Here is a 57,671-nt window from a genome sequence, read left to right as displayed (position 1 = left end):
CAGGTAAGCAATGATATGTATGTATCCATTGATCTTGTAGAGGAGATCATTGAGAGACAGCTTCGCAAATACAAAAATAAATTGGTAGATCAGCAACAGACGGCAGCTAGTCTTAGTAAAGCGTTTGTTGAGGAAGAGATCCATGATGATGATGAGATCAAGATCATCCGTTCTAAGAGATTTGCAATGAAGCCGATGGATCCGGAAGAAGCATGTATTCAGATGGATCTGTTAGGACATAATTTCTATGTATTCCGTAACGCAGAGACAGATGAAGTCAATGTTGTTTATAAGCGTAAAGGCAACACTTTCGGATTGATCGAGCCGGAATTTTAGAGAGATTATAGGTAAGGTATAAGATCCTTAGGGATTAGGTAAAGAGAAAGATAAGCGTGAGAAGACTATTTTGAGAGCAATCGATAAGTAGTCTTCTCTTTTTTTTGAGAACGAGAAATTGCTGTTGGCACCCCTTGCGTTTGAAAGGGGATAATGATATACTTTAGATTGGTTTGTTATAAATTTTAGATTAGGAGATAATTATGAGTGTATTTACTAAGATTTTTGGTACTCACAGTGAGCGTGAGGTAAAGCGAATCATTCCGATTGTTGATAAAATTGAAGCATTAGCACCGGAATTTGAGAAGCTCACAGACGAGCAGCTACAGGCTAAGACGCCTGAATTTAAGGAGCGCTTGGCGAATGGTGAGACATTGGACGACATCCTGCCGGAAGCGTATGCTACTGTCCGCGAGGCGGCTACTCGTGTATTGGATATGCGTCATTATAGAGTACAGTTGATCGGTGGCGTTATTTTACATCAGGGACGTATCACAGAGATGCGTACCGGTGAAGGTAAGACGTTGGTATCTACATTGCCGGCATATTTGAATGCGTTAGAGGGCAAAGGTGTCCATATCGTTACCGTCAATGATTACTTGGCAAAGCGTGATGCTGAGTGGATGGGTAAAGTACATGAATTTTTGGGACTCACGGTTGGTGTTATCTTAAATAATATGGATAATGATGAGCGCCGTGAGGCATATAACTGTGACATTACGTATGCAACTAATAATGAACTTGGATTTGATTATCTGCGTGATAACATGGTTGTATACAAGGAGCAGCTTGTACAGAGAAGTCTTCATTATGCGATCATCGATGAGGTGGATTCGGTATTGATCGATGAGGCGAGAACACCACTTATCATTTCCGGTCAAAGTGGCAAGTCAACTAAATTGTATGAGATGTGTGATATTTTCGTAAGACAGTTGACCAAAGGTACTGCAAAAGAACTTTCCAAGATGGATATTCTCATGAATGAGGAACAGCAGGAAACCGGAGATTATGTTGTCGATGAAAAGGATAAAAATGCAAATCTGACAGAAGAAGGTGTGCGCAAGGCAGAGCGTTTCTTCCAGGTAGAGAACCTTGCAGATCCGGACAACTTGGAATTGCAGCATAATATCAACTTAGCGCTTCGTGCACATTCTTTGATGCATCGCGACAAAGATTATGTGGTAAAAGACGATGAGGTTTTGATCGTTGATGAGTTTACGGGACGTATCATGCCGGGACGCCGTTTTTCGGATGGTCTGCACCAGGCGATCGAGGCGAAAGAGCATGTTAAGGTCAAGAGAGAGAGTAAAACACTGGCAACGATCACGTTCCAGAACTTCTTTAATAAATACGAGAAGAAATCCGGTATGACCGGTACTGCGTTGACTGAGGAAAAAGAGTTCCGTGAGATTTACGAGATGGACGTTGTTGAAGTACCTACCAACAAGCCGATTGCGCGTATTGACTATAATGATGCAGTATATAAGACCAAAGAGGATAAGTTCAATGCCGTTGTTGCTGACATTGTAGAGGCTCACAAGAAGGGGCAGCCTGTTTTGGTCGGTACGATCACAATTGATACTTCTGAGTATCTGAGTGCTAAACTTCAGAAAGCAGGCATTCCGCATAAAGTCTTGAATGCGAAGTTCCATGAGTTGGAGGCAGAGATTATTGCAGATGCCGGACAGAAGGGTGCCGTTACGATCGCAACGAATATGGCCGGTCGTGGTACCGATATTAAGCTTGGCGATGGGGTTACGGAACTTGGTGGTCTGAAGATCATCGGTACGGAGCGACATGAGTCCCGTCGTATTGATAACCAGTTGCGCGGTCGTGCCGGACGTCAGGGAGATCCTGGTGAATCCAGATTCTACATTTCTTTGGAAGATGATCTGATGCGTCTTTTCGGCTCAGAGCGAATCATGGGACTGTTTGATGCTATGCCGGACGGAGAGCAGGTAGAGCACAAGATGCTTTCCAGTGCGATCGAAAATGCACAGAAGAAGATTGAGGGTAACAACTTTGGTATTCGTAAGAATTTGCTGGAGTTTGACCGTGTTAATAATGAGCAGCGTGAAGTGATCTATAAAGAGCGTCGTCGTGTTCTGGATGGAGAGAGTATGCGTGATACGATCTACAAGATGATCACCGATGAAGTGGAAAATTGCGTAAATTCAGTCATTCCGGAGGATGGCAGTGCAGAAGACTGGGATGTACAGGAGTTAAATAATGTCTTGCTTCCGATCATACCGTTGAAGAGAATTCAGCTTGACGACGAGATGTTAAAACATGGTACCAGAGAGGATCTGGCACAGAAACTCAAAGAGGAAGCCGTTAAGGTATATGAGGCAAAAGAGGCAGAATTCCCTGATCCGGATCAGATCCGTGAGGTTGAGCGAATTATTCTGTTGAGAGTTATTGATAACAAGTGGATGGATCATATCGATGATATGGATCAGCTTCGTGAAGGTATCGGATTACAGGCATATGGACAGAGAGATCCGGTTGTGGAATACAAATTCGCCGGATTTGATATGTTCAATGCAATGATTGATTCGATCACAGAGGAGACTGTAAAAGCGCTCACACATATCAAGATCGAGCAGAAAGTAGAGCGTGAGCAGGTTGCTAAGGTTACCGGAACGAATAAGGATGAGTCTCAGCCGGCACAGCCAAAGCGCCGTACAACCAAGAAGGTACAGCCAAACGATCCGTGCCCATGCGGTTCCGGACGTAAGTACAAACAGTGCTGCGGACGCCGTGCATAATAAGTATTATAGTGCCTTCCGGTTCACGGATCGTGAGCCGGAAGGATATAATTGATAAAATATAGAAAGAGGTGAGTTGGTATGGTAGAGTTTGACAGAGTCAAAATGACGCTTGCAAACTATGAACAGCCACTGCTTGAAATGGGGAATTCACTTTGACCTCGCTAATAAACGAGATCGAGTGGAAGAACTGGACAAGACAATGGAAGATCCGGGATTTTGGGATGACCCGGAACATTCTGCCAAGATCGTGCAGGAGTCCAAAAAGCTGAAATCCGTGATAGAACGCTATGAGTCATTGGAGAGCGCCCGCGATGATATTTTGATGTTGATTGAGATCGCGGAGGAAGAAAATGATGTCAGCGTGTTGGAGGAAGTAGAAGATTCACTGCAGCAATTTGAGCAGGAATATGAATCCCTGCGTATTGAAACACTTTTGAGTGGAGAATACGACAAAGACAATGCAATATTAACGCTTCATGCCGGTGCCGGTGGAACAGAAAGCTGCGACTGGGCAAGTATGTTGTGCCGTATGTATCAGCGCTTTGCAGAAAAGCATGGATTTGAAGTTGAAATGCTGGATTTTCTGGATGGTGATGAAGCGGGTTATAAATCAGTTACGCTGCAGATCAATGGCGCAAATGCGTATGGTTATCTGAAATCAGAGCATGGAGTGCACCGTTTGGTGAGAATCTCACCGTTTAATGCAGCCGGCAAACGGCAGACATCCTTTGTATCCTGTGATGTCATGCCGGATATCGAAGAAGATCTTGATGTTGAGATCGCAGATGATGATATTCGTATCGATACATATCGTTCCAGTGGAGCGGGTGGTCAGCATATCAATAAGACTTCTTCTGCAATTAGAATTACCCATTTCCCGACAGGGATCGTGGTACAGTGCCAAAATGAACGTTCACAGCATATGAATAAGGATAAGGCAATGCAGATGCTCAAGGCAAAGCTGTATATTTTAAAACAGCAGGAGCAGTTGGAAAAGGCGAGCGGTATCCGAGGCGAATCCAAAGAGATTGGCTGGGGAAGCCAGATCCGTTCCTATGTGCTGCAGCCGTATACCATGGTCAAAGATCATCGTACCGGTGCTGAGATCGGTAATGTGCAAGACGTTTTGGATGGCAATCTGGATCCGTTTATCAATGCATATTTAGCATGGATCACAAAGTAAATGAGCAGTGTGCTCTATGCTCCTTTTTGTAAGGGGGCATCTGACATAAATAAAAATACATTGGCAGAGAAATGGAGGAAACTATGATTAACGTAAGTGTGTTAGGCTACGGAACAGTCGGATCCGGTGTTTTTGATATTATTCGCGAGAACAATGCGATGATCGCAAAACGCATCGGGGATGAGATCTGTACAAAATATGTGCTGGACTTGAGAGATTTTCCGGGAGATCCGGTAGAGGAAGTGCTGGTACATGATTTTGAAGTGATCAAAAATGATCCGGAGGTTCATGTGGTTGTAGAAACGATGGGAGGATTACACCCTGCCTATGAGTTTGTAAAGGCTAGTTTGGAGGCCGGGAAGAGTGTTTGCACATCCAACAAAGCGTTGGTGGCTGATTTTGGACCGGAGCTTATTCAGATAGCAAAAGACCACAATGTAAGTTTCTTGTTTGAGGCCAGTGTTGGTGGTGGTATTCCGATTATCCGCCCACTGCAGAGTTCTTTGAATCCGGATGAGATATTGGAGATTTCCGGTATCTTAAACGGTACAACGAACTTTATTTTGACAGAGATGACCAATAAGGGAGCTGATTTTGACACAGTGCTCAAAGAGGCGCAGCAGCTTGGTTATGCAGAGGCAGATCCGACTGCAGATGTGGAAGGATATGATGCCTGCCGCAAGATCGCAATCTTAACTTCTCTTGCTTATGGCAAGACACTGGATTTTAACGATGTTTATACAGAGGGAATTACCAAGATCACAGACCGTGATATCGTATATGCCGGTAAGATCGGGGCCAAAGTAAAAATTTTTGGTTCCAGCAAGAAAGATGGAGATCGCATCAGCGCAAAAGTTGCACCGGTGCTGATCTATCCGGAGAACCCATTATATAGCGTAGACGATGTATTTAACGCTATTTTAGTAAAAGGAAATATGGTTGGAGATGTCATGTTCTATGGACAGGGCGCCGGCAAGCTGGCAACAGCCAGTGCGGTCGTTTCCGATGTTATGGAAGTCGCTAAAAACATAGGAAAATGCGTTGAGGTACAGTGGAGTGCCGAGAAGATCGCTTTAGAACCTTTTGAGGAGAGCAAGAGCAGCTTCTTCGTGCGTTTGCGTGGAGATAAGTCACAGAATGCAGCTAAGGTCAAAGAAGCGTTTGGCGATGTGACAGAGATTGATGCCGGATATGCGGACGAATATGCATTTATCACGGGAGAGATCACAGAGGGAGCTTATGCATCAGCAGCAGATTCACTCGGCAATGTGATCAATAAGATCCGTGTTCCGGAGACGAAATAATAAGCCGCTCAGTAATATGAGCAGAAAAGAGGATAGATATGTTAATTGTTAAGAAATTTGGTGGTACTTCCGTTGCCAACAAAGAGCGGATCTTTAATGTGGCGAAGCGTTGTATTGAAGATTACAAAAAAGGAAATCAGGTAGTAGTCGTTCTTTCTGCAATGGGCAAACAGACAGATGTTTTGTTGGATATGGCAAAGGATATTAATCCGAAGGCGTCCCGCAGAGAGTTGGATATGCTTCTTACAACAGGTGAGCAGACATCCGTTGCACTTATGGCAATGGCAATGGACTCTCTCGGTGTTCCGGCAGTTTCCATGAATGCTTTTCAGGTGCAGATGCATACGACAGAAGTGTATGGTAATGCTCGTCTGAAGAGAATTGATACGGAGCGTATCCGTAATGAGTTGGATAATCGTCGTATCGTAGTAATTACAGGATTCCAGGGAATCAATAAGTTTGATGATTACACAACACTCGGAAGAGGTGGTTCCGATACGACAGCAGTAGCATTGGCAGCTGCATTACATGCAGACGCCTGCGAGATTTATACAGATGTAGATGGTGTCTTTACTGCAGATCCACGTGTCGTACCAAATGCTCGTAAATTAGACGAGATCACGTACGATGAGATGTTGGAATTAGCCAGTCTTGGTGCCGGTGTATTGCACAATCGTTCTGTTGAGATGGCTAAAAAATACGGCGTACAGTTGGTAGTACGTTCTAGTTTGAATACAAGTGAAGGAACTGTAGTAAAGGAGGAAAGTAAAATGGAGAAAATGTTAGTAAGTGGTGTAGCCACAGATAAAAATGTAGCACAGATTTCAGTAGTTGGATTAGAGAATAAGCCGGGCGTAGCATTTAAGCTGTTCCAGCATTTAGCAAATCACAATATCAATGTAGATATGATCTTACAGTCTGTAGAGCATGGCGGAACACAGGACATCAGCTTTACGGTAACCAGAGATCAGGCAGACACGGCAATGGAGACATTGGAAAGACATGCTAACACAAGTCTGAAATGCGAGAAGACAACAGTGAACACTAACGTTGCCAAAGTATCTATCGTCGGTGCCGGAATGATGTCTAATGCAGGTGTTGCAGCTAAGATGTTTGAAGCATTGTATGATGCAGGAGTAAACATTTTGCAGATTTCTACTTCCGAGATCCGTGTCAGCGTTCTCGTAGAAGAGAAGTACGTCAATGAGGCTGCACAGGCAGTTCATGATGCATTTGCATTGTCTCGTTAATTGACGGAGAACATCAAATATTGTCAGCGCGGAAAATTTAAGAGTTCAAGGTGAAGAAGGGCAGCCGCGTATCGAGTGGCTGCCTATTTTACTCTTGATGCATAGGCAAAGTGCGCATAGAAAGGAATATAGGATACTATGGATATTGTAAAGAAAATAGCAGCAGAGTTAGAAATTCGTCCGCAGCAGGTAGAGGCGGTCATAAAACTGATCGACGAGGGCAATACGATCCCGTTTATTGCCAGATACCGTAAAGAAGCACATGGTTCGTTGAATGATGAACAACTCCGTAATCTGAGTGAGCGATTAACTTATTTGCGTACACTGGAAGAAAAAAAGGAACAGGTTCTTGCAACGATCGAAGAACAGGGGAAACTGACTGATGATTTGAAGGCGCAGATCCTTGCAGCAGAGACGCAGGTACTTGTGGAGGACTTGTATCGTCCGTATCGTCCAAAACGCCGTACAAGAGCGATCATCGCCAAGGAAAAGGGATTAGAGCCATTAGCACAGATCATTTTGGCACAAGAAGTGACAGAGTCGTTAGAAACGATCGCCGAGCAGTATGTATCTGAGGAAAAAGAAGTGAAAGATGTTGCAGATGCGATTGCAGGAGCGAGAGATATTATTGCCGAGCAGATTTCTGATAATGCAGATTATCGTAAATATATCCGTGATATAACACGGGAAGAAGGTATACTTACCTCAACTGCCAAGGATGAAAAGGCGCAGTCTGTTTATGAGATGTATTATGAATATCAGGAGCCGGTTAAAAAGATTGCCGGTCATCGTGTTCTTGCGTTAAATCGTGGTGAAAAGGAAAAATTCCTAGTGGTAAAACTGGAGGCTCCGGAAGAACGTATTCTTACGTATCTATGCAAAAAGACGATCACAGAGGAAAATGAGATCGTAACGCCGGTGTTAGAAGAGGCAGTGACAGACAGTTATAAGCGTTTGATCGCGCCTGCTATCGAGCGCGAGATTCGTAATGAGTTGACTGAGCAGGCAGAAGACGGTGCGATCAAAGTATTTGGTAAAAACCTAGAGCAGCTTTTGATGCAGCCGCCGATTGCCGGTAAGACAGTTTTGGGCTGGGATCCTGCATTTCGTACCGGTTGTAAACTTGCTGTGGTAGACCCAACCGGTAAAGTGTTAGATACGAAGGTGATCTATCCGACGGCACCGCAGAACAAGGTCGAAGAGGCAAAACGTGAGGTGAAAAAACTGATCCAGAAATACGGAATTTCCCTGATCTCCGTCGGCAATGGAACGGCATCCCGCGAGTCGGAAATGATCATTGCGGATATGCTGCATGAGATCAAAGAACCTGTGCAGTATATTATTGTAAATGAAGCAGGTGCTTCAGTTTATTCCGCAAGTAAACTCGCCACCGAGGAATTTCCGAATTTTGATGTGGGACAGCGAAGTGCAGCGTCGATCGCAAGACGTTTGCAGGATCCGCTGGCAGAGTTAGTGAAGATCGATCCACAGTCTATCGGTGTAGGACAGTATCAGCATGATATGAATCAGAAGAAGTTAGGGGAAACATTATCCGGTGTTGTGGAAGATTGTGTAAATAAAGTTGGTGTGGATCTGAATACAGCATCCGCTTCACTGTTAGAGTATATTTCCGGTATCAGCAAAGTGATCGCAAAGAACATCGTTACGTATCGTGAAGAAAACGGAAAGTTTACGTCACGTAAAGAGTTGTTAAAAGTACCAAAACTGGGACCGAAAGCCTTTGAACAGTGTGCAGGTTTTATGCGTATTTTGGATGGGAAAAATCCATTGGATGCAACGAGCGTTCATCCGGAGACTTATGATGCAGCCAATGCATTATTAGATAAGCTTGGCATTGACACGGAAGAACTCAAAAAGATCCAGACGGAAGCGGCCAAACAGCAGTCCCCATTAGCCAAGAAGAAAACCGCTCCAAAGAAAAAGAAACAGCAGTTTGTTGTACGCAATACGCACACAGCCTTTGGCGCAGCCTTTGCGGAAGCCTTTGGCTCGATAGACCTGCCGAGCGGTGAGACGGAAGAAACACCGACAGAGAACAAAGCCTCCGGCAGTTTGCAGAAGCGTGTGAAAGACAAAAAGAAAATGGCTGACGAGCTTGGTATTGGTGAGATCACGCTGGTTGATATCTTGAAGGAATTGGAGAAACCTGCGAGAGATCCTCGTGATGAAATGCCAAAACCGATCCTTCGAACAGATGTGTTAGAGATGAAAGATCTCAAAGAGGGCATGATCCTTAAGGGGACAGTTCGAAATGTTATTGATTTTGGTGCGTTTGTAGATATCGGCGTTCATCAGGATGGATTGGTACATGTGTCCGAAATGTCGGACAAGAAATTTGTCAAACACCCGTTGGATGTTGTCAGTGTCGGAGATATCGTTGATGTCAAAGTAATGGGTGTTGATCTCAAAAAACAGCGTATTCAGTTGACTATGAAATTATAAAGGGGAGAGCATATGAACTTACGTGAAAAATTATTTGTTGAAGTAAGAAAAGGAACAAAGGTCACATTGAGTGAAAGCGATCTCAACAAAATGGATCGCATGTATGAGCGTGAGTTGGCGCAGTATGACAACCGTAAGGTTATGACGCCGTACCGAAAAGAGCCAAAGCGGGCGTTTTTGGCACAGCTGCGCGATTACGCTTTTGAGCGGATCTTGGACAGGCATTTGTACACATTTTCTCACGTGTTGGTTATTCCAAATCCATATGGAGTGGCTAAACAGACAGCCCTTATCCTGTTCAACTCTTCCAAGGAGTACAAGGTGCGCTATCGTGTGTTCGGAGATAATGGCAATGATTTTGTTGGTGAATCCAGCTATACAACAAGACATCGTGTGGCAATCTTGGGGTTGTATTTCGAACGTAGCAATACGGTAGATCTGTCTCTGATCGATCGAGAAGGAAAAGTTGTAAAGCATCGAGTGATCCGTATTTTTGTTTCAGAAGTGCCTGAAAACCAAAAGGATCTTGTGATGGAAGTAGAGGGAGATAAATCCGCAGCAATGCCGCTGCTGGCAGTCAACGGTGCCGCTTTTAGTCCATTGGTCTTTGATGCAGATGGTGCGATCCGATATTCAATGCAGCTTCGTACCTATAAGATGGGTATGATACCGATGCCGAATGGTCATGTTCTGCTGGCAGATCGAACAGCTAACATTGTAAACAGCATGGGCAAGATCCAGCCGTGCCGTTATCATGAAATGGATTATATGGGCAGAGTGTATCGCACATATATTTTGAATGAACCGATCGGTACTGCATTAGCACAGCACGATAGTTCGTTGTATCTTGTGACTTCGTCCGATGGAGAGCATTATAATGACTGTATTCTTACGATGGATATGAATACCGGTGAGATCGTACGCCGCATTAAGCTGATTGACTTGCTGGGAGAAAAATACCACACCGGTAAGGAATGGCTGCTTTTTTCAGCGATGGAGTACCGCGCCGGAAAGCTTTTGTTGACATTAAAGCGTATACACACGATCGCACAGCTTGATCTGGAGAGTGGCAAATTGGATTGGGTGCTGGCACCAAAATCAATCTGGCAGGATACAGAGTTGGAAGCCATCGCTTTGAAAACAGAGGGTGCTGATATCGAAATGGGAAGACCGGATAAGGCTGTTTGGATGGATGAGCACGAATTGTTGATCTATAGCACAGGTACTAAAGGGGCGGTAGATGGCGGATACAATGATGCGGAACATTCTGCGGTACTTCGTGTGTCGATCGATGAGGCTGCCGGCACATATGTACAGGAGAGCAAGAAAGACTGTTTGAAAACGATGCAGTTTGGTAGTGCCCTTTATACAAAAGAATACAACAAGTATTTCCATTTGACCGGTATCACGCAAGACCGTACGACAGAACTTCATTCCCAGATCCAGTTGGTCAATGGAGAAAACGGTGAAGTTGAGAAGACGTTTAAGCTGACCAAAAACTTTTTGTGGGCTTGGGAGTTTCATCCGGACATCCCATCATTTTGTGTGGGGATGGGACTGCATGATCAGACAGAGTTTGGTAAGCTCCCAACGCCGGAAGAATTTCATGGAGCAATGCCGGAAAAAACGGATCAGCGTATTCGTGGTACCTTCTTCGGTAACGTGCATTTATGCGAGAATCTTTTGCAGTATTCGATGCTGCCGGGGGCGGTTGAAAAGCTGTATTTTAAGGGTGAGCATAAGACATATGTACAAGATTATTCGCAACTGCGTATGGGCAGACGTAAAGAAATCTTTGCTGTGCAGGTGGATGGACTGGAACCTGGAGAATACGATATGTATTTGCAGTTCCAGGGAAAGATTCGCAAGCTGCGCAATGAATTGCGTGTGAAATAACGACGTGTAGTTTATAAAGTTTTCACAAAGTGAATCTTGCTTTTTATGAGGAAATTTCGTATAATTATACTAGAAACTTTGGAAAATACACAGAAATTTGTGCAATTTCAACAAAATTATTTTTATTATTTTACAGGAGGATTCTAGTATGGCAAACAGATTTGTATTAAACGAGACATCGTATCATGGGGCAGGAGCTATTGCAGAGATTGCAACAGAAACTAAAATTCGTGGTTTTAAGAAAGCGTTTGTATGTTCGGATCCGGACTTGGTAAAGTTTGGTGTAACACAGAAAGTGTTGGATGTACTTGAGAAAAATGGTATGGCATATGAGCTGTATTCAAATATTAAACCAAATCCAACGATTGAAAATGTTCAGACAGGTGTACAGGCATTTAAGGATGCAGGAACAGATTATCTGATCGCTATTGGTGGCGGTTCTTCTATGGATACTGCGAAAGCAATCGGTATCATTATCAACAATCCTGATCATGAGGATGTTGTCAGCTTAGAGGGTGCTGTAGATACCAAGAATAAGAGCGTACCGATCTTTGCAGTACCTACGACAGCAGGAACTGCTGCAGAGGTTACGATCAATTACGTTATTACAGATGCAGCTAAGAATCGCAAGATGGTTTGTGTAGATCCGCATGACATTCCTGTTGTGGCATTTATCGATTCCGAGATGATGTCTTCTATGCCTAAGGGGCTTACTGCAGCAACCGGTATGGATGCTTTAACACATGCGATTGAGGGTTACATTACGGCAGGAGCATGGGAATTGTCCGACATGTTCCATCTCAAAGCAATTGAGATCATTGCACGTTCTCTTCGAGGAGCAGTAGACAATACGCCGGAAGGACGTGAGGGAATGGCTCTTGGTCAGTACGTTGCAGGAATGGGCTTCTCCAACGTAGGTCTTGGAATTGTTCATTCTATGGCACATCCACTTGGCGCATTGTATGATACACCACATGGAATCGCAAATGCGATCATTCTTCCTACTGTTATGGAGTATAACGCAGAGGCAACAGGTGAGAAATATCGTGATATTGCAAAGGCAATGGGTGTTGAAGGTACAGAGAATATGTCTCAGGAAGAGTATCGTAAAGCAGCCGTTGATGCTGTAAAACAGCTTTCCAAAGATGTTGGAATCCCTACAGATCTCAAGGATATTGTTAAGAAAGAAGATATTCCATTCTTAGCACAGTCTGCATATGATGATGCTTGCCGCCCGGGTAATCCAAAGGAGACAAGTGTTGAGGACATTACGAAGCTGTATGAGAGCTTACTGTAATCAGATCATAGTTTCAATCTAAAATAATGGGCTGCGTGGCACTTTGAAATAAGAGTGTCACGCAGTTTTTTCAGGGTATAGGAAAATGCTCGTTTTGCTCTTTTTCATCCTCTTAAGCCTCCCTTTCCTTTAACAGTTCTGTCATATCATATCGTTTATTATGTCAAAGAATAAAAAAATTAAAAAAAATGAAAAAAATGCTTGCATTTTTGAAAATACTAGTGTATAGTATATCAAGTACGGTACAGATGACGTACAAAACATAAGAAATGTGCGCGTAGCTCAGCTGGATAGAGCGTCTGACTACGGATCAGAAGGTCGGGAGTTCGAATCTTCTCGCGCACGCTTACAAAGGTCTTGATTAATCAAGGCCTTTTTTGTTACAATAAGGAATTGTTTGGAACAGTAATAAGAAAGGATCGTAAGGTTATAATGCATATATTTGAAATAGATAGATTGGAACAAATTGTCGGCAAGGATCGGGTTCGCAAGGAGGAACCGCTTGCCAAGCATACTACTTTCCGAATTGGAGGGCCGGCAAAATGGTTTGTAGAACCGGACTCTGCGGAGCAGTTGGCTGCGTGCATTAAATATTTGGAAGAGGTGCAGATGCAATGGTATATATTAGGGAATGGAAGTAATCTGTTAGTTGCGGACGAAGGATACGACGGTGTGATATTGTCGCTGCATCGTATGAATAAGGAAGCAGAGCAGGTCGGTGAACTGCATCAGATCCGAATTTTGCCGGCAGATGCCAGTGAAACAGAGAAAGCGGCGGTGCTGGAGGAATATGGGGTTAAGCAGTGCATATCAACTGCTAAAGCCTATGTGAGTGCCGGTGCGGGAGTGATGCTTTCAACACTTGCAGCCCGGATTGCAGATCAAGGACTTGCAGGATTCGAATTTGCCGGAGGTATTCCGGGAACGCTCGGTGGCGCAGTGACGATGAATGCAGGTGCATATGGTGGCGAGATCAAGGACGTGATCGTAGCTGCTAAAATGATCGATCGAACAGGTAAGATCCATTTGTTTTCAGCGGAAGAACTACATTTGTCTTATCGACACAGTATTGTGCAGGAACAGGGGCTTATCGTTGTGTCAGCGTTATTTGCTTTTGAACAGGGAGACAGGGCGCAGATCAAGGCGCAGATGCAGGAATTAAATGCGAAACGCCGCGAAAAGCAGCCGTTAGAATATGGAAGTGCAGGCAGTACTTTTAAGAGGCCGGAAGGATACTTTGCCGGTAAATTGATCGAGGACGCCGGATTGAAAGGATATCGGGTTGGTGATATCATGGTGTCGGAGAAACACTGTGGCTTCGTGGTCAATGTAGGACAGGGAACCTGCGCACAGGCAGATGCAGTGATCAGGCATGTGCAGCAGACTGTTAAGGAGCAGTTTGGTGTCACCCTTGAGACGGAAGTTAAGAGACTTCCGGAACAGTAATACGCTGAAGCGGCCAGTGATATGCAGGAATTAACAGAGAAGCGGCATAGTTCGTCATAAAACGGCGGCATTGTTGTTGGACGATTATGTAGAAATGAGGGCGAATATGAGATTTGTGATCGTTACCGGAATGTCGGGTGCAGGAAAGAGTTCTGTTTTAAAGATGCTCGAAGATCTGGGATATTTTTGCGTGGATAATTTGCCGGTGCATTTTATTCCGAAGATGACAAAGTTAATGGTGGACGAGCAGGAGACTGTCGACAAGATGGGTCTTGGCATCGACGTGCGTAATTTGCAGGGATTATCTGATCTTGATAACATCTTGGACAAGATGAAGCAGGAAGGATATCCTTATGAGGTGCTGTTTCTGGAGGCAGATGACAGTGTGCTTGTAAAACGCTATAAGGAGACGAGACGTAATCATCCGTTAGCATTGCAGGGGCGTGTCGATAAGGCGATTGCGGCAGAGCGAGTAGAGCTTGCCCATATCAAAAAGCGTGCGGATTATATTTTAGATACCAGTCATATGCTGGTACGTGAGTTAAAGCATGAGGTGGATCGTATTTTTCTGGGAGAAGAAGAGTATGAGAATTTCTTCGTGACACTGTTGTCCTTTGGATTCAAATATGGTATACCGGAAGATTCCGATCTTGTGTTTGATGTACGTTTTCTGCCAAATCCATATTATATTCCAACGCTCAAACCGCTGACAGGAAATGATCCGGCGGTGTATGATTACGTGATGGCTGCACCGCAGGCAAAAGAATTTCAACGCCAGCTATTTGAAATGGTGAAGTTTCTTATACCGAATTATATTGCCGAGGGAAAGAATCAGATTGTGATCAGTATTGGATGTACCGGAGGAAAGCACCGGTCTGTTTCGATGGTGCGTGCCCTGGAATCACAGATGAAATCTTTGCCATATACGGTCAAGATGGAACATCGCGATATTGAACGGGACGCCAAGTGAGCGGGCTTAGAAAGGAATGTAAGATTGCTATGAAAATGTCATTTTCTGGAAAGGTGAAAGAGGAACTTGCTTCGCAGTTAAGCCCGGCAAGACACTGCCAGATTGCGGAATTTGCAGCGCTTTTTGCTCTTTGTGGTAAGATCCGACATCGCAAGAACGGTAGTATTTATTTGGAAGTACATACGGAAAACTTGACAGTAGCGAGAAAATCTTATATCTTAATAAAGATGGCGTTTCAGGCGGAAACGCAGATTAGGATCCGGAACCATAGTTTGCTGACAAGAACGCCAGTGTATCATTTGCTGGTATTGGCGCAGGACAAGGCATATGAGATCCTAAAAGCGATTAAATTATTGAGTGAATCAGAGGATCGATGGGGCGATCTGTCGACGATTCCAAGCCGCTTAGTGCAGAATACATGTTGCAAACGTGCGTATTTGCGAGGTGTGTTTATGGCGGCAGGATCAATAACTAATCCGGAGAAGGCGTATCATCTCGAAATTGCAGTGTTATCAGAGTCGTTTTGTTTGCAATTGCAGCAGATCGTGGCTTTCTTTCAAATTGAGGCGAAGATTGTAGATCGAAAGAAATATCATGTCTTATATGTAAAAGAAGGTTCTATGATCGTGGACACCTTAAATGTTATGGAGGCACATCAGGCATTGATGGATTTTGAGAATGTTCGTATTTTGAAAGAAGTACGTAATTCAGTAAATCGACAGGTCAACTGTGAAACGGCTAACATTCATAAAACAGTAACTGCAGCTGCGAGACAGATTGAAGATATACAGTACATAGAGACTGCCAAAGGGGTTCGCTGGTTAAGCGATGGGCTACGCGAGATTGCAGAGTTGCGATTGGAATATCCTGATCTGCCATTGGCAGAGCTTGGACAGAAATTATCCAAGCCACTTGGAAAGTCGGGAGTAAATCATCGTTTACGAAAGTTAAGTGAAATTGCAGAGCGTTTGCGGGCGGAACAAGAAATCAGCCTCAAACCAAAGGAGGAAAGGTCATGATAACAAAGAAAATTAAAATCCAATTAAAGAACGGATTAGAGGCAAGACCGGTTGCAGTATTGGTTCAGGTTGCAAGTCAATATGACAGTCGTATCTATGTTGAATGTGAAAATAAGAAAGTAAATGCTAAGAGCATTATGGGACTTATGTCTTTAGGACTCTCCGCAGGAGAAGAGGTCGTAGTATCGATTGATGGAGATGATGAGACAAATGCCATGGATGAAATTGAGAAGTACCTTAGTGCGGCACAGGCATAATGGACAAACCAAACATATTATTTGGGTAACACAAAAGGCAAAGTGCTAACTTTGCCTTTTTGCATTTTCTATATCGTTTTCCGGATGCCCTGTAAAGAAGCTGCAGGCTGAGGAAACATGGAGGTTTACTATGAGTTTTACGCATTTACATGTGCATACCGAATATTCTTTGCTGGACGGTTCCTGTAAGATCAAAGAGCTGATCGCGCGAGCTGCAGAATTGGGAATGAAGAATATTGCCATTACCGATCATGGTAATATGTACGGTGTTATTGAATTTTATCGTGCAGCAAGAGCGGCAGGAATCAATCCTGTGATCGGATGTGAGGTATATGTTGCACCGGGATCGCGTTTTGATCGTGAGGTAACGAAGGGAGAAGGCCGTTACAATCATTTAGTGTTATTGGCAGAGAATAACGTTGGATATTCGAATCTGATCAAGATCGTATCCAAAGGATTTACCGAAGGATTTTATTATAAACCTCGTGTTGACTATGAAGTGCTTGAAAAGTATCACGAAGGTGTGATCGCGCTTAGTGCATGCCTTGCCGGAGCAGTTGCCACGGCACTTAGGTATGGACAATATGAGACAGCCAAGAAAGAGGCAGAGCGCCTATATGATATTTTTGGGAAAGATCATTTTTACCTGGAATTGCAGGATCATGGAATTGCAGATCAGGCAACCGTGAATCAAGGGCTTTTGCGTATGAGTGAGGAGTTAAAGATTCCTTTGGTTGCAACCAACGATGTGCATTATATCACGGCAGAAGATGCAGAACCACATGATATATTACTATGTATACAAACGCAGAAAAAGGTACAGGATGAAGATCGCATGCGCTATGAGGGAGGACAGTATTATCTTAAGAGCGAAGACGAGATGAAAGCACTGTTTCCTTATGCACAGGAGGCGTTAGAGAATACTTCTAAGATCGCTGAGCGGTGCCATGTGGAGATTGAGTTTGGTAAATATAAACTTCCGAAATATGATGTCCCGGAGGGATTTACAGCGGATAGTTATCTGCAAAAACTTTGCCAGGATGGCATGAAGAAGCGTTATGAAGAGATCACCACGCAACTGCAGGAAAGACTGGATTACGAATTGGATACGATTCGGACAATGGGTTTTGTTGATTACTTCCTGATCGTGTGGGACTTCATTCGCTATGCGCGAGAAAATGGGATCAGTGTTGGACCGGGACGAGGCAGTGCAGCAGGAAGTATTGTAGCATATTCGCTTGGCATTACCAGCATCGATCCAATCAAATATGATCTGTTGTTTGAGCGTTTCTTAAATCCGGAACGTGTTACGATGCCTGATATCGATATTGACTTTTGCTATGAGCGAAGACCGGAAGTGATTGATTATGTAGTGCGTAAATATGGCAAAGATCACGTTGTGCAGATCGTGACTTTTGGTACGATGGCAGCACGAAATGCGATCCGAGATGTAGGGCGTGTGCTGGATCTGCCGTATAATTATGTGGATGTGATCGCCAAGCAGATCCCGATGCCAAAGCAGGGAGCAAAAGTTACGATCAAAGAGGCATTGCAGGTCAATCCGGAATTGCGTGAAATTTACGAATCAGATGAACAAGCTAAGAATTTGATCGATATGTCCATGCGGCTGGAGGGACTTCCCAGACATACCTCGATGCATGCAGCCGGTGTACTGATCAGTCCTAAGCCGGTAGACGAATATGTTCCATTGTCCAAGGCGTCTGATGGAACGATCACGACGCAGTATACGATGACGGTATTAGAAGAATTGGGGCTGCTTAAGATGGACTTCCTGGGTCTTCGAACGCTAACAGTCATACAAAATGCAGCTAAAATGGCAGGAATCGAAGACGATACGCTTCTTAGCATTCCATTTGATGACAAAGAAGTGTTTGACATGATCAGTGCCGGTAAGACGGACGGTGTCTTCCAGTTGGAAAGCGGTGGCATGAAGAGCTTTATGACGGAGCTTAAACCAGAGTGTATGGAAGATATTTTGGCAGGAAATGCGTTGTACCGTCCGGGTCCGATGGATTTCATTCCACAATATATAGAGGGCAAAAATAACCGTGACAGCATTGTGTATGACTGCCCGCAGCTTGAGCCGATCTTGGCACCGACGTATGGCTGTATTGTGTATCAGGAGCAGGTAATGCAGATCGTGCGCAGTCTGGCCGGATATAGTTTTGGCCGAAGCGATCTGGTACGCCGTGCGATGGCTAAGAAAAAAGAAAAGGTCATGGAGGCAGAACGTCAAAACTTTGTATATGGCAATAAAGCAGAGGGCGTTAAGGGTTGTATTGCAAACGGCATTTCCGAGGAAGTTGCTAATAAAATATATAACGAAATGATCGATTTTGCGAAGTATGCCTTTAACAAATCGCATGCGGCAGCGTATGCGGTTGTGAGCTATCAGACGGCATATTTGAAATGTCATTATCCGATAGAGTTTATGGCAGCACTGATGACATCTGTGCGTGATAATACGTCTAAGGTAATACACTATACAATGAACTGTAAAGAACTGGGCATCCCGATGCTTTCGCCGGATATTAATGAAGGCTATTCAGACTTTTCGGTTGCGGATGGTGGAATTCGTTTTGGAATGTCCGCGATCAAGGGGATTGGCGTGAATGTGATCGAGCGTATTGTTGCGGAGCGAAAAAGTGGGGGAGCCTATACTTCACTCCAAAATTTCTTGGAGAGACTGGATTCCGGAGAAGTGAATAAGCATGTGGTGGAGAATCTTATTAAATCCGGTGCGATGGATTCGCTTCCGGGCAACCGTCATCAAAAGGTCATTGCCTATGCGAATATTATGGATGCTGTCAGCAAAGACAGGCGTAACAATATGGCAGGACAGGTATCGTTATTTGATCTTGGTGACGAGGGCTTTGCGAAAGCAAAGCAGTATCCATTGCCGAATGTAGAGGAGTTCCCAAAGGAGGAGCTGCTAACTTATGAAAAAGAGGTGATGGGAATCTATGTCAGTGGGCACCCGTTGGAAGAATATGTTGCTTTGATGAAAAAAAATTGTACCTGTATTTCGACCGATTTTGCAGCCGAAGAAGAGCAGGAAGACAACAGTGTTACAGATGGTGAACGTGTTGTCATCGGAGGTCTGCTCGTGAATAAAATCGTGAAAACAACAAAAAATAATACGATGATGGCGATCGCTTCGATCGAGGATCTGTATGGGACAGTGGAAATTATAGTATTTCCTCAGACCTATGAAAAGAAGAAACATTTGTTAGTGGAGGGGTCGAAAGTTTTTGTCAAGGGACGGGCACAGACGGAAGAAAATAAAGCCGGCAAAGTGATATGTCAGGATATTATCCCTTTTGACCGCATTCCTTGTGAATTATGGATTCGGTTTGCTAATAAGGAAGCTTACTTAGCCGTAGAGAAAAAGCTGTTGCAGCAGGTAGTTAGCGAGGATGGCACTGATACGATCTGTATTTACCTGGAGCAAGAGCATCAGGTAAAAAAATTGCCAAGATCGTATGAGACGAATGCACGAAGACTGGTGGCTGAAGGTGCATTGGAAGAATATGGAAAAGAATCTGTGGCGATTAAAGAAAAGAGTATTGAAAAATAGTTGATTTTAGCGTAGAATTTATATGAAATGCGTTGCATTGTTAGAAGGTTGCAGCGTAGAAATTACAGCAAGAGAAGCAAGGGGGACTAGATAATGAGCAATGCAGTAAAAACGATTGGCGTATTGACGAGCGGTGGAGATGCACCGGGTATGAATGCAGCGATACGTGCGGTAGTACGTACCGGTATTGCGAATGGATTACATGTCAAAGGTATTCGTCGCGGTTTTGCAGGACTTTTGGAAGAAGATATTTTTGATATGTCATCGCTCGATGTATCGGATATTATTCAGCTTGGCGGTACAATCCTTTATACAGCGCGTTGTCTGGAGTTTAAGAAATTAGAATATCAGATGAAGGGTGCTGAGATCTGCCGCAAACACGGCATTGACGGAATTGTTGTTATTGGTGGAGATGGTTCCTTTAATGGTGCAAGCAGACTCTCTGAGCAGGGCATCAACACGATCGGTGTTCCGGGAACGATTGATCTTGATATTGCTTGTACGGAATATACGATTGGATTCGATACAGCGATCAACACAGCGATGGAGGCAATCGATCGCCTGCGTGACACGTCAGAATCTCATGAGCGTTGCAGTATCGTCGAGGTAATGGGACGTACCGCAGGACACATTGCATTGTGGACCGGTATTGCCAGTGGTGCAGAGTACATTTTGACCACAGAGGAATATCATGGTGATATTCAGCGTATTATTACCAAGATTCAGGATCGCCGTAAGATGGGTAAGAAGAATCATATTATTGTTAATGCAGAAGGTATCGGTAATTCCAATGAGATGGCTAAGGTTATTGAGCTTGCTACCGGAGTAGAGACGAGAGCAACGATCCTAGGTCATATACAGCGTGGTGGCAATCCAACTTGCAAAGATCGTGTATATGCATCTGCAATGGGTGCCAGAGCGGTAGAATTGTTGTGTGAGGGTGCCAGCAACCGTGTTGTAGGATATCACAATGGTGAATTTAAGGATTACGATATTCAGGAAGCATTGGCAATGACGAAGGGATTGGATCCTTATTTGTTCCACATTATGAAGAAGCTGACAACCAGAGGTTAGTACAGCGGATCGTTTGTAACCAGCACATTAATTGCAATATAAGGAAAGAGGTATTGGCATATGAAGAAAATGATGAAATTTTTGGTCGGGGCAGCAGCTATAGGCGCAGCGATTGCAGGAACATTCTATGTGATCGAAAAGTATTTCAACAAAGATGAGAGCGAAGATTTCGATGAGGAAGAGTTTGAAGATGTGTTCGCTGATGAGGTGGATGACAGAGAGTATGTTACCCTTGACATTGACGGCAACGAGATGGAAGGAAATGAGTCTGAGGAAGATGCGGAGAATGACGCAGAGTAATTTTCGGACAAATGATTCCGGTAAAGACAAAAGAATATTGTGAATAGGAAAATCCCCAACTGTTAAGATAATATCTAACGGTTGGGGATTTTTTTACTTTTATTTGGTCCCGATTTGCGATTTATGTCCCTTGGCAGCACGTTTGCGGCTGCGTATCTTCTTTGGATTGATCGCTTTGCCGTCAAAGTCTATACGCTCCATATCCGGCGTAACAAAACCGGCATGCTTGACAAGATCATCACCGATCAAAGTGATACCCTTGACACCGCGGCTGGTTTTCTTGAGTTCGCCAACTTCGAGAAGTGGAAATCCCAAAGACAATCCTTGATCGGTAATTACAATTACTTTACGGTCTGCGTTGATCACATCTTCAATGCCTACCTGCTGTACGCATACAAGTTCATCACCTTCTGCCAGTTTTGTTGAGGCGATTGTCTGACGATTTGTTTCAAACTCGACACCGGATACCAGTTTGATAAAGCCGGCTCGCGTAATGAAGAGAAGCTGTGAATCAAACAATTCTTCAAAACTAATATAAAGGAGAGGCTCATCATTTTCCAGTTTACATAGGTTTTGGATCAGAACGCCTTTGTCCTTGGCACGTCCCTTCGGGATATTCATAGCTTTCACTTGATGCATATAACCGCCTTTGGTGAAGACACATAATTTATCAATATTGCGAAGCGGCACGATATGATGATATTCCTCCAAAGTATCCGGGGCAATGCGGGAGTAAGAGGAAGCGTCGACTGATTTCGTATAGCCGAAGCGGTCGATCAATACGTACAAGTCTTCTTCTTTGATCTCTTCGACATAATTAGCAGCCGTGATGTTGGCAAGCTCTGTATGACGAGGAGCGTTAAATTGTTTTTTGTAGGCTCTGAGACGATTTTTGATAACATCATGTAAAGCCTCTTTATTACCAAGTATTTTTTTGTATTCGGCAATATTTGCTAACAAGGTATCGTTTTCCTGATGCAGCTTGAGAAGTTCCAAGCCGACTAAACGGCTTAACGGCATTGCCAGAATGGCATCTGCCTGTGTTTCGGTAAAGTCCAGTGTTGCGGCCTGCTTTTCAGAAGCTTTGCTTCGGAAGCGGATATCCGTCGTAACACCATTTACAAGACAGCCCTTTGCCTGTTTAACGGAGGAACTGCCGCGCAGGATCTCGACGATCAAGTCGATCACATCGGTCGCTTTGATCAGTCCGGCAACAATTTCCAGACGCTTGTTCGCCTTGTTGAGCAGATGTGTATATTCTTTGGTGTAAAGTTCCTCCTGAAAGAATACAAATTCCTGGATCAGCGATTTGAGATCGAACGTGATCGGCTGCTTGTCTTTTACAGCAAGCATATTTACACCGTAGGTGTCTTCCATGGCAGTTTTTTTGTACAAGCCATTGAGAAGATTTTGTACATCACGGTCTTTCTTTACTTCGATCACCAGACGAATACCTTCTTTCGAAGACTCGTCGCGGACATCGTAAATTTCATCAAATACTTTGTCTTTCGTCAGGCTGACCAGATTTTCTAACAATTTCATTTTGTTGCCGGCTACCGTATACGGAATTTCCGTGATTACAATGTTTTGGCGGCCATAATCACTCTTTTCGATCACCGTTTTGGCACGAACCTTTAGTTTTCCCTCGCCTGTTTCATAAATATGTGCGATCTCATCTGCATTTGTAATGATCGCTCCGGTTGGGAAATCCGGTCCTTTAATGTATTTCATTAACCCATGAATCGTTATGTCCGGATTTTTCATATAGGCGATCACACCATCAATGACCTCGGCTGGATTGTGCGGCGGCATATTAGTTGCCATACCTACGGCGATACCGGTTGTACCGTTGATCAACAGATTTGGCAGAGTGGCAGGAAGTACCAAAGGTTCCTTCTCGCTTTCATCAAAGTTTGGTCCAAATGGGACAAGCTGTTTGTCCAAATTATCCAACATTGTCATAGCGCCCGGAGAGAGGCGTGCCTCCGTATAACGCATGGCAGCAGCACTGTCACCGTCGATCGAGCCAAAGTTACCATGGCCGTCAACAAGTGGGATCGAGAGAGAATACTCTTCTGTCATATGTACCAATGCGTCATAGATCGAACTGTCGCCATGTGGATGATATTTACCCATGGTATCACCGACAATACGCGCGCTCTTTCGATGTGGCTTATCCGGAGCCAGACCGAGTTCCGTCATTGCATATAAGATACGGCGTTGTACCGGTTTTAATCCGTCCCGGACATCCGGCAACGCACGGGAAATAATAACACTTACAGCATAATCGCGGTAAGAATTACGCATTTCCTCTGTAAAGTCTAATTGTATAATTGAATCCTTTTGTGACATGTTTTCACATTCCTCCTGATCTTAAATGTCGAGCGTTGCGTACTTGGCTTCTTCCATAATGAATTCACGGCGAGGTGGGACATTACTGCTCATTAAAGTTGTTGTGATATCGTCAGCTTCTACAGTATCGCTGATCGTTACCTGTGCAAGAATACGGCTTTCCGGATCCAGTGTAGTTTCCCAAAGCTGTTCTGCGTCCATTTCACCGAGACCTTTGTAACGCTGGATGCCGATGATCTTATTTTCCTTGATCTTGCGGAATTTTTCCAGCTCAAAGTCATTAAATACATATTCGGAATACTTTTTCTTTCCGCGTTTCTTTGGCTTGGCATCTGCTGGCGTTTTGGCGGAAGCTCCTGCTTTGCCGGAACCTGCCTTTTCGTAATCTACTTTATACAATGGTGGAAGACCACGGTATACTTTGCCGGAGTAGATCAATTCCGGCATAAAGCGATAGAAGAATGTGAGCAGCAGTGTGCTGATATGTGCACCATCGACATCGGCATCGGTTAAGATGATGATCTTATCATAGCGCAGTTTGGAAATATCAAATTCTTCACCGATTCCACAGCCAAAAGCGGCAATCATAGATTTGATCTCATTGTTTACTAATATTTTTTCTAAAGTTGCTTTTTCTACATTCAGTATTTTTCCGCGTAGAGGAAGAACTGCCTGTGTTTTGCGGTTTCTGGCTGTTTTAACCGTACCGCCGGCAGAATCACCCTCGACAATGTAAATCTCGCATTCCTCCGGCTTTTTGGAGGTGCAGGCGGCTAATTTGCTTTTGGTATCTACATCATTGAGCTGTTTTAGTGCGGCAGTGCGTGCTTTGTCACCGGCTTTGCGTGCATTATAGGACTTCATGGAGTTATCGAGAATTTTTTTCAATATATCTACATTTTTGTCTAAATAATGCTGCACTTCGGCACTGAATACTTCATCGACCGCCGTTTTTGCATCCGTGTTGCCAAGTTTTGTCTTGGTCTGACCTTCAAACTGTGGATCAGGGTGCTTGATCGAAATAATAGCGACAATGCCGTTACGGATGTCTTTTCCATCAAAGTTTTCATCCTTATCTTTAAGTACGCCAAGTTCCCTTGCATACTGGTTCATTACACGTGTCAGAGCTGTTTTAAAACCGGTCACCAACGTACCGCCATCGGCAACATTGATGCGGTTGCAGTAGGGATTGATCTGCTCAGAATAATTCGTGGTGTATTGGAATGCGATCTCTACCTCAATATCACCGCTTGTTCCTTCAATATAGATCGGCGTGTCATGGATCGGCGTCGCATCACGGTTGATATAGCTGACAAAGCTTTGAATGCCGTGCTCTTCCTGGTAGGTACGTTCTTCATTTTCGGCTTCATTATAATAGATCAACTTTAGATTTTTATTGAGATAAGCAATCTCTTTTAGTTTCTTTTTTATAATGTCCGGCTTAAATGTGATCGTTTCAAAAATTTCCGGGTCCGGATAGAAAGTAACCTTCGTGCCGGTATCGGATTTGCGGCATTTACCTATGATCTCCAATTCACCATTAACGAGAGGCGAGACCGGATGACCGCCATCGGCATATTCATCGCGGTAGATCAAACCGTTGTGACGTACTTCTACGATCATATGCGTTGACAGTGCATTTACAACGGAAGAACCGACGCCGTGCAGACCACCGGATACCTTATAGGCAGAATTGCCAAATTTACCGCCGGCATGCAGGATCGTATAGACGACACGGACTGTTGGGATTTTTTTGGTGGGATGCAGATCGACAGGAACACCGCGACCATTATCCTGAATGCAGATGCCACCATCCTTTTGCAGTGTGATATGTATTTCGTTGCAATAACCGGCGAGATGCTCGTCGATAGCATTGTCGAGGATCTCCCAGATCAAATGATGCAGGCCACGTGATCCGGTGGAACCAATATACATACCGGGGCGTTTACGTACGGCCTCCAGTCCTTCTAATATTACTATATCTTTGCCAGTATATTCTGCCATAGTTACCTCATTTCCTGCCGCAGTGTATATTCTGCCGCATATAATCATCCGGTGCAAACGTCTGTTCGCTACCAAGCCCTTATTATACCATAAAATATAGAGAAAATGCAACTTGAAACACACCCCATCTACATCCTCCACCATATTGCAAAAATGGATGTCATTTGATATGATAAGAAAATGTAAATAATTCAAACTTCATACATCCGAAGTTAGAATACATAATATTTAAGAAAGAAGGCATCGAGTACCTATGAAAAAGACACCATTTGTTACGAAGGAACAGGTTGAAGAGATTGCAAAGACATATCCGACTCCGTTTTATCTGTATGATGAGAAGGGTATCCGTGAAAATGCACGCAAAATGAAGAAGGCATTTTCTTGGAACAAAGGTTTTCGTGAGTATTTTGCAGTTAAAGCAACCCCGAATCCATTTATTTTGAAGATCCTGCAGGAAGAAGGCTGTGGCACAGATTGTTCATCTCTTACTGAGTTGATGATGTCAGAAGCTTGTGGCTTTAAGGGATCGGACATCATGTTTTCTTCGAACGTAACACCAGCCAAAGAGTATCAGAAAGCAAAAGAACTGGGTGCGTTTATTAACCTGGATGACATTACTCACATTGACTTTTTGGAAGAGGTTGCCGGTATTCCGGAGACGATCTGCTGTCGTTATAATCCGGGTGGTGTATTCCAAATGGGTACCGATATTATGGATAATCCGGGTGATGCGAAATACGGCATGACCAAGGAACAGCTTATTGAAGCATTTAAGCGTTTGAAAAAGTTAGGTGCGAAGCGTTTTGGTATTCATTCTTTTTTGGCAAGTAATACCGTGACTAACGAATACTATCCGACATTGGCGGGCATTTTGTTTGAACTTGCCGTGGAAGTGCAGAAAGAGACGGGTGTGGAGATCGCATTTGTGAATTTATCTGGTGGAGTTGGCATTCCTTACACACCGGATAAGGAGCCAAATGACATTGCAGTGATCGGTGAAGGTGTCCGTCAGAAATTTGAGGAGATCATGGTTCCGGCAGGGCTTGGCGATGTTGCTATCTTTACAGAGCTTGGTCGTTTTATGTTAGCTCCTTATGGTGCACTGATCGCAAAGGCAATTCATGAAAAACATATTTACAAAGAGTATATTGGCTTGGATGCCTGTGCAGTAAACCTGATGCGTCCGGCAATGTATGGTGCATATCATCATATTACAGTCCTGGGCAAAGAAGATGCACCATGTGATCACAAATATGATGTCACCGGTTCGCTTTGCGAGAATAACGACAAGTTTGCAGTAGACCGTATGCTTCCAAAGATTGATATGGGTGATTACCTGTTCATTCATGATGCAGGTGCGCATGGATTTGCTATGGGGTACAATTATAATGGCAAATTAAAATCAGCAGAGTTGCTTTTACAGGAAGATGGAAGTGTCAAAATGATCCGTCGTGCTGAAACACCAAAAGATTATTTTGCAACCTTTGATTTTTGTGACATTCTTAAAAATGTCAAAGAGTGATCGATCGCTGAATGGTAAATGTTTTCTATATAAGAGGCGCTGCAGTAGGGCAGTGCCTCTTTTGAAATTTTGGAAAATTAATAACAAATGCTAAAGTAATCTAAAAAAAATCCGATACATATTATGTATGAAACACTGAAATGAGAGAAAAACAGGTGGTGATAACAATGAGAATTGATGCATTAAATCATGTAAGCCGACTTTATCAGCAGTCTAAGCCGACGAAGAATGTCCGCACTGAGAAGAAATATGCGAAAGACGAATTTCAGATTTCGCAGACAGCGAAGGATTATCAGATTGCAAAGCAGGCAGTGAAGGATACGGAAGATGTTCGTGAGGACAAGGTAAATAAGTACAAGGATGCGATTGCTTCCGGTACGTATAATGTATCTTCACAGGAGATTGCAGAAAAGATGGTGAGTAAATATTTTGATTCCTTATTTTAAGAACGGATTCTTGAAATAGGAGACAAGAGGGAGCAGATTTGGCAAGTTTGATTGATGACCTGACTGCCGTGTTGCAGCAGGAGATGGAAGTCTACCAGACACTGATTCCGATATCGGAACAGAAGACAGAAGTGTTGATCCGTGGAGATCTAAAGCGATTGCAAGAGATTACGGATCAAGAACAGGAATTGCTGGATCAGGCATCTGCGTACGGACATCGCAGAGAAGAGGTTCTGCACAATATGGGAATGGTGTTGAATCGTCCGGTGAAAGATTTAAGTCTTACCGGCCTGATCGAACTGCTGGGGAAACAGCCGGAAGAGCAGGGGCGGTTGGCGTTGTTGCACGACGAGCTGCAACAAACGATGAAACGCTTGGTAGATGTTAATACAAAGAATAAAAATTTAATAGAAAATTCCCTTGAAATGATTGAATTCAATATGAATTTTATTCAGAGTACACGGATGTCACCGGGAAATAATAACTACGACAAAAATGCGTCAGCCGCAGGAAGCGGAGTTGATGCCGGCTTTGGGACGGGGTCTTTTGACGCAAAGCAGTGATCGTCAGAGAAGTAGGAAGCTTTTCTGACACACTGTATTTTCCGAGTGGTATTCGTGCTTTTTATGTATAACGGAAAGAAAGAGAGAGTATCGTATGAGCTTATTTACCAGTTTTAATTCCGGTGTGTCCGGATTGAAGGCTTCGCAGGCGGGTATGAATACTGCGGCACACAATCTGGCCAATACCAAAACGACCGGATATACGAGACAACAGAATATATTGCGGGATACTTACTATTCCAACATCAAGGTGACAAGCCATGGGACGCAGCAGATTGGTTATGGAACTGCGGTTGCACAGGTTCGACAGATCCGCGATATTTTCTTGGATAAGGAATATCGTCTGGAAGTGAGTAGAGGAAACTTTTATGACAGACAGCTTACGACCAGTCAGGAGATTGAAGACATCTTAGGTGAGCTGGAAGGTGTTGAATTTCAAAATTCACTGCAGGATATATGGGATTCGTTACAGACCATTTCGACCGATCCGCAGAGTGTCGTGAATCGCGAACTGTTTTTATCCAATGCAGAGTCTTTTATTAAGAATGCAAAGGATGTTTATCAGACTTTGGTGGACTACCAGGTTAATTTGAATAAAGAGATCACGGCGCAGGTCGATAAGATCAATTCTATTGGAGAACAGATTTTGGATCTGAACAAGCGTATTCGCGAGGCGGAAGCGTCCGGATTGGAAAATGCGAATGACTACCGCGATGCCAGAAACCAGCTCCTTGATGAGCTGGCAGAGTATACTTATTATACATACAATGAGGATCATAACGGCAATGTGCGCGTCTTTATAGGCAATGCACCGTTAGTGAATGATGCGAGAAGTTACCACATGGGTGTTGAACGCATAAAACAGGAAGAATACAACGATGCGACACAGCAGTATGAAGTAAAATCAGTATCTGAAATGTATAATGTCACATGGCTCGACAATGGTTATAGTGATGTTTATGATATGGAGACAGCGTACTCTGCTGTGCGCAAGACAGATACCGGTTCCTTACTTGGTATCTTGACAGCGAGAGGAAATGAGATCGCCAATTATAAAGATATTCCGGTACAGCCGGTCAAGTCTGATTATATCGATGATGCTGGCAAATTTGATGAAACAAGTTATTTGTTGGCTTGTAATGATTTCAAAGAAAAATTAGATAAATACAATAATACAACCGGCAATTCGATACTTACACAGATACAGGCACAGTTTGATCAGTTGATCCATGGATTGGTAACGATGGTCAACGATGCATTTTGTCCGAACATCTCACAGGATCTTACAGGAATTAGTGGTGTAGATGCAAAAGGCAATGCTGTGAACTTGCAGGATGGCAAATACAAGATCCTAGATGTTGTAAATTGTGCAGTGGGTACTGATGATGATATGACGATCGGAACAGAAGTTTTCTCCCGCAAAGCAACGGATCGCTATCGGGTACTTACCATAGATGCACAGGTTTATGGAAAAGACGAGGAGGGCAATCAGATTCCGTTGGCGCAGGAAATTACAAATGCGGATGGATCTAAGTCTTATAAATTGTATGTATACAATGAGGAGGACGAAGAAGATGCCAATACGTTATATACTTTGCTGAATCTGGAAGTGAATCCGGATGTTATAGAAGATTATGCATTGCTTCCGGTGAAACTTAATCCGGAGCTTGGAGAGACCGGCGGATACAATACAAAAGTATTTGAGGATATTCTTTCGGAATGGAATGAGAAGTTTGCCGCACTGGATCCCAACAATGAGACAACGTATACCTATGCGGAGTATTACCGCTCTATGGTAACGGCACTCGGTGCGAAGGGAAATACATGGCAGAGCATGGTCGACAACCAGCAAAAGCTGACCGAGAGTGTTGAGGATAAACGGCAGCAGGTGATGGGTGTTTCCAGTGAAGAAGAAATGGTGGATCTGTTAAAATATCAGCACGCCTATAATGCAGCATCACGTTATATTTCAGTGATCGATGCGATGTTAGAGCATTTGATTGAACGGCTTGGATAGAGCAGAAGGGGGAATGGAATATGCCATCAACTTTTTTTGGATTGAATATAGCAGTGTCCGGCATGTCGACATATAATGCCGGATTGACAACGACAGGACATAATATATCCAATGTAAAGACGAGAGGATACAGCAGACAGACAGTAGAGCAGTCAGCGAAGGAAGCTGTTTCGCTGCGCACCAGCTACGGAATGCTGGGTGCAGGTGTAGAGGCCACAGCGATTCTCAGCAGCCGCGATGATTATTATGATGCCAAGTACCGCATCAGCAATACTACAGTAGGTAAATATTCAACAGAGTCCTTTTATTTGAGCAGCATTGAGGATTGTATCTATCCGAAAGAAGATTCGGAAGGAAGCATTACGAATTCTTTAGACAGCTTCTTTTCCTCTTTGAAATATTTGACAACCTCTTCTATGGATCAGACGATCCGTGCGCAGGTGGCAGGATATGCGGATACGCTGTCTTATTATGTCAGAGATGCGGCAGTGAAGCTGCAGAATATGCAGGTAGATGTCAATACAGAGATTGAGACAACGGTAAAGCAGATCAATGCGTATGCAGCACAGATCGCTTCCTTAAATAAACAGATCAATACATTAGAAGTGTATGGCGACCGTGCAAATGATCTTCGTGATCAGAGAGCGGTTATTTTGGACAAATTGTCCGAATTAGCGGACATCAATGTGACAGAAAAAGCACCCGCAGATGGCAATGGGACGAATCAGTTTATTGTGACGCTGGGTGGAGGTATTTTGGTCGATACCGCACGGTACAATACGATCAATGCAGAGGGATCTACGAACAAGGTAAGCCAGAATGATGTTGTTAATCTGTATCGGTTAGAGTGGAGTTATGGTCAGGAATTTGACATGTACAATACAACGCTTGGAGGAAAATTACAGGGGTTGATTGAGATGCGCGATGGCAACAATGCGGAAAATTTCAAAGCAACACTGACCGGATTGCAGAAGAATGATACAGCAAAGGGCGGTAAGAGTACATTAACGATCACGAGTGATCAATACAGCAGCGCCAACGCATCGAATTTATCCAAGCTGGATCTGCCGGCATCGGATGGAGTGTTAACGATTGGTAATGTGGATTACGAATATGAATCCTTTTCTGCAACAGTAGCTGCAGATGGTACATATACATATACATTTGTTTTGAAGGAGGAGTTAAGTGATGACGGGGTAACACGTCTGCAAAATATTATGCGGGATCCGAATCCTGAAAAGAGGCTTGCATCGGCAGGAGATTCCATCGCATTCCGTGGAATTCCGTATTATATGACGCAGCTTAATGAATTTGTCAGAACATTTTCTGCAAACTTTAATATGTTGCAAAATAAGGGCTATGATCTGGATGGCAAACTTGGAAAAGATTTGTTTGTAGCGACTAACGTGACATCGAATCAACAGTTTCAGATGACAGAATTTTTGTATAATGCGGAAGATACATTTTACTATTATAACGGCAGTAAAGTGTTTGATTCTAACAAGCAGCAGGCTTATCGGGCAGATGGTTATCAGTTTGAAACTGTTGCAGGAGAAGCGAACTACTATAATCTGAAAGATAAAAATGGCAATATTGTAGAAAAAGTGTTCATTCCGGATGATGACAACAACATATTCTCGTTTCATTCATCAGAGTTGGGTAATACGGATGAGAATGCAGTATGCAGTTATTACAATATGTCGATCCTTAATTTTCATGCCAATGACGATATTGTTAAAAACGGCAAAATGTTGGCCTGCTCTGCAGAAAATACAGAGGGCCTGACCGGATGGGAAGAGTCCAAAAATCTCACAAAAATGTTGGCGCTGCAGACCGATAATTCCATGTTTAAGCAGGGTGATCCGGGATCTTTCCTGAATGTATTATGCACTGCAGTACTTGGTGTAGATTCAGCACGTGTGACGGCAGCTACAGAAAATGCACAGAACATTTTGGATGCAGTGGATCATCGAAGAACTTCGATTTCCGGTGTAGATGAAGATGAAGAGGGCCAGAATTTGGTAATCTATCAAAATCTGTTACACTATCAATATCGTGTTTTGTCCATAATGAACGAGGCATTGGATAAATTGATCAATGGCACTGCAGTATAACAGATGATCAGTAAATGGAGGGAATACCTATGCGAGTAACAAATTCAATGATTTCAAACAGATCACAGGTGCATATATCAAATGCAAAGAATAAAATGTTGACGGCAGAAGAGCAGTACACGACGATGAAGAAGATTCAACGTCCTTCAGAGGATCCGACGATCGCATCCCGTTCGCTGAAATTTCGCACAACAATGGCACAGTTGACACAATATGTTGAAAAAAATGTGCAGGATGCCATGGATTGGATGGATACGACAGAGGGAGCGATGAAAAAGGTAAGCTCTACGTTTACGGATATGGAAGGATATTTTAGCCAAGGTGCTAACAGTTATCCGGAATCAAAAGAGAGAACAGCGATACTGACACAGCTTAGACAGTACGCAACAGCAATCTTTGAGGATAATGCAAATGCGGACTACGCCGGACGATATATGTTTACCGGGTATCGTACGGACACATCGCTGTTGTTCCCGAATTCCAGTGATACATTAGAATATGAGATTACGGAGAAATTTAAATCGACAGATATTGATACGATCCGTAATGTAGAGTCTGATATTAAATATCAGGATGGCATGACGCAGGAAGAGTATGCTAAGTTAGAGGCAAAGGTGAACACCGGTTATCGCATACAGTTATCTTACAACAATTGTTCCAATCAGCCGATCACAGGCGGAAACAATGTATTTAGCATGTCACTCACCTATGGAAATACGACAGAAGAGTATTCGGTAGATAATGGCAAAGTTGGTGTGGTGTCTCAAAACGATGCGTATGCTTACGACATTGACCGGTACAATCAGGTGAACGGCACTAATTATGAAGCACTATATATATATGATGCCGGAGAAATTGTGCTAGGCAAGACTTTGTATAGTACGATTCAGGAGAAAGAGGCTAATTTTTCAATTGATTATACCAAAAATAAATTCGAAAAAAGTGATATTCGCCCGGAGATGTATTTTAAGTGTGATCGCTACGATACAGTATCCATGAAGAAAACTTACTTTGCAGATCCAAGTGATCAAAATATTAATTACGAGGTCAATTTCAGTCAGACTTTGACAGTAAATACGCAGGCAAAAGATGCGTTTGATACAGAAATTTATCGTTGCTTAGATTATATCGAGCGTGTGATCGGCGATGTGACGGATGTAGAAAACCGTATTGCAGATGTAGAGAAGAAGATAGCAAATACGTCTGATCAAGATGAAATTGCATCGTTAGGTACCTTAAAAACATCGTTGGAAAATGAGCAGCAGCTTCGTGTCAGTATCATGAATGAAGCCTTTGGACGCGGTCTTACTATGGTGAACAAATGTGAGGCAACCTTAAATGTTGCGGTAGCTGAACTTGGAGCCAAGTACAATCGCTTGCAGATGACACAGGATCGTCTTTCGGATGAAAAGACAGATACGGAGGAAAAATTATCGAACAACGAAGATATGGATATCGCAGATGCTGTGATCGGCTTGACACAGGCAGATAATCTGTATCAGGCATCATTATCGGCTACGGCAAAAATATTGGGTAATTCATTGTTAGATTATATCTAGAATAGAACATGGCAATTCCTGCAGGGAGGTTTCAGGCAGCAGGATCAGCAAATAAATGTAAGGTGTCAAAAGAGTTTGGCACCTTACTGATTATCAACGAGGAGGATGCACAGATGAAGATTCAAACAAGATATTTTGGGGAAGTAGAAATCGGCGATGAAAAGATTATACATTTTGATAAGGGGCTGTTTGGTTTTGAAGAATACAAGGATTACACGATCCTTTACGATATCGATGGGGAGGAACCACCGTTTTTCTCATGGTTGCAGTCAACAACGGAGCCGGGACTGGCATTTCCAATTGTAAATCCACAGCGGGTAGATGAACAGTACAATCCGATCGTTGAGGATGCATTATTAGAGCCTGTTGGCGAGATCAAGGAAGATGATCTGGTTGTATTTTTGTTGGCAACGGTACCGGCAGATGTGAAACGCACATCGGTAAACAAAAAGGCGCCATTGATCATTAATGCGGGAACGCGTAAGGGCGTGCAGATCGTTGCTGAAAATACAGATTATGAGGTGAAACACTTTATTTTGCAGTAATACATGGAGAGGAGACAAAATTATGCTGGCGTTAGCAAGAAAAGTAAATGAATCCATTATGATTGGAAATGATATAGAGATCACAGTGTTGGAGATTAAAGGCGATCAGATCAAACTGGGTGTGAAAGCTCCTAAATCCGTGCCGATCTATCGCAAAGAATTGTATGTACAGATTCAGGAAGAGAATAAACAGGCAGGAAGTGCCGTGGATGTAGAAGCGCTGAAAGGATTGTTTCAGAAATAACATGCCGAACGGTTAATTTATTTTCGGAAAATCCGATATATTATATAGAAAGCGGGTACAGGAAGTGCCAAGACGCTTAAGGGACTTGCAGAGTATAGCACACGGAGGTGTAAGAAAATGGATATGGATGTTATAAGTGGAGTAAACAGGACTACGGAAAGTGCATCGCCGGATGTAACCCGTGTAGATGCAGGTAAGGCGGTTGCCGTACAGAAGACAACGGCAGCACCAAGTAATGTTACAGGACAGACAACAGGGCAGACAAGTGGACAGGAGTCTGATGCAAAGCAGGGAATGCCATTTGATGGGAAGGATCCTGCTAAGAGTACAATAGATTCTGCGGTTTCCAGTGCAAATAATCGTATGGTGAGTACCCGATGCGAGTACTCGTATGATGAGGCAACCAAGCGAGTGTCGATCAAAGTGTTTGACAAAACAAGTGATAAGCTGATTCGCGAGGTGCCGCCGGAAGAGTCTTTGGAAATGCTTCAGAAGATGTGGGAGTTGGCTGGTTTGATTGTGGATGAAAAGCGCTAATGGTAAAAAAATAGAATGTAAATAATTACATAGTGCGGTTATGTTGGCGATATATAGGCGCTTAGAAAGGTGAGGTTATTATGGCGATTAGAATGTCAGGTATGATTTCCGGTATGGATACGGAATCGATTGTAAAGTCTTTGATGGAGACACAGCAAGCTAAGAAGACCAAGATAGAGTCTAAGAAGCAGAAATTAGAGTGGAAACAGGAGATTTGGTCCGGTCTGAATACGAAAATGTATAGCTTTTATAAAGATTATGTCGGTAAGCTTCGTTTTCAGTCTAATTATCAGACGAAGAAAGCAACATCTTCCGATTCAACGAAAGTGACAGTATCTGCAAATAGCAGTGCGACAAAAGGTACCTATCGCGTCAATGTGAAGAGGCTTGCAGCGGCACAGTATGTTACAAGTGCCAAGATTTCTTCTTATGAGACTACTAATGATCAGGGTGAGAAGGTTACAAACAAGGTTACTTCTTCCACAAAACTTTCTGATCTTGGCATGACGGCTGATGGCACGAAGCAGATTCAGATCAAGACGGCAGATCGGACAGTCAGCATGACGGTAAATGCAGATACTACGATTAGTGATTTTGTTGATAATTTGAAATCGGCAGGCTTAAATGCTTCTTTTGATGAGGGACAGGGCAGATTCTTCATCGGTGCAAAGGATAGTGGTTTAGATCAAAAGTTTGAGATCAAGATGACGGCATTTACGCAGGAGCAGTTAAATGCGAAACAGACTGTGAACAATGCCGTAAAATATGATAGTTTGACAGCAGCACAGAAGAATAGTGTGCTGGACGTATTAGATAGTATACAAAATGACACATCTTCGGATAAGATTGATTCGGCAGTTGCCTCTCTGATGAAAGTATCGGATGCACAGGCAAAATCTGAGGTGACCGGATATTACCGTAACCAGATTGTTACAGAATTGGAAACAAAATATTTCAAAAAAGATGAAAATGGCAATAATGTGATAACGGACGATGCCAAACAGGCATTGATCAACGCCGGGAAGCTAGAAGAAAAAGATGATGCGTCACATACACAAGAAGAGCTAGTCACATTAGCAAAACAATATATACAGGAAAATGCGGATAGTCAGATTGCCGGAGACGATTATCAGAGTAAGATTACGGAAGCGTTGACCAATGGTCTCAGTAATGATGAGATTACGATCCAGTCAGAAGGAACCCGTAAACAGACGATCACTGATGCAGTAACTGACTATGCAACAGCTATGGCAAAAGGGGCCGGGGTCGAGGCGGGATCCTCAGCAGAACTGCAGAAGATTGGTTTGGATACGATTGACGGTTCGGCAGTGCAGGAATCTGCTTCCGGTGTCGGCATGGTTGTTGTTGCAGCGGCAGATTCTGTAGTACAGGTAAATGGTGCAACATTGACGAGTTCCAAGACTTCTTTGAATGTAAATGGCTTATCCTTAGATCTTATGGATGTGACAAACGGAGAAGTGTCTATTACCGTTTCTGATGATACCGATGCGGTATACGATTCGATCAAAGAGTTTGTGACACAGTATAATTCGATTCTGAAAGAAATGAATACATTGTATAATGCGAAATCGGCGAGAAACTATGATGTGTTGACTGATGATCAGAAGGATGCGATGTCTGATGAAGAGGTAGAGAAATGGAATACAAAGATTAAGGATTCTTTGCTTCGTCGTGACAGCACTCTGGATGGACTTATTACAACGATGAGAAGTATTACCGGTAAATCGATTACTGCTTCGAACGGGAAGAAGTATTCTTTGGCAAATCTTGGTATTACTACAGGAACAGATTATAAAGAGTATGGTCAGCTTCATATTAAAGGAGATGAGGATGATTCGGTTTACTCTGATTCAACGAATACGCTGCAGGATCTTTTGAAAGAAGATCCGGACGTTGTGGCAGAAGTGATGGCAGGGCTTACCAACAACTTGTATGATGCATTAAATGAAAAGATGAAATCGACAACGATGAGCAGTGCTTTGACGTTCTATAACGATAAGGAAATGACAAAGCAGATGACTCAATATAAGAAAGATATTAAGAGTTGGGAAACAAAATTGCAGACGATGGAAGACCATTATTATAAACAGTTTTCAGCGATGGAAAAAGCATTGGCAAGCTTGAATTCACAGCAGTCATCCTTGTCAAGTTATCTTGGCAGCAACTAATACATGGAGGTAGATAAGAGGAATGGCAACATATAACAAGGCAGCAATGCAGTATCAGCGTAATGCGATTCAGACGGCATCGCCGGCTAAGTTGACATTGATGTTGTATGATGGTGCGATCAAGTTCGCTAATATGGCGATTGAGGCAATCGATAAAGGCGATATTGAGAAAGCGAATAATAATATTATTAAAGTTCAAAATATTATTGTAGAGTTTCGTTCAACGCTTGATATGAAGTATCCGGTGGCGAAGGATTTTGAGGTCGTCTATGATTATATTTACCGTCGCTTGGTTGAGGCTAATGTCAAAAAAGACAAAGCAGTGTTAGAAGATGCGCTGCACCATATTAAGACAATGCGTGAGACATGGAAAGAGGTAATGCGTATTAATAATGTGGTATGATCGATAGTGCAGAACAGATGTCAGAGGCATTGCTTTCTGCGCACAAGGTTATATAGAGTAACGGCATAGTAAAGTAGGAGAGTATTGATGGAGACGGCAACAGTATATTTATCCGCGTTGCAGGAATCGCTGCAAAAGAAACAACGGATCATGGAAGAGCTGCTTACATTGACGCAACAACAAAGCGAAGTTTTGCAACAGGAAAACATGGACATAGATGTTTTTGAACAATTAATGGCACAGAAAGAAAAAGCGCTGGGAGAAATCAATATTCTGGATAAAGGGTTTGATAGTGTATATCACAAAGTCAGCCCATATCTTGAGCAAGATAAGCAGAGTTATCGCAGTGCAATCTTGGAAATGCAGAATTTGATCCGTGTCATTACTGATTGTGGTGTTAAGATCGAGGGGTTGGAACGCAGAAATCGGGAAGTGTTTCAACGGTATCTGTTGAAACAGCGCCAAGAGATTGGTAATTCCAGAGCGAGCAACCGAACGGCAGTATCGTATTATCAGAATATGCCAAACCAACATCATGCTTGGCAGTCATATTTTTTGGATAAAAAGAAATAATAAGAAGACAACCTTTATGGTAAATAGAGGTTGTCTTTTTGTATTAACGCAACCTTTCAGCTCTAAATCGTACTCTCAACTCTTATAATAAAGAGAGATTACAGAAGCAAACTAACCATCATGAAAATAATGATTGATAATGAACGAGTATGAGCGAAATAGAGTGAATGATGGTTCGGATTATTTTGCTAAAATGGCAAAAATGGCATAAAATACACGAAATATCTAGAAGAATGAAAAAAATAAGAGCAGTATTGTGCAATTTGCACAAAAAACAGTATGGAGATTTGTGACTGATTGTGATTGATTATGAAAGAACATGCGGTTATAATAAAATCATCATAAAGCAAATGATCGATCAGGCAAAGAAGAAAATAAATAGCTGAAGACAGCGGAAAGGAAGTTGTATGGTATATACAGTAACATTTAATCCTTCAGTGGATTACATTGTGTCGGTGAACGATTTTGAACTGGGAATGACCAATCGCACTGCATCCGAACTGATGTTGCCGGGTGGCAAAGGAATTAATGTTTCTATTGTCCTTGGAAATCTCGGGATTGCGAACATAGCACTGGGATTCATGGCCGGTTTTACAGGAGACGAGATTGTGCGAATGTTGGAACAGGCAGGAGTTCAGTCGGATTTTATCAAACTTGAGCATGGTATATCACGTATCAATCTGAAATTAAAGAACATTGATGGAACAGAGATCAATGGACAAGGACCGGATATCGGACAACAGCAGATTGATCAGCTGATGGGAAAACTTGATCAGCTCAATAAAGATGATGTGCTTGTTTTGGCAGGAAGTATTCCAAGCTCGATGCCGGATGATATTTATCAGCAGATCTTGAAACGTTTGTCTGATAAAAATATGACAATCGCAGTAGATGCCACTAAAGATTTGCTGCTAAATGTATTAGAATATCATCCGTTTTTGATCAAACCGAATCATCATGAATTGGGTGAGATCTTTGGGGTAACATTGTCAGAGTGGAGCGATGTTATTCCATATGCAAAGAACCTACAGGAACGTGGAGCTAAAAATGTATTAGTTTCTATGGGTGGTAAAGGGGCAGTTCTTATTGCAGAGAATGGGCAGATCATTGCAGGAGAATCCTCTAAGGGCGTAGTCAAAAACACAGTAGGAGCGGGAGATTCCATGGTTGCAGGCTTTATGGCCGGCTGGATGCAGAAGAGAGATTACGAACATGCATTCCGTATGGGCCTTGCCAGTGGAGGTGCCAGCGCTTGCTCTGAAAATTTGGCAACAAGACAGGAAATTGAAACGGAATATGAAAAAACCGCAGTGCATTATTTATAATGTATGGGAAGGAAAGGTGATCATATGAGAATTACAGATTTATTAGACAAAAACAGCATTTGTCTGGATGCTTCGCCTGCGGACAAGACAGAGGCATTGAATCAGATCGTGGCACTTATGGGCAAAAGTGGTAAGATCAATGATATTGAAGCTTACCGCAAGCAGGTTTTTCTTCGTGAAGAGGAGAGCACGACCGGAATTGGTGAGGGCATTGCGATTCCACATGGTAAATGCGATGCAGTTACAAAGCCGGGACTTGCAGCAATGGTAGTCAAGGATGGTGTTGATTTTGATTCTTTGGACGGCGAACCGGTAACGTTACTATTTTTGATCGCAGCACCAAACACAGAGGACAATGTCCATTTGGATGTACTTAGCAAATTATCAGTGCTTATGATGGATGAGGATTTTTCAGAATCACTCCGCAATGCTAAGACAGTCGATGAGTTTTTGAACATTATCGACAAGGCAGACGATGAGAAACCGGACATTGATGAAAGGTTAGAGACAGCTCAGGCAGCAAAGGTGTTAGCCGTTACTTCCTGTCCGACAGGAATCGCACATACGTATATGGCGGCTGAAGGCTTGGAGAAAGCAGCAACAGCAGCAGGGATTGCCATTAAGATCGAGACACGCGGATCCGGTGGTGCAAAGAATGTGTTGACACAGCAGGAAATTGACGATGCAGACTGTATTATTGTAGCAGCAGATGCGCAGGTGCCAATGGACCGTTTTGATGGTAAGCGTGTGATAGAATGTCAGGTTTCGGATGGAATTAACAAGGCAGATGAGTTGATCGAGAGAGCAACATCTGGAGATGTTCCACTTTATCATGCAGCAAATGCTCCGGCCCGCAGCGAGAACGCAAAATCCGGTGGCAGTATCGGACATCAGATCTATACACAACTTATGAATGGTGTATCACATATGCTTCCATTTGTCGTTGGAGGCGGTATTCTTATAGCATTAGCATTTCTGATCGATGGCTTGTCAGTCGATATGAATTCCTTATCTGTTGCGGATCGTGGAAATTTTGGTACGATCACACCGGTTGCCGCAACATTAAAGGGAATTGGTGATATTGCCTTTGGCTTGATGCTTCCGGTATTAGCAGGATTTATCGCCATGGCGATCGGAGACAGACCGGCATTAGCACTGGGATTTGTCGGTGGAATGATGGCACACAATGGAACCAGCGGATTTTTGGGAGCGTTAGCCGCAGGATTTTTGGCAGGTTACGTGATCAAGGCGCTGCGCGTAGTTTGCGAAAAGATGCCGGAAGCATTGGAAAAACTTGCACCGGTATTGATCTATCCGGTTGTCGGTATTTTGGTGACTGGATTAGCAATGAACTTCGTTGTTGAGCCGGTCATGGGTACGATCAATACAGCATTAAATAGTGGTTTGAAAGGAATGGGAGATTCCAGCCGTATCCTGCTTGGCCTGGTACTTGGTGGAATGATGGCGATCGACATGGGTGGTCCATTCAACAAGGCAGCCTATGTTTTCGGTACTGCGGCAATCGCAGCAGGTAATTACGATATTATGGCAGCCGTAATGATCGGTGGTATGACACCGCCTTGTGCAATTGCGTTAGCAACGTTACTCTTCAAGGATAAATTTACCAAAGAGGAAAGAGAAGCAGGACCTACAAACTTTATTATGGGACTGGCTTTTATTACAGAAGGTGCCATTCCATTTGCCGCATCGGATCCACTTCGTGTACTTCCTTCCTGCATCATCGGAAGTGCTGTGGCAGGCGGAATCAGTATGGCGTTCAAGTGTACGCTGATGGCACCACATGGTGGAATCTTCGTATTCCCGGTAGTGGGACATGCTTGGATGTACCTCGTAGCTTTGGTGATCGGAACAGTGATCTCTGCATTGCTCTTGGGAATCTTAAAGAAGAAAGTGGTTTGAGTGACATAAAGTATAAAAACTTGAAACACGATATATTTAATAATAAGTATTTCATGAAGAAATGGCGGATATGCGTCTTAGCACACTTGGCGCATATTCGCCCTAACAGTAACAGTGTGCAGAATGGAGGATTATCATGAAGGAATTTAAGTATACGATCACAGACCCGGAAGGAATTCACGCACGTCCGGCAGGAGAACTCGTTAAAGTTTGCAAAGAATTTGCCTGCAAGATCACATTGACGAAGGATGGAAAAACGGCAGACTGTAAAAAGATCTTTGGTTTGATGGGTCTTGCTGTCAAGAAGGAACAGGAAGTTGTTGTTACATTTGATGGAGAAGATGAGGATGCAGCATATACCAAGGTAAGTGCATTCTTGGAAGAAAATATGTAGTCATCGTTCAGTTACGAGAGGAGGGTGCGTTGTGGAACAATATCAAGGCAAAAGTGTATTTGGCGGCGTTGCAATTGGACGGATTCACGTTTTTAGTAAAGGACAACAGCAGGTAAAACGTATCAAAGTACAGGATACAGAGGCAGAAAAAAAGCGTTATCGCGAGGCGGTTCAGACAGCAATTACGGAATTGCAGGGATTGTATGATAAGGCACTTAAAGAAGTTGGAGAAGCCAATGCAGCGATTTTTGAGATGCATCAGATGATGCTGGAAGACGAAGATTTTACAGAATCGGTTGAAAATATTATTGATAGTCAGTCTGTAAATGCAGAGTATGCCGTAGCATCAACCGGTGATAACTTTGCCCAGATGTTTGCATCTATGGATGATGAATACATGCGTGGAAGGGCAGCAGATGTTAAAGATATTTCCGAACGTCTGGTTTCTGTTTTGAATGGTGCGAGCAGACAGCAGATGGATGCAGACGAACCGGTGATTGTAATGGCAGTCGATCTGGCACCTTCTGAGACGGTACAGATGGACAAAGACAAGGTGCTCTCCTTTGTGACAACGCAGGGATCGGTCAATTCGCATACAGCGATCTTGGCTAGAACGATGAGCATTCCGGCACTGATCGGTGTGGATATGCCGTTAGATGCAGAATTGGAGGGCAAATTTGCCATTGTTGATGGTGATAACGGAACGGTTTATATTGATCCAAGTGAAGACGTGCTTGCACAGATGCAGGAAAAGAAGGAGCAGGCGGAGGAAAAGAAGCAGCTTTTACAGCAGCTTAAAGGCAAAGAAACCATTACAAAGGATGGCAAAAAGATCAAATTGTATGCTAACATTGGCAACAGCAAGGATCTTGCGATGGTATTGCAAAATGATGCCGAGGGAATTGGTTTATTCCGCAGTGAGTTTTTATATTTGGAAAAAGAAGATTATCCGACGGAAAACGAACAGTTTATGGTATACAAGATGGTTGCAGAGACAATGGCTGGTAAGCAGGTGATTATCCGTACATTAGATATTGGTGCGGACAAGCAGTGTGATTATTTTAACATGGATCCGGAAGACAATCCGGCGCTTGGTTATCGTGCGATTCGAATCTGTCTGACCAGACCGGAAGTGTTCAAAACACAACTTCGTGCCTTGTATCGCGCCAGCGCATTTGGTAATATATCTATAATGTATCCAATGATCACCAGTGTGTGGGAAGTAAAGCAGATCAAAAAGATTGTGGAAGAGGTCAAAGAGGAACTTCGATCACAGAACATTGAATTTGGCGAGGTTGCACAGGGCATTATGATTGAAACGCCGGCAGCTGTTATGATCAGTAGAGAACTTGCGAAAGAAGTCGATTTCTTCAGTATCGGAACCAATGATCTGACCCAGTATACACTTGCGATTGACCGACAGAATCCGAAGCTGGATGATTTTTATGATGCACATCATCCTGCAGTTTTGGAAATGATCCGTATGGTTGCTCAGAATGCACATGCTGAGGGCATTTGGGCCGGTATCTGTGGTGAGCTTGGTGCAGATTTAGAATTGACAGAACAATTTTTGCAAATGGGAATCGATGAGTTGTCGGTATCTCCGGGAAGAATTTTGCCAATTCGCAAGATAGTCCGCGAGAGCGAATGTGGATGTGAGTAAACCAGGAGGCAGCGATAATGCTTACAGAAGAAAGATACAATATCATATTAGAACTTTTACGTGAAAAACGCAGTGTGACAGTAGCTGAGATCAAAGACAGACTTGGAATATCAGAGTCAACGATTCGGCGTGATCTGAATGCATTGGCACAAGAAGGAAAATTAACCAAAGTATTTGGTGGTGCGGTTGCGCCGGATAATGTTTCCAACGGAATGGAGTTGTCCGTTCCACAGAAATTGCAGGTCAATGAGCGGGAAAAAAGGCTCATCGCCGGTTACGCAGCAGCGATGATAATGCCACATGACTTTGTGTATTTGGATGCAGGAACGACAACCGGATATATGTTGGAGTATCCGCTGGAGACCAGTGCAACCTTTGTTACCAATGCAGTAAGTCATGCCAGAAAGCTGGCAGTAGCCGGATATCGTGTGCTGTTGGTTGGCGGAGAACTTCGTGGTACAACGGAAGCGGTTGTTGGTGCACAGGCGGTGTTATCACTTCAGGAGTATCATTTCACTGTTGGATTTTTTGGAACGAACGGATTGAGCAGAAGACAGGGTTATACAACGCCGGATGGCAGCGAAGCGCTAGTTAAAAAGACCGCGCTTCGTCAATGTGCGAAGGCTTATGTCTTAGCGGATCGTGCAAAATTTGATGAAGTCAGTTCTGTGACATTTGCTGCCTATAGTGATGCAAAGATCATTACGGATTCCATACCGGAGCATTACAAAAAATATGGTAATATAATACAGGTTTAGGGGACTCCCTAAACCTGTATTTTTCTATTGAACATTGTAAATATGATGCATAAAAAGTATATTGTCAGCATAATTGATACAGATAATATAACGAAAAACAACATCATCTCCAAATATTGTATGATTACAGAAAGTAGAAATCAAAAAATTTTCTCTGTTTTCTTCTTTCTGTATTCATTTGGACTCATATGATAATATTGTCTAAACTTCCGGCAGAAATAGCCGGAACTTGTAAATCCGGTTTCTTCTGCAATGGAAGAAACCGATTTTTGAGTAATATAAAGTTGTTCAGCAGCCTGCGCTAGTCTGTATTGAATTAGATATGCTACCGGAGAACAGTGGATGCCGGTTTGAAAAATGTGTAAAGCTCCACTTTTGCTGATAGATGCCGATGCCGCAATCGTCTCCAATGTAATCTCTTCCATGTAGTGATCATGAATATACTGCATCATAGCTTGTAATCTTGCTTGTTTGTGATTTAATCGATGAATACTGTTAGAATCAGAAGTCCAGTCCATATTTTTTTGCAAAATATTCCAAAGCTGAAATAAAAGCTGTATAGTACATAATTCATTATCTGGCTTAGTTTCCTGAATAGTACAAATTTGCGACAAAAGTTGTAGCACCTGTTTTCCAAATGTGTTGGATGGACTGAAAACTTGATATGGAACAGACGAGCTTATCACAGGAAGAATATATTTTTCGTAAATGAGGCTGTTTTCAGGTGCTAATAGAGTTGGCGAAAAAACAATATTAGGTACAAATGTACTGCTTTGTGCTTCAAAACGATGTAGGACACCACTATTGATAAATATGCCGCAACCTTTATGTAGTTCTATTTTACTTGTCCCTATAAGGCAGAGCGCGGTACCTTCAGCAACATAAAGAAATTCTAATTCATGATGCCAATGCCAGTCAATGCGATGGAAGTCAAATTTCCAAATATTATCAGGATAGTATGCAAATGGATAACGATTGCTGCCATGCTGGATGGTTTCTCGTAGTGTTTCATCTGTAATTATCTTAAAAGTCTCCATGGTATATTTCTCCATAAATAATAAAATTTGTTATATTGTACCATAAATATATGATTTTATACAATGACTAGATATAAAATTTACGATATAATTACATTTATTAGAGGAGGACAAAATGAAAAGCCAATATAATAAGACAATTACAGCCTGTTTTGTAGGTTATATTGTACAAGCTATCGTTAATAATTTTGCACCACTGCTTTTTTTGTTTTTTCAGAAATGCTATCACATTCCAATTTCCCAAATTACATTGTTAGTGACTTTTAATTTTGGGATACAACTACTGGTTGATTTTCTTTCTGTCAGATTAGTTGATAAAATAGGATATCGGATAGCAATGATTATAGCTCATGTTTTAGCAGCGGCAGGATTATTCCTTCTTACAGTTTTACCAGAGATTTTACCAGTTTCCTTTATTGGAATATTGATTGCTGTAATGATCTATGCGGTAGGTGGTGGACTTTTGGAAGTCCTAGTCAGTCCGGTTGTTGAGGCTTGCCCATCCGACAATAAGGAAAAAGCAATGAGCCTGTTGCATTCTTTTTATTGCTGGGGACACGCCGGAGTTGTACTCATATCAACAGTGTTCTTTTATGTAGTCGGTATAGATAATTGGAAAATATTAGCCATTATTTGGGCGGTTATTCCAATTGGAAATGCTTTTGTTTTTTCAAAGGTTCCCATTGCACCATTGCTTGAGGATGGAGATACCGGACTTGGATTAAAGGAATTGTTTCGGATGAAAATTTTTTGGATTTTGTTGATTATGATGATATGTGCAGGAGCAAGTGAGCAAGCAGTAAGTCAATGGGCCTCTGCTTTTGCAGAAAAAGGTCTTGGAATTTCAAAGGCAGCCGGCGACTTAGCAGGGCCGATGGCATTTGCGGTTCTAATGGGAATATCAAGATTGTTTTATGGTAAGTATGGTGACCGCATCAATTTGGAACACTTTATGATTTATAGTAGTTTTTTATGTATTTTATCCTATTTAGGGATTTCATTATTCTCGATTCCGCTATTAAATCTGATTGCCTGCGCTGTCTGTGGGCTTTCAGTGGGAATCATGTGGCCTGGAACTTTCAGCAAGGCATCAGCAGCTTTGCCCAAAGGGGGAACAGCCATGTTTGCATTGCTGGCATTAGGTGGAGATATAGGTTGTTCAGGAGGTCCTACATTGGTTGGAATGGTATCAGGAGCTTTTGGGGATAACCTAAAGATGGGAATTTTGGCAGGAATTATTTTTCCAATGTTGTTACTTATAGGAGTCATTCTTTGCAGAAGACAAAAGAAAATTACTAATTATAATACAGTGAAAAGTAGGCACTAAATATAGCTGCTTATTAAAATAAAAAAGAAAGTGAGAAAAAAGATGAAATTTTTGAAAAACAATCCTAAATGGATACGTCAACCAAAGCAGGTACAAATTAGTGAGGATAAAGTTGTAATTCTTACAGAAAGGGGTACCGATTTATGGGCACGCACTTATTATGGTTTTCAAAATGATAATGCTCCAGTATTTCAAGTTGAAACAACGGACAAGTACTTTTCTTTTATTGTTAAAACAGAATTCGAGAGTACCTGTCGTTTTGACCAGTGTGGTGTGGCTATGTATTTAAATAGTGATAATTGGTTTAAGGCATCTATAGAATATGAGAATGAAAAAATACAGCGATTGGGAAGCGTTGTAACCAATCATGGATATTCTGACTGGGCAACAACAGACATATCCTCTGATATTAAAAGTATGTGGTATCGTTTTTCACGAAGGGACAGTGACTACTGTATTGAATGCAGTGAGGATGGCATAAATTTCAGACAAATGCGTATTTTCCATATGTGGGAAGGTGCAGAAAAAATTACTTATGGAATATATGCATGCAGCCCGACAGAAGGCTCGTATAAGGCAACATTTTCAAATATGCAGATTACGGAATGTAAATGGGAATCAGATGCAGACTGGCGTGATTGAATAAAAACCTTCAAACTGAGTAATGTTATCTTACATCAGTTTGAAGGTTTACACAAACTTTGGGACACTCCCGTATTTTAATGGAAAATTTCTATTGTTAGCGTAACATCGCCATCATATTTAGAGAGTGCTCTTTCTTGTGGCATATTATTAGAAAATTGTTCTACTATGCCTGGTATTCTTGTACCATTTTTATAACTTTACCGTTTTTGATCGTGATCTTAGCAGCGGTTCCCCAATACCAAATAACACCATTTTCTTTATAACGCTTATAACTGTATAGGCGTTTCTGGAATTTCTTTTTTGTGGTCTTTTTGACGGTGTGTATATCGTTTCCAAGTATATAGTATTTGCAATTTTTGGCAACTTTGATCGACTGTTTTTTGCCATAACCGACTACATTTTCCCATTCCCAGTCACTGTTGCCCTTAAGATTCGTATTCATAGTGGACTTGTGATACTTTAAGGTCGTGCCATTTAATTTTGCAACGATAATATGTTTGGTCTTTGTCTTTTTGGAAACTTTTTTGGTTTTGCTTTTCGCAAAAGACTTTGTTACAGCGGTGTCTGTATATGTGTCGGTGTATTGTGTATTTGTTTTCGTCGTATATGCAGCAGCGTCTGCTGTCTTTGTCAAAGATGCAGTAAAGGATCCGGTTAGAGCAAGTGCTGCTGTTAACGTGATTGCGATTATTTTTTTCATAAGTGTCCTCCAATCTCTAATATGAGATGCCTCCAATCTGAGCGCCGCGCAGTAAGTATACATGTGATCCGTTGATCGACCGCGTGCGCTCATAAAGCAATGCCCCTCATGTTACAATGTGTTTGTGTTGAACTTCTGTAATACTAAAGTTACAGATAACTTATATCATTTTTTTGAAATGTAAACAAGTGCATTTGTGTTACAATTTCTATAAATAATTGTTACATTACTTGAAATTCAGATTAGTTTCCCGAAGATTATTAAAAAGGTGGACTGCCATACATAGCAATCCACCCATATAATTATCACATTTTTTTTGGCTATTTGATGTGCTGCTGGCGGCCTTCGGGATTGATATCATAGTGATCTTTGTAGATCAGATCCGACATTTTAACCAAAGTAAAGCCTTTGGACTGTAGGCCATCGATCAACTGTTCCAAAGCTTCGGCAGTATATTTAGCACCGTTATGACAGAGAATGATGGAACCGTTTCCGAGATGCTTATGATCTAAAACGGTATGAATAATAGAATCTACGCCGTAATCCTTCCAATCCAAACTGTCTACATCCCACTGGATGGGTGAGTAGCCACATTCTCGGACGGTTGTGATGAGAGTATCATTGTAATCCCCATATGGGGGACGAAATACTTTCATGTCAATACCAGTGAGTTTCTTGACTTTTTCATGCGGAGTCATAAGTTCCTTCTTACATTCTTCTGAGGAAAGAGTTGACATTTGCTTGTGATTTTCACTGTGGTTGCCAAGTTCATGACCGGCGGCAGCGATTGCCTTGACATCATCGGGGTATTGTTCGATCCAGCCTCCCGTCATAAAAAAGGTGACATGAACCTTTTTCTTTTTGAGGATCGAGAGAATTTTGCGGGTATCTTCATTCCCCCAGGGAGAGGGGAGCTAAGAGAACCTCTTTACAGAACACAGGGCATCTTCTATACTGAAGAGTATGCATCATATCTTTATTACACATAAAGTCATGATAGTTGATATTTGGCTAAAATATGGAGGATTCGATGAATCAGACAACTTATAATATTATTATCGCAACAGATTCCTTCAAAGGAAGTATGACTTCTTATGAGGCTGGAGATGCGATCGCGACAGCAATAAAAGAACAGACTCCAAGTCGGGTGACAGTTTATCCGGTGGCAGATGGTGGAGAAGGCACAACAGAGGCATTATCGTTTGGAAGGGCGGCGGTTTTACCTCAATGCATTACGGTAACCGGACCGCTCGGCGAAAAAGTACAAGCAAAGTATACCATTTTTGGGACAGGAGAAGAAAAAACGGCTATCCTAGAAATGGCACAGGCGGCAGGACTTACGTTAGTACCGGTATCACAGAGAAATCCACTTAAAACGACAACGTATGGGGTCGGAGAAATGATATTGGATGCAGTGCGTAAGGGATGCAAAAAACTGATCGTAGGAATTGGCGGAAGTGCAACAAACGATGTTGGTATTGGAATGTTACAAGCACTTGGAGCGAGCTTTACAGATATAAATGACCAAGAAGTATCATATGGTGCAGAGGGGATAGAAAACATTGCCGCAATGGACACAACAGGTATTCTGAAAAAACTAAAAGATGTAGATATCAAGGTGATCTGCGATGTTAATAATCCTCTCGTAGGAGATGAGGGCTGCAGTACTGTCTTTGCGCCACAAAAAGGTGCTGACCTGCAAATGGTACAGAGGATGGAACAGGCAATCACAAGGTTTGCAGATCTCTTTGCAAAAGACTATGATCGCTGGATGGCGGGGGCGGGAGCAGCCGGAGGACTTGGCTATGCTTTTGCATATTTTTTGCACGCAGAGCTGGTGCATGGGATTGATATTGTGCTGCAGGAAATTCATCTGGAAGAAGCGGTGCGTACTGCTGATCTGGTGATCACGGGCGAGGGCAGAATGGATGCTCAGACTTTAATGGGGAAAACTCCGGCTGGGGTTGCCAGACTAGCGAAGAAATATGCTGTTCCGGTCATTGCTTATGCAGGCTGTTTTGGTGATGGGATCGAGCAGTGCACAGAAAGTGGATTATTTGATCGGGTTTATGCAGTTACAGAACAAGAAGGAGCATTCGATCCACAAATGGCTGTCCGCGATTTAGGACAGAAAGTCCGAGAAACAATGTCCGAATGGATCCACATGATAGATACAAAGAAAGGAGCCAATGAATGAAAGTGTTATTGGTGGCGGTCAATGCCAAATATATTCATTCGAATCTGGCAGTATATGACTTGAAAGCCTATACGGAGAACATACCGGTAGAAGTAGAGCTGGCAGAATATACGATCAATCAGCAGCAGGAAGAGATCCTTCGGGATATTTATGAACACAAAGCAGATGTAGTCGCTTTTTCCTGCTATATTTGGAATATTACTTATGTCAAGGCATTAGCGGAAGAATTGCATAAAATAGCTCCGCAGGTACAGATCTGGTTTGGTGGTCCGGAAGCTTCTTATGATGCAAAACAATTGCTTCGGGAATTATCTTATGTAGAATTAGTGATCGTTGGTGAAGGAGAGGAAACCTTTGCACAGCTATTGCAAAAGCATTTGTTAGATGGAGAACGATTAGAGAATATCGTTGGCATCTGTTATCGAGAGAATACGGGGGAAATCTGTGACAACGGTATTCGAGAGTACCTTCCGATGGATAAGATCCCTTTTGTTTATCACGATTTGGATCGGTTTGCACATAAGATCCTGTACTATGAGACAAGCAGGGGATGCCCATTTCGCTGTAGTTACTGTTTGTCTTCTATCGACAAAAGAGTACGGCTTCGCAGTTTGTCTTTGGTATTTCCGGAGTTGCAGTTTTTCTTAGACCATAAGGTGGATCAGGTCAAATTTGTGGACAGGACATTTAATTGCAACCATGAACATGCTTATGAGATATGGAAATATTTATTAGAACATGATAATGGGATCACCAATTTTCATTTTGAGGTGGCAGCAGACTTGCTTCGGGAGGAAGATTTTGCGTTGTTTGCACAGATGCGTAAAGGCTTGATCCAGTTAGAGATCGGTATTCAATCTACTTATCCGGATACGATCACAGAGATACGTCGTGTCATGGACGTAGGCAAAGTGGCAGAGTGTGTGGCGAGAGTTAAAAAGATGCATAATATTCATCAACATCTGGATCTTATTGCAGGGTTGCCGTTTGAGACATTTGCACAGTTTCAGCAGAGCTTTAATGATGTATATGCAATGCGTCCGGATCAGTTGCAGCTTGGTTTTTTGAAGGTGCTTAAGGGTTCCTATATGGAAGAAAAGAAAGAGGATTACGGGATTATTTCGACCAGCGAGCCACCTTATGAGGTGCTTGCAACAAAATGGCTTTCTTATGAAGAACGTTCTTTGCTCAAAGATGTAGAAGAAATGGTCGAGGTATACTATAATAGCGGACAATTCATGCATACGTTGGAGTATCTTCTTGCAGGCCGCGAAGACACGTTTTCATTTTATTTGCAATTATCCCGATATTATCGACAGAGGGAGTGGATGGGATATAAGCATACGAGACTGTTTCGATATGATGCGTTACGAGCATTTGTGTCGGACGGTCTGCAACGGAATATGACAGCTGAACCGGAAAACATTAGCGAAATTGATCCTAAAAGATCAGCGCGGAAAGACACAGTTTGCGCGAAGGTTGAAGAGGAACTTCTGACCGAATATTTACTGCACGATTTGTATTTGACGGAAAACAGTAAGAAAAGACCGGATTGGGCTTGTGATGACACAGAAACAAAGCAACGGTTAAAACAGATCAGAGATCCACGATGGAGAGCGCAGCACCTAAAACAGGAACAGGCAGGACAAATTGAAAAAATACTGGCTAATCGGACAGATCTGCATTTGGAATATTATCCAAAGATGTGCGGTGGATATTTATTATATGACTACAGTCAGAGAGATCCGCTGACCAATGAGGCAAAAGTATACGAAATTGCCATGTCCTAAATATGGGACAGATGATCGTTTGATGATATAGGCATTGATCGCAAATGCTGTAATAATCAGGAGGTATTGACCGGAGAAAGGAAATACCTGACATAGAAAGGGACAAAAGGAATGAATGGTAATCAAAAGAAAGCTGCAATTGTAACCGGAGCTTCTTCCGGCATTGGAAAAGCGATTGCAGAAATGCTTGTTTCGTTAGGATATGAAGTTTTTGGATTTGGCAGAGAGTTTACAACAGAGGTATCTTTTCATCCGGTCGTTTGTGACCTGTTGGATACCGCGGAGTTAGAACGACATATCAAGCAGATCCGTAAGCAATATGAAATTTATATCTTGATCAATAATGCAGGGATTGGTTATTATGGACTGCATGAGGAGTTAAATGCTGCCAAGATCAAGCAAATGGTGCGAACAAATCTGGAACTGCCGCTGCTTCTTAGTAATTTGTTACTCCGTGATCTGAAGAAATCAAAAGGATATTTATTGCAGATCTCCTCAGTCACCGCATTAAAAAACAGTCCGCACGGTTGCGCTTACGGTGCTACAAAAGCCGGACTTACGGCTTTTTCCAGAAGTTTATTTGACGAGGCAAGAAAATATGGAGTCAAGGTAACTGTGATCCACCCGGATATGACCCGGACAAAGCTGTACCGAAATGCGGACTTTACAGCAGCAGAAGATCTACAGGCATCACTCCTGCCGGAAGATGTCGCTGAGGCAGTACGCACGGTGCTGGCTGCCAGAGATGGTATGGTAATACCGGAATTGACGGTGTGCCCACAATTGCACCGTATTTCAAAAAAATGATGAATGCTTCTGTGAAGCAAAATGACGATACACATGATAATTTTTAATGTGCGAGGTTTGAGTGGATTAAAATAACGATAGAAAGGATGAATATTATGGAATTTGTAAAAAAGAATGGAAAAGGAATCTTATTTTGTCTTATGATTGCAGTACCTTGTCAGCTGCTTGGCAAGCAATTTCCGATTGTGGGAGGAGCGGTCTTTGCAATTTTGGCAGGAATGCTCATAACATTATTTGTGAAAGATAAGACTAATCTGCAGTCAGGTATTACGTTTGTTTCTAAAAAAATATTGCAGTGGGCAGTGATCCTGCTTGGCTTTGGACTCAATCTGTCTGTTGTGCTGCAGACGGGTAAACAGTCTTTGCCGATCATTGTTATGACGATCACAACATCGCTGGTTATCGCATTTGTTTTGTGCAAAGTATTACGCATTCCAGGGAAGATCTCAACGCTCATCGGAGTTGGATCTTCTATTTGTGGTGGTTCTGCAATTGCAGCAGCTGCTCCGGTTATTGATGCAGATGATGAGGAGGTTGCGCAGGCGATTTCCGTTATCTTTTTCTTTAATGTCATTGCCGCATTAACATTTCCGGTACTTGGTTCGCTGCTGCATTTTTGCACCACAAACGGTGAGGCGTTTGGTATTTTTGCAGGAACGGCAGTCAACGATACTTCATCCGTAACGGCAACAGCATCCACATGGGATTCTATGTGGCATTTAGGCAGTGCGACTTTGGACAAAGCAGTAACGGTTAAGCTGACGAGAACGCTAGCGATCATCCCGATCACACTTGTTTTGGCACTGGTTCGTACGAAGAAGAGTGGAGCCGAAGGGAAAAAGGTTCATTTCAAGAAAGTATTTCCAATCTTTATATTGTACTTTATCGGGGCATCTTTGATTACAACAATCGCTGTAAATGCAGGCGTTTCGGCAGATGTATTTACTCCGTTAAAAGAACTTAGTAAATTTTTTATCGTGCTTGCTATGGCAGCGATCGGTTTAAATACCAATATCATCAAGTTGATCAAAACGGGTGGTAAGCCGCTTGCATTGGGATTTTGCTGCTGGGTCGGCATTGCAGGAATGAGTCTGTTGATGCAGCATGTGCTTGGCTTGTGGTAATAGTAATGAATTCAAGCTTCGCACATCCGAAGCTGCCACCTGGTCACATATTGCTTATTATGTCGATAGTTTAATTATATTTTGCAGCCACCATATTGTGGGTTCTGCCATGAAGAAACTATAGCAATTGCCTTGCCGCAATTAGTTTTCAGTTGGTAGGAAATTGCTGTTATGTAGCGTGACATCACCAAGAATTGCTTTAGCAATTCTTGTAGAGCAAAACGCTGGTTTTGCTCTTTTTCACAGTGATTTCTAGATTTTGTTGTCTCTGATGTATGATTTACATGCCCTTCGGAAACTCGAAGTCCCGGAAGCAAGGTATTCATCATTTTTGAAAGGGACTTTGCGCTCGTCGTTACTTATGTCTCGTATTTCAGAGACATTAAGTAACGTGACGTAGCGCATCGTAGCGAAAGCGTCCCGTCCAAAAATGGATGATACCTTGCTAAACCGGGACATCTCAAACACTCCTTCAGGCATGTATTCATCAGAGACTTAACAAAATAAGAAATCACGTAAAAACTCTGCGTTCTGCGGCAATTGTCTTAGTTTCTTGATGGCAGAATAATTTACATTATTGGCTGCAAAATAGCTATTATTTTACTTACATAATAAGCAATATGTGACAACATGGTAATTATTGCTGTGCGATGTTTGAGTAATGAATAAGAAATTTAATTTAAATAAGAGATATCTGCGGAACCATCTTCATGAATTGTGATCTGACGGATCACAGAACACACGAGGGCACGGTTTAGCGAGCTTTCAGCGGGCAGAGGAATGCCATGTGCTTCAAGGTCGTTTCGTACAGCATTAGTAAGAGCAGTTTCACATACCGAATGTGAAGTACATCCCCGCAGACCAAGCCGGTTATAGGTACCGCATCGAAAACGAACGGTACCGTTGCGGCATATACGGACCATGCTCCCACCACAGTCTGCACAGTGAAGCAACCCGGCAAAAAGATGTACGTATCGTTTCTGTGGTTGTCTTGGAGCGTGTGACAGCAGAGTGTTCACCCGGTCGAACAGTTCCGAAGACACGATTGCCGGGTGCGTTGCCTCTACCGTGATCCATTGTTCCGGAGGCAGGGGGAGTGCCTTTTTACTGCAGACTTGACGAAAAGAACGGTTTTGTACCATATTCCCGGTGTAGACCGGGTTGCGGAGAATGTTGCGCACGCTACTGTATGTCCAGCCATTTCCGGGGCATACGTTGGCATTGTGATAGGCCATTTCGTGCATTTGTTTGTAAAGAGAGGGACAGGGAATCTGCTCCTCATTTAATCGTTTCGCAATTTGTGATGCACCTATGCCGGACAGGTATTCGCAGAAGATTCGGCGGACGATCGCAGCGGCCGGTTCATCGATCAGCAATTTGTTATGATTGGATGGGGACTTGCGGTAGCCATACGCGGCAAACGCACCAATAAATTGTCCGGCGCACTGCTTAGCGCGAAATGTCGAGCGTACCTTTGCGCTGATGTCCCGTGGATAAAATCCATTAAACATATTTTTGAGATCGATCATCATATCTTTACTCGTATCAATGTCAAAAAAATCTTTATCTACAGCATCATCGATAGCAATAAAACGCACTTTATGCCCCGGAAAATATTCATGGACATAATGACTTGTTTTAACATTATTTCTTCCCAATCGCGACAGATCTTTCACCAAAACACCGCATATATGACCGGCTTCAATGTCTTGCAGCAGACGCAGAAATGCCGGGCGGTCGTAGTTGGTCCCAGTGTAACCGTCGTCAATATACCAGCTATACGGTGTCAGTTCCGGGTGCGTCTTAGCATACTCGGAAAGCTTCAATTTTTGGTGCACGACACTTAAACTTTCTGCGCGGTCACCGTCCTCGCGGCTCAGTCTTATGTAAAACGCCCAACGGTTCTTTCTCATAAGGATCCTCATTTCCGAAAGCTCTTTAGGAGCTTGTTGGTGATTAGTATTACTATATGACAGGCGGCTGCAGCAAATACATAGATATATGTAAATAATTACATTAATTTCATGGATTTTATTCGAAATATGGTGTATGCTAGAACAGATGCGAATGAAAAGCATAATGGCTGCGTGTGTGATAGAACACATCAAAGAGCCAAGAGATATCAATACATAGGAGGTTTGAGAATGATGAAAAAATGGGTAAAAATGGGGTTGATGGTGGTGCTTGCGAGCTCGCTTTGCGTCAGCATGACAGCTTGTAAGAGCGACAAAAAGGCGAACAATTCTGCCGTTCAAAAGGAAAAAGCTGTGAAAAACAACACAGACGCAGATAAGCAGAAGACATATACGCTGTTTTTGGGAGAGCAGTATGAACTGGAGGAAAAAGAAAAAGCGGAATATGTGATCGCAGATACCTCAGTAGCCTCTGTGTCACCGGAGGGGATTGTCCACGCTTGCAAAGCAGGAAAAACGACGCTTACTGTGACTAAGGATGGCAAAAAGAGCAGCAGTGCATTAAAGATCAAAAAGCGCGGCATGGTGTATCCGACATTTGCGATGATGAAAGGTGAGAAGTTACCGATCCTTTTTAGTAATAAAGAAAGTGGTGTCAGCTGGACAAGCGCAGATGAAACGATCGCCACCGTTGATGCAGATGGTGTTGTTACCGGTAAAAAGGTTGGCACGACAACGATCTATGGAAAGGGCGCAGAGCACACATATCGTTGTGATCTGACAGTCAACAAAAAGATTAAAAATATTGTGTATCTGACCTTTGATGACGGACCAAATCGTTATACGACACCGAAGGTTTTAGACATTCTAAAGGAAAATAATGTCAAGGCAACCTTTTTTGAGTTGAAACCGGCGAAAAAAGATTTTGATCTGACGAAACGCGTGATCGATGAGGGACATACCCTTGCTATGCATGGTTATCAGCATAAATATAACATCGTTTACAAGTCCAAGAAAGTGTACAAGCAAAATTTGGATAAGCTTCGCAATCTTTTCTTTAAGAAATACGGTGTTTGGTGTACGTTAAGCCGTTTTCCGGGAGGAAGTTCTAATACGGTCAGCCGATATAATCCGGGAATTATGACGAGAATCACCAAAGATATTTCCAGCTGGGGTTATCATTATTTTGATTGGAATGTTGCTTCCTGCGACTCGGACACGGCTAAAAATGCAAATGATGTGTATCGCAACGTGACTACAGGACTGATAAAAGGTCGGGGAAATGTTGTGTTAATGCATGATTTTTATAAGAATGATAAGATGCTTGGAGCATTAGATAAGATCATCAAATATGGTAAAAAGCATGGTTATACATTCCTGCCGCTGACGGCAAGTACGACGGAAGTGCATCATAAAGTGAACAATTAATATAGAAATGACGATGCTTTTTAGTCAGCATGTGGAAGAAGTGGGGCGGCACAAAGACAGTGTTCAATGAGCGATACGCTCCCCACGCAGCGTCAAATGACAATGCGACAACCGGTTTTTTGGTATCAACGCAATAAATCGGCAGTTCCTTGTTATGTATCAAACTGTTTGACATGACAGATTTATCTGCAGGCAGTTTTTTCTGGCTGTACACGATTGCCAGACTTGCGATCAGAATAACAGAAAGTGTAAATAATCCGGTCCCGATAAAGGATCGGATTTTTTGCTGTTCTTGTCGGAAATATTCTTCATCTAATTTCATAATCATCTAACATCCTTTCCTACTACAATATAGTTACTCAAACTTCGCACATCAAAAATTATCATGTTGTCACATATTGCTTATTATGT

At 42.7% G+C, this 57,671-nt stretch carries 44 protein-coding genes, 1 tRNA gene and 1 pseudogene (1 of these 46 running past the window's edge); 40 read left to right on the top strand and 6 right to left on the bottom strand.

Features of this window, described 5'->3' with window-relative positions; all coding sequences use genetic code 11:
• The 16 genes from raiA to DXB73_RS09480 form a co-directional block, all read left to right on the top strand.
• Window positions 1-336, top strand: partial view of a ribosome-associated translation inhibitor RaiA gene (gene raiA / locus DXB73_RS09555; RefSeq protein ID WP_022025222.1) — the 3' portion only. 192 nt of this gene lie to the left of the window's left edge; only the last 336 of its 528 coding nucleotides appear in the window; its start codon lies off the left edge, out of view; its stop codon occupies window positions 334-336.
• 203 nt (window positions 337-539) lie between these two features.
• Window positions 540-3,104 carry a preprotein translocase subunit SecA gene (secA, locus tag DXB73_RS09550; RefSeq protein WP_118506743.1) on the top strand — a complete coding sequence of 855 codons (2,565 nt, stop codon included), beginning with the start codon at window positions 540-542 and terminating at the stop codon, window positions 3,102-3,104.
• Window positions 3,105-3,185: 81 nt separating this feature from the next.
• Window positions 3,186-4,290 (top strand): peptide chain release factor 2 gene (gene prfB / locus DXB73_RS09545; protein WP_118690954.1). Its coding sequence is split into 2 segments (ribosomal slippage): window positions 3,186-3,260 and window positions 3,262-4,290, totalling 1,104 coding nucleotides; the frame shifts between segments, so codons are not numbered across the junction.
• 83 nt (window positions 4,291-4,373) lie between these two features.
• A complete protein-coding gene (locus tag DXB73_RS09540) occupies window positions 4,374-5,594 on the top strand; it encodes a homoserine dehydrogenase (RefSeq protein WP_118506741.1) in 1,221 nt (406 codons plus the stop codon).
• 38 nt (window positions 5,595-5,632) lie between these two features.
• Window positions 5,633-6,844 carry an aspartate kinase gene (locus DXB73_RS09535; protein WP_022025227.1) on the top strand — a complete coding sequence of 404 codons (1,212 nt, stop codon included), beginning with the start codon at window positions 5,633-5,635 and terminating at the stop codon, window positions 6,842-6,844.
• Window positions 6,845-6,982: 138 nt separating this feature from the next.
• Window positions 6,983-9,307 (top strand): Tex family protein, encoded by a 2,325-nt coding sequence (locus tag DXB73_RS09530; RefSeq protein ID WP_118690953.1) that lies wholly within the window; start codon window positions 6,983-6,985, stop codon window positions 9,305-9,307.
• A gap of 12 nt (window positions 9,308-9,319) precedes the next feature.
• On the top strand, window positions 9,320-11,203 hold the full coding sequence (locus DXB73_RS09525; RefSeq protein ID WP_118690952.1) for an aryl-sulfate sulfotransferase: 1,884 nt from the start codon (window positions 9,320-9,322) through the stop codon (window positions 11,201-11,203).
• Window positions 11,204-11,351: 148 nt separating this feature from the next.
• Window positions 11,352-12,500 carry a lactaldehyde reductase gene (gene fucO / locus DXB73_RS09520; protein WP_118690951.1) on the top strand — a complete coding sequence of 383 codons (1,149 nt, stop codon included), beginning with the start codon at window positions 11,352-11,354 and terminating at the stop codon, window positions 12,498-12,500.
• Window positions 12,501-12,771: 271 nt separating this feature from the next.
• Window positions 12,772-12,845 (top strand) — tRNA-Arg (locus DXB73_RS09515).
• Between the two features lie 87 nt (window positions 12,846-12,932).
• On the top strand, window positions 12,933-13,946 hold the full coding sequence (gene murB, locus DXB73_RS09510; protein WP_118690950.1) for a UDP-N-acetylmuramate dehydrogenase: 1,014 nt from the start codon (window positions 12,933-12,935) through the stop codon (window positions 13,944-13,946).
• Between the two features lie 106 nt (window positions 13,947-14,052).
• Window positions 14,053-14,916 (top strand): RNase adapter RapZ, encoded by an 864-nt coding sequence (rapZ, locus tag DXB73_RS09505; RefSeq protein WP_022025232.1) that lies wholly within the window; start codon window positions 14,053-14,055, stop codon window positions 14,914-14,916.
• Between the two features lie 29 nt (window positions 14,917-14,945).
• Window positions 14,946-15,935: a DNA-binding protein WhiA gene (whiA, locus tag DXB73_RS09500; RefSeq protein WP_347559532.1), complete on the top strand. Its 990-nt coding sequence runs from the start codon at window positions 14,946-14,948 to the stop codon at window positions 15,933-15,935.
• Window positions 15,932-16,192, top strand: coding sequence for an HPr family phosphocarrier protein (locus DXB73_RS09495; RefSeq protein WP_022025234.1), 261 nt, complete (start codon window positions 15,932-15,934; stop codon window positions 16,190-16,192). The genes whiA and DXB73_RS09495 overlap by 4 nt, the downstream gene beginning before the upstream one ends.
• 130 nt (window positions 16,193-16,322) lie before the next feature.
• Window positions 16,323-19,790, top strand: coding sequence for a DNA polymerase III subunit alpha (locus DXB73_RS09490; RefSeq protein WP_118690949.1), 3,468 nt, complete (start codon window positions 16,323-16,325; stop codon window positions 19,788-19,790).
• 93 nt (window positions 19,791-19,883) lie between these two features.
• Window positions 19,884-20,864 carry a 6-phosphofructokinase gene (gene pfkA, locus DXB73_RS09485; protein ID WP_118506737.1) on the top strand — a complete coding sequence of 327 codons (981 nt, stop codon included), beginning with the start codon at window positions 19,884-19,886 and terminating at the stop codon, window positions 20,862-20,864.
• 60 nt (window positions 20,865-20,924) lie between these two features.
• Window positions 20,925-21,164, top strand: a complete 240-nt coding sequence (locus DXB73_RS09480; RefSeq protein WP_118690948.1) for a hypothetical protein — start codon at window positions 20,925-20,927, stop codon at window positions 21,162-21,164.
• Between the two features lie 99 nt (window positions 21,165-21,263).
• Here DXB73_RS09480 and DXB73_RS09475 read toward each other — a convergent pair whose 3' ends face one another.
• Window positions 21,264-23,516 (bottom strand): DNA topoisomerase (ATP-hydrolyzing), encoded by a 2,253-nt coding sequence (locus DXB73_RS09475; protein ID WP_118690947.1) that lies wholly within the window; start codon window positions 23,514-23,516, stop codon window positions 21,264-21,266.
• Window positions 23,517-23,537: 21 nt separating this feature from the next.
• Window positions 23,538-25,520, bottom strand: a complete 1,983-nt coding sequence (locus tag DXB73_RS09470; RefSeq protein ID WP_118690983.1) for a DNA gyrase subunit B — start codon at window positions 25,518-25,520, stop codon at window positions 23,538-23,540.
• A gap of 253 nt (window positions 25,521-25,773) precedes the next feature.
• Between DXB73_RS09470 and DXB73_RS09465 the strand changes: the two genes are divergently transcribed.
• The 17 genes from DXB73_RS09465 to DXB73_RS09385 all read left to right on the top strand — a co-directional run bounded on the left by DXB73_RS09465 (window position 25,774) and on the right by DXB73_RS09385 (window position 44,292).
• Complete coding sequence (locus DXB73_RS09465; protein WP_022025242.1) at window positions 25,774-27,042, top strand: diaminopimelate decarboxylase; 1,269 nt, start codon at window positions 25,774-25,776, stop codon at window positions 27,040-27,042.
• 167 nt (window positions 27,043-27,209) lie between these two features.
• A complete protein-coding gene (gene flgM, locus DXB73_RS09460; RefSeq protein WP_182448291.1) occupies window positions 27,210-27,488 on the top strand; it encodes a flagellar biosynthesis anti-sigma factor FlgM in 279 nt (92 codons plus the stop codon).
• A gap of 38 nt (window positions 27,489-27,526) precedes the next feature.
• Complete coding sequence (locus DXB73_RS09455; RefSeq protein WP_118690945.1) at window positions 27,527-28,051, top strand: flagellar protein FlgN; 525 nt, start codon at window positions 27,527-27,529, stop codon at window positions 28,049-28,051.
• A gap of 94 nt (window positions 28,052-28,145) precedes the next feature.
• On the top strand, window positions 28,146-30,068 hold the full coding sequence (flgK, locus tag DXB73_RS09450; protein ID WP_118690944.1) for a flagellar hook-associated protein FlgK: 1,923 nt from the start codon (window positions 28,146-28,148) through the stop codon (window positions 30,066-30,068).
• Between the two features lie 20 nt (window positions 30,069-30,088).
• Entirely contained in the window at window positions 30,089-32,182 is a 2,094-nt protein-coding gene (gene flgK, locus DXB73_RS09445; RefSeq protein ID WP_118690943.1) for a flagellar hook-associated protein FlgK, read from the top strand.
• 29 nt (window positions 32,183-32,211) lie between these two features.
• Window positions 32,212-33,741 (top strand): flagellar hook-associated protein FlgL, encoded by a 1,530-nt coding sequence (flgL, locus tag DXB73_RS09440; RefSeq protein WP_182448290.1) that lies wholly within the window; start codon window positions 32,212-32,214, stop codon window positions 33,739-33,741.
• A gap of 113 nt (window positions 33,742-33,854) precedes the next feature.
• On the top strand, window positions 33,855-34,286 hold the full coding sequence (gene fliW / locus DXB73_RS09435) for a flagellar assembly protein FliW (protein ID WP_182434107.1): 432 nt from the start codon (window positions 33,855-33,857) through the stop codon (window positions 34,284-34,286).
• Window positions 34,287-34,308: 22 nt separating this feature from the next.
• Window positions 34,309-34,530: a carbon storage regulator CsrA gene (gene csrA / locus DXB73_RS09430; RefSeq protein ID WP_118506730.1), complete on the top strand. Its 222-nt coding sequence runs from the start codon at window positions 34,309-34,311 to the stop codon at window positions 34,528-34,530.
• A gap of 117 nt (window positions 34,531-34,647) precedes the next feature.
• The gene (locus tag DXB73_RS09425; RefSeq protein WP_118690940.1) at window positions 34,648-35,067 is read left to right on the top strand and encodes a flagellar protein FlaG; all 420 of its coding nucleotides are present in this window, start codon (window positions 34,648-34,650) and stop codon (window positions 35,065-35,067) included.
• 80 nt (window positions 35,068-35,147) lie between these two features.
• A complete protein-coding gene (gene fliD, locus DXB73_RS09420) occupies window positions 35,148-37,256 on the top strand; it encodes a flagellar filament capping protein FliD (RefSeq protein WP_118690939.1) in 2,109 nt (702 codons plus the stop codon).
• Between the two features lie 22 nt (window positions 37,257-37,278).
• Window positions 37,279-37,659, top strand: a complete 381-nt coding sequence (fliS, locus tag DXB73_RS09415) for a flagellar export chaperone FliS (RefSeq protein ID WP_022025252.1) — start codon at window positions 37,279-37,281, stop codon at window positions 37,657-37,659.
• Between the two features lie 87 nt (window positions 37,660-37,746).
• Window positions 37,747-38,232 carry a flagellar export chaperone FlgN gene (flgN, locus tag DXB73_RS09410; RefSeq protein ID WP_118506727.1) on the top strand — a complete coding sequence of 162 codons (486 nt, stop codon included), beginning with the start codon at window positions 37,747-37,749 and terminating at the stop codon, window positions 38,230-38,232.
• Window positions 38,233-38,639: 407 nt separating this feature from the next.
• Window positions 38,640-39,557, top strand: a complete 918-nt coding sequence (gene pfkB / locus DXB73_RS09405; RefSeq protein ID WP_118690938.1) for a 1-phosphofructokinase — start codon at window positions 38,640-38,642, stop codon at window positions 39,555-39,557.
• A 24-nt stretch (window positions 39,558-39,581) separates the two neighbouring features.
• Window positions 39,582-41,477: a fructose-specific PTS transporter subunit EIIC gene (locus DXB73_RS09400; RefSeq protein ID WP_118506725.1), complete on the top strand. Its 1,896-nt coding sequence runs from the start codon at window positions 39,582-39,584 to the stop codon at window positions 41,475-41,477.
• 136 nt (window positions 41,478-41,613) lie between these two features.
• Window positions 41,614-41,871: an HPr family phosphocarrier protein gene (locus tag DXB73_RS09395; protein ID WP_022025256.1), complete on the top strand. Its 258-nt coding sequence runs from the start codon at window positions 41,614-41,616 to the stop codon at window positions 41,869-41,871.
• Between the two features lie 31 nt (window positions 41,872-41,902).
• Window positions 41,903-43,534 (top strand): phosphoenolpyruvate--protein phosphotransferase, encoded by a 1,632-nt coding sequence (ptsP, locus tag DXB73_RS09390; protein WP_022025257.1) that lies wholly within the window; start codon window positions 41,903-41,905, stop codon window positions 43,532-43,534.
• A gap of 17 nt (window positions 43,535-43,551) precedes the next feature.
• Complete coding sequence (locus DXB73_RS09385) at window positions 43,552-44,292, top strand: DeoR/GlpR family DNA-binding transcription regulator (RefSeq protein ID WP_118690937.1); 741 nt, start codon at window positions 43,552-43,554, stop codon at window positions 44,290-44,292.
• Window positions 44,293-44,432: 140 nt separating this feature from the next.
• Here DXB73_RS09385 and DXB73_RS09380 read toward each other — a convergent pair whose 3' ends face one another.
• The gene (locus tag DXB73_RS09380) at window positions 44,433-45,329 is read right to left on the bottom strand and encodes an AraC family transcriptional regulator (protein WP_243104017.1); all 897 of its coding nucleotides are present in this window, start codon (window positions 45,327-45,329) and stop codon (window positions 44,433-44,435) included.
• Window positions 45,330-45,444: 115 nt separating this feature from the next.
• Between DXB73_RS09380 and DXB73_RS09375 the strand changes: the two genes are divergently transcribed.
• Both DXB73_RS09375 and DXB73_RS09370 read left to right on the top strand, forming a co-directional pair.
• Window positions 45,445-46,656, top strand: coding sequence for an MFS transporter (locus DXB73_RS09375; RefSeq protein WP_118690935.1), 1,212 nt, complete (start codon window positions 45,445-45,447; stop codon window positions 46,654-46,656).
• 42 nt (window positions 46,657-46,698) lie between these two features.
• The gene (locus DXB73_RS09370) at window positions 46,699-47,298 is read left to right on the top strand and encodes a DUF1349 domain-containing protein (RefSeq protein ID WP_118690934.1); all 600 of its coding nucleotides are present in this window, start codon (window positions 46,699-46,701) and stop codon (window positions 47,296-47,298) included.
• Between the two features lie 166 nt (window positions 47,299-47,464).
• On the opposite strand, the gene DXB73_RS09365 is transcribed toward DXB73_RS09370, so the two are convergent.
• Together DXB73_RS09365 and DXB73_RS09360 are read right to left on the bottom strand one after the other, a co-directional pair.
• Window positions 47,465-48,001 (bottom strand): hypothetical protein, encoded by a 537-nt coding sequence (locus DXB73_RS09365; RefSeq protein WP_022024498.1) that lies wholly within the window; start codon window positions 47,999-48,001, stop codon window positions 47,465-47,467.
• 320 nt (window positions 48,002-48,321) lie between these two features.
• Window positions 48,322-48,885: pseudogene (locus DXB73_RS09360) on the bottom strand (polysaccharide deacetylase family protein); the annotation flags it as partial.
• Between the two features lie 146 nt (window positions 48,886-49,031).
• On the opposite strand from DXB73_RS09360, the gene DXB73_RS09355 reads away from it, so the two are divergent.
• The 4 genes from DXB73_RS09355 (at window position 49,032) to DXB73_RS09340 (ending at window position 53,919) form a co-directional block, all read left to right on the top strand.
• Window positions 49,032-50,198 carry a glycerate kinase gene (locus DXB73_RS09355; protein WP_118690933.1) on the top strand — a complete coding sequence of 389 codons (1,167 nt, stop codon included), beginning with the start codon at window positions 49,032-49,034 and terminating at the stop codon, window positions 50,196-50,198.
• Window positions 50,195-51,988: a B12-binding domain-containing radical SAM protein gene (locus tag DXB73_RS09350; RefSeq protein WP_118690932.1), complete on the top strand. Its 1,794-nt coding sequence runs from the start codon at window positions 50,195-50,197 to the stop codon at window positions 51,986-51,988. The genes DXB73_RS09355 and DXB73_RS09350 overlap by 4 nt, the downstream gene beginning before the upstream one ends.
• Before the next feature lie 111 nt (window positions 51,989-52,099).
• Window positions 52,100-52,795, top strand: coding sequence for an SDR family NAD(P)-dependent oxidoreductase (locus DXB73_RS09345; RefSeq protein ID WP_118690931.1), 696 nt, complete (start codon window positions 52,100-52,102; stop codon window positions 52,793-52,795).
• 95 nt (window positions 52,796-52,890) lie between these two features.
• Complete coding sequence (locus tag DXB73_RS09340) at window positions 52,891-53,919, top strand: YeiH family protein (protein ID WP_118690930.1); 1,029 nt, start codon at window positions 52,891-52,893, stop codon at window positions 53,917-53,919.
• Between the two features lie 674 nt (window positions 53,920-54,593).
• Here the strand turns inward: DXB73_RS09340 and DXB73_RS14385 are convergent.
• Complete coding sequence (locus tag DXB73_RS14385; protein ID WP_022024773.1) at window positions 54,594-55,832, bottom strand: recombinase family protein; 1,239 nt, start codon at window positions 55,830-55,832, stop codon at window positions 54,594-54,596.
• Window positions 55,833-56,063: 231 nt separating this feature from the next.
• Here DXB73_RS14385 and DXB73_RS09325 point away from each other — a divergent pair, with 231 nt between their 5' ends.
• Window positions 56,064-57,260 carry a polysaccharide deacetylase family protein gene (locus DXB73_RS09325; RefSeq protein ID WP_182448368.1) on the top strand — a complete coding sequence of 399 codons (1,197 nt, stop codon included), beginning with the start codon at window positions 56,064-56,066 and terminating at the stop codon, window positions 57,258-57,260.
• Window positions 57,261-57,671: the final 411 nt, after the last annotated feature.

This window comes from Clostridium sp. OM05-6BH (genome assembly GCF_003481635.1).
Classification (GTDB): domain Bacteria; phylum Bacillota; class Clostridia; order Lachnospirales; family Lachnospiraceae; genus Butyribacter.
This window is presented reverse-complemented; position numbering and strand designations above follow the sequence as displayed.

What these genes read in the sequence shown, in the direction of transcription:
- secA (WP_118506743.1), top strand. Translation starts at nt 540, where the DNA reads ATGAGTGTATTTACTAAGATTTTTGGTACTCACAGTGAGCGTGAGGTA.
- DXB73_RS09540 (WP_118506741.1), top strand. Translation starts at nt 4,374, where the DNA reads ATGATTAACGTAAGTGTGTTAGGCTACGGAACAGTCGGATCCGGTGTT.
- DXB73_RS09535 (WP_022025227.1), top strand. Translation starts at nt 5,633, where the DNA reads ATGTTAATTGTTAAGAAATTTGGTGGTACTTCCGTTGCCAACAAAGAG.
- DXB73_RS09530 (WP_118690953.1), top strand. Translation starts at nt 6,983, where the DNA reads ATGGATATTGTAAAGAAAATAGCAGCAGAGTTAGAAATTCGTCCGCAG.
- DXB73_RS09525 (WP_118690952.1), top strand. Translation starts at nt 9,320, where the DNA reads ATGAACTTACGTGAAAAATTATTTGTTGAAGTAAGAAAAGGAACAAAG.
- fucO (WP_118690951.1), top strand. Translation starts at nt 11,352, where the DNA reads ATGGCAAACAGATTTGTATTAAACGAGACATCGTATCATGGGGCAGGA.
- murB (WP_118690950.1), top strand. Translation starts at nt 12,933, where the DNA reads ATGCATATATTTGAAATAGATAGATTGGAACAAATTGTCGGCAAGGAT.
- rapZ (WP_022025232.1), top strand. Translation starts at nt 14,053, where the DNA reads ATGAGATTTGTGATCGTTACCGGAATGTCGGGTGCAGGAAAGAGTTCT.
- whiA (WP_347559532.1), top strand. Translation starts at nt 14,946, where the DNA reads ATGAAAATGTCATTTTCTGGAAAGGTGAAAGAGGAACTTGCTTCGCAG.
- DXB73_RS09495 (WP_022025234.1), top strand. Translation starts at nt 15,932, where the DNA reads ATGATAACAAAGAAAATTAAAATCCAATTAAAGAACGGATTAGAGGCA.
- DXB73_RS09490 (WP_118690949.1), top strand. Translation starts at nt 16,323, where the DNA reads ATGAGTTTTACGCATTTACATGTGCATACCGAATATTCTTTGCTGGAC.
- pfkA (WP_118506737.1), top strand. Translation starts at nt 19,884, where the DNA reads ATGAGCAATGCAGTAAAAACGATTGGCGTATTGACGAGCGGTGGAGAT.
- DXB73_RS09480 (WP_118690948.1), top strand. Translation starts at nt 20,925, where the DNA reads ATGAAGAAAATGATGAAATTTTTGGTCGGGGCAGCAGCTATAGGCGCA.
- DXB73_RS09475 (WP_118690947.1), bottom strand. Translation starts at nt 23,516, where the DNA reads ATGTCACAAAAGGATTCAATTATACAATTAGACTTTACAGAGGAAATG.
- DXB73_RS09470 (WP_118690983.1), bottom strand. Translation starts at nt 25,520, where the DNA reads ATGGCAGAATATACTGGCAAAGATATAGTAATATTAGAAGGACTGGAG.
- DXB73_RS09465 (WP_022025242.1), top strand. Translation starts at nt 25,774, where the DNA reads ATGAAAAAGACACCATTTGTTACGAAGGAACAGGTTGAAGAGATTGCA.
- flgM (WP_182448291.1), top strand. Translation starts at nt 27,210, where the DNA reads ATGAGAATTGATGCATTAAATCATGTAAGCCGACTTTATCAGCAGTCT.
- flgK (WP_118690944.1), top strand. Translation starts at nt 28,146, where the DNA reads ATGAGCTTATTTACCAGTTTTAATTCCGGTGTGTCCGGATTGAAGGCT.
- flgK (WP_118690943.1), top strand. Translation starts at nt 30,089, where the DNA reads ATGCCATCAACTTTTTTTGGATTGAATATAGCAGTGTCCGGCATGTCG.
- flgL (WP_182448290.1), top strand. Translation starts at nt 32,212, where the DNA reads ATGCGAGTAACAAATTCAATGATTTCAAACAGATCACAGGTGCATATA.
- fliW (WP_182434107.1), top strand. Translation starts at nt 33,855, where the DNA reads ATGAAGATTCAAACAAGATATTTTGGGGAAGTAGAAATCGGCGATGAA.
- csrA (WP_118506730.1), top strand. Translation starts at nt 34,309, where the DNA reads ATGCTGGCGTTAGCAAGAAAAGTAAATGAATCCATTATGATTGGAAAT.
- DXB73_RS09425 (WP_118690940.1), top strand. Translation starts at nt 34,648, where the DNA reads ATGGATATGGATGTTATAAGTGGAGTAAACAGGACTACGGAAAGTGCA.
- fliD (WP_118690939.1), top strand. Translation starts at nt 35,148, where the DNA reads ATGGCGATTAGAATGTCAGGTATGATTTCCGGTATGGATACGGAATCG.
- fliS (WP_022025252.1), top strand. Translation starts at nt 37,279, where the DNA reads ATGGCAACATATAACAAGGCAGCAATGCAGTATCAGCGTAATGCGATT.
- flgN (WP_118506727.1), top strand. Translation starts at nt 37,747, where the DNA reads ATGGAGACGGCAACAGTATATTTATCCGCGTTGCAGGAATCGCTGCAA.
- pfkB (WP_118690938.1), top strand. Translation starts at nt 38,640, where the DNA reads ATGGTATATACAGTAACATTTAATCCTTCAGTGGATTACATTGTGTCG.
- DXB73_RS09400 (WP_118506725.1), top strand. Translation starts at nt 39,582, where the DNA reads ATGAGAATTACAGATTTATTAGACAAAAACAGCATTTGTCTGGATGCT.
- DXB73_RS09395 (WP_022025256.1), top strand. Translation starts at nt 41,614, where the DNA reads ATGAAGGAATTTAAGTATACGATCACAGACCCGGAAGGAATTCACGCA.
- DXB73_RS09385 (WP_118690937.1), top strand. Translation starts at nt 43,552, where the DNA reads ATGCTTACAGAAGAAAGATACAATATCATATTAGAACTTTTACGTGAA.
- DXB73_RS09380 (WP_243104017.1), bottom strand. Translation starts at nt 45,329, where the DNA reads ATGGAGACTTTTAAGATAATTACAGATGAAACACTACGAGAAACCATC.
- DXB73_RS09375 (WP_118690935.1), top strand. Translation starts at nt 45,445, where the DNA reads ATGAAAAGCCAATATAATAAGACAATTACAGCCTGTTTTGTAGGTTAT.
- DXB73_RS09370 (WP_118690934.1), top strand. Translation starts at nt 46,699, where the DNA reads ATGAAATTTTTGAAAAACAATCCTAAATGGATACGTCAACCAAAGCAG.
- DXB73_RS09365 (WP_022024498.1), bottom strand. Translation starts at nt 48,001, where the DNA reads ATGAAAAAAATAATCGCAATCACGTTAACAGCAGCACTTGCTCTAACC.
- DXB73_RS09355 (WP_118690933.1), top strand. Translation starts at nt 49,032, where the DNA reads ATGAATCAGACAACTTATAATATTATTATCGCAACAGATTCCTTCAAA.
- DXB73_RS09350 (WP_118690932.1), top strand. Translation starts at nt 50,195, where the DNA reads ATGAAAGTGTTATTGGTGGCGGTCAATGCCAAATATATTCATTCGAAT.
- DXB73_RS09345 (WP_118690931.1), top strand. Translation starts at nt 52,100, where the DNA reads ATGAATGGTAATCAAAAGAAAGCTGCAATTGTAACCGGAGCTTCTTCC.
- DXB73_RS09340 (WP_118690930.1), top strand. Translation starts at nt 52,891, where the DNA reads ATGGAATTTGTAAAAAAGAATGGAAAAGGAATCTTATTTTGTCTTATG.
- DXB73_RS14385 (WP_022024773.1), bottom strand. Translation starts at nt 55,832, where the DNA reads ATGAGAAAGAACCGTTGGGCGTTTTACATAAGACTGAGCCGCGAGGAC.
- DXB73_RS09325 (WP_182448368.1), top strand. Translation starts at nt 56,064, where the DNA reads ATGATGAAAAAATGGGTAAAAATGGGGTTGATGGTGGTGCTTGCGAGC.